The organism is Tenacibaculum profundi, assembly GCF_057162725.1.
Genome location: NZ_CM169894.1, coordinates 2,787,747 through 2,845,417, shown reverse-complemented (window position 1 = coordinate 2,845,417; position 57,671 = coordinate 2,787,747). Strand labels below are relative to the sequence as shown.

Genomic DNA, 57,671 nt, shown 5'->3' with positions numbered 1-57,671 from the left:
AGGATGGTTTACAAAAGAACTATCATTACTATTAGGGGGTTGACAATAACGAATAACCTTATACCCTCTCTCATGATGTTCAGTCAAAATTGGTGCTACCGTTTTGCTATCGTAATATTCCATCTTTCTGGAATAAGTACAACTAATCTTGCTAAGATATTCAATAAAACTGTCCGATTGTTTTTCTAACACTCTCTTTGTATTTACGAAAGTAGTTCCTCCTTTGTTATTAACTCCAGGAGCCTGAACACAATGGAACACCTGTGTAGCAGGAACTTGCTCTCTATACATTCCATCCCAGTGTAAAGGAATATAACTGTTATCAAAAATATGATCTTTAGGTTTTTCATGAACAATAAGCTCTAAAACTTTTCCAAAAGGCCATAAACTAATTTCTCCATGCTTTTCGCAGTACTCAGAGAACTCTTCAGCATTACTAAAACTTTTAAAACCTCTAAAAGCAATCAAATGCTCTTCAGAAAGTTTCTTTTTTATATGATCGATGTCAATATCAAATATACTACCTTCTCCATTTAGAGGTTCAATTATCAAACCAAACGGATACAACTTTTTAATTTTAAAATTCATATTTTAACTTTTTTAGCTATTTAATTGATCTTTCAAAATACTTGCATTTATTCAACAAGCTCAAAATGGCTTGGTCGGCCATTTTCATCACTTACTAACACTGTGTTTAATTTTTTCGCTTCTTTATGCTTCATTAGCATATAACTGTTACCACTTTTAACAGCTACACCATGCCATGGTGTCATCCATGTTTCAGTCCCAAGAAGCTGAATACCAATCTTCTTAGAACCACATATTTGAGGATGTATAGACAACCTAATAGCATCAGGAAATTCCTCCGCTATTAAATCTGTCCAAGCATTACTCCGAATAATTGCTTGATAAGCTTTTATTTTACACTCTTTTTGAATAGATGTTTTGGATTTTACTTGACTTGGATGCATTGAATCTTCTACTAGGAACCTTGTAAGCCCGCAATACATTCGATGTGCCTCTTTATCTGAAGGAACATCTGAGTCATTCCCTCCTCGTTTGACTTTATTTTTAAGTTCATCTAAACTCTGACCATATTTTTCCAATAAAACTTCTCTTGCATAATCAAAACTTACTTCTTTGAAAACATCATCTAAATTAAAAGTAGAAATAGCCGTTAATTCTGATTCCTTAATAATATGCTCTATTTCTGCTTGGTAATTTGTTATATTCTCCTCTGTTATACCCACCACATCACTAAATACCCGGCCATCTGAACAAATGATAACTCTTGCTCCTGGAGGATAAATGCTTTTAATTTCTTCACATAAATTATTTAAAAATTTAAGCGCTTGTTTCTCTGCCATATCAGGAAGTGAACCTAGTACTTTAGAAGGATTAGGAGATTTACCAGGAAAAGCAGGCAATACAAAACTAATAGCTTGTTTACTTTTAACAGCCCTGATAACTTTATTCAAGTGAGGAGCATGACATTTATTACAATCTGTAGGGCACTTATGCCCCCCAGAATCTACCATTCTCCTAAACTTCATTACTTTTATTAGGATAGCTCTTGCTATGTTAGTTATTTGACTTGAGTGATTTAGTGTTTTAAGTTCTTTATTTAAAACTTTCATAAAACGAATATTAAAGGGTTATTTATTTTTGATTTTTGAATGTTGATACCCTACCGTCACTTTTTAAGTAACAGAATAAAGCTTTCATTATGTAAAAAGAAATACCATTAATGTACAAGAAGAGAATGCATCTCGATTCTAAACATTAAACGATCTATTAAAAATTGAATACGTTAATTGGAAGAAGAAAATTTAATAATATTTAAATTGAAACTATTTGAAGCCTAATACTACGTATTTTGTGTTCATTTTTCGGGTTCATCATTTTGGAGTTTTAAGGGTTAATTTATGATGTAATCAAATAGGGAGTTTCTATTTATACAACTTCTAAGCCCAAAACTAAAAGTTCTTTTTAAAAATTATTTATGAAAAAACACTTTATAGTTATTAATTTAAGAACATTCACTAATTTTAATATTTATTTATGAAATAAAAAGAGGAATTAATAAGAATACAGCAAATAAAAATATTTTTTTCTCTTGCAATAAAGCACATATATCTTCATTCTTCATAACAGCCAGGAATAACTGGCTAACCATTGAATAAAATCAAATAGACAATTCATTTTATAGAATAACTCTCCACAAGCATATTAATTAGCGTATTCAACTAGCTCGTTATTTTTATTATTGTAAAGCAACACAACTTTTAATTCGGGATGTAATTTTAAAAAGTTCTTTGTTTTATCCAACCCCATAGCAAGAAATGCTGTAGCATAAGCATCAGCATTAGCGCAATCACCTTTAACTCTTACTGAAACACTTAGCAAATTACTTTCAACAGCAAGCCCTGTTTTTGTATTGATAGTATGAACTATTTTCTCTCCTTTTTCATTAATTTTAAATTTCCTGTAGTTACCTGATGTTGCCATAGACTCATTATTAAGTTCAATTATTCTTTGGAATGATCTAGTGCCATCTATATTTGGCTTTTCAATGCCAACTTTCCACCCCGCACCATACTTTTTTCCTCTTGCCCTAATTTCTCCACCTATTTCAATCAAATAATTAAATATTTTTTTGCTTTCCAAAAACCTTCCAACAACATCAACTCCAAATCCTTTCGCTAAGGCATTCACATTAAACTCCATATCATCATTTTCACGATAGACTCTTCCATCTTTTAACCTTACTTTATCAAACCCTACTCCGTCCATTAATACAGCTAGCTCTTCTTTTGAAAGACTTCTTTTCTCATTACCTGAACCAAACCCATAAGCATCTACGATTTTCCCAATAGTTGGATCAAAATAACCATCAGTTTGTTCATATATTTTCTTCGCCTTATCGAATACTTCAATAAATAATTCATCAACTACAACCGTAGTATCACCTTTGTTTATTTTTGAAATATCAGAATCAGCTTTATATGTAGACAAAGATTTATTAAATCTTTTAAATAGACTATCAATCGATTTTTGGTAACTACTTTCATCAAGATATTTTATGTAGTATGTAGTTCCAAAGACAGCTCCTTTTAGAACTGTAAAATCTTTTTCATCGAGCTCGTCACTTTTTTTCATCTTACAAGATGTAAGAAGTAAAACAATAAAAGTTGTTAGTATTAAAAGAAGCTTTCGCATTGATTCACTTTTTTCATCAAAAATAACATTTTGTTGTTTCTTAAAAGATTGTTAATTGTCTTTTTTGTCTATTCATTTTTATAAATTTGTTTAATCAATTTATATTTTTGAATAAATCACTTAAAATGAAAAGAATAATCATATTGTCAATAGCTACATCTTTATTAGTTTCTTGTGCTTCTACAAAAGAACTAGAAGCTACTAAGGCAGCTCATGAAAAAACAAAAGAAGAGCTATTGGCCACTAAAACAAACTTAACAAAATGCCTTGTAGAAAAAGAAAGGTTTCAGGAGAAGTCTGCTATCCTACAAACGACCGTTGACGATTTAAGAAAAGACAAAAAAGAAACTCTAAAACAAGTAGGAGATTTAACAGTACTTACTCAAGGTGCCAATGATAACATTAAAGAAACATTATCTCAATTAAGTAAAAAAGATAAATACATAAACAAAATAAGAGCGGCTGCATCAAAAAAAGATTCTCTTAATCTAGCTGTTGCTTTTCATCTCAAAAAAGAATTACAAGAAGGAATTGATGATCAGGACATTGAAGTTAATGTAGAAAAAACGGTAGTTTTCATATCAATCTCTGATAAATTACTATTCAAAAGTGGAAGTTACACTATTAACGAAAAAGCCTCTAAAGTACTAGAAAAGGTAGCTACTGTAGTTAATGGTCAACCAGAGATGGATGTGATGATTGAAGGACATACTGATAATACTCCTGTTGGTAAAAAATCGAGCATAAAAGATAACTGGGATTTAAGTGTAAAAAGATCAACGGCTATTGTAAGAGAATTGCAAAATAAGTACAAAGTTGTACCTAGTAGATTAATTGCAGCAGGAAGAAGTAGCTACACACCACTAGTTGAAAATAATAGTCCTACTAATAGAGCAATCAATAGACGTACAAAAATTATTATATTACCAAGATTAAACCAGTTTTTTGATTTATTAGATCAAAAAGTAGAATAGTATTGAAGAATCGCTTACACACTAATAAAGAACTACTTAACCAAGTAGTTCTTTGCTTTTAAAAAATAATTTCCTCAATATTCAAACTTGCAAAGACCTTTACTTTAATAATAACTCTCTTATCCTAATAGCAAGTATTGTACTTTACAATCAATCTCTAAATACAATAACACCATCTCTTTCAAATTTTATTAATGTTCTCAGTATCGGTTTCTTTTTAACGCAGGAGTTATTTACTATACCCTAAGACTCTTACGTTATATATTTACTAATAATACCTTCAAAATACTACGGCAGTAAACTTAATAAAAATACAACCGAACTAATTTATGGGTTTTTGTTATCCATTTTTTATATTTTCTTTTCAGAAAAAAACCTTTTTGGCAAGAATATCATAGAATATATTGCTTTATTGCTGTCGACCATCTATTATACAAGTATAAAATTGCTCAAAATATTCATGAATCATACCCATTACCACTACTGATAGGATGTATTCTAAGAATTCTATTTTTGAGTATAAAATATGCTACAAAAACGAATACGTATACATTGAATTCCAATAGTAAAATCTCGTTAACACAAAAACTCCCTATTGCTTTTTTATTTTTAGTCTTTTTCTCTCATTTCATTTAAATACCAAAAAGACTGATGCAAAATTCTTTCAGAATATTAATGTAAATGAAATTGCAAAATCGGGATTGTACTCGTTTTTTGCTACTTGTAAAAGTAACGAACTAAATTACCACGACTTTTATAAAACTATCTCAAAAAAAGGCTAACTCAATATTGAAAAATAAATATGAAACCAATCAAAATGTATTAATTGATATCCAATGGTATAAAAAGTAAAAAAGAGGGATCGAAAAAAAACTTAATAGCATTTTTATTAGACTTAAAAGTCTAAATGCTCTATTTATGACAACCTTTGGTAATGATCAAAACTGGAAACCTATCCTAAATTCCTTAGCTAAGGAATCGATTTTCTTTTCCAATTTATATGCTACAGGAACAAGAACAATAAGAGGCTTAGAAGCTATAAGCCTTTCAATATCTTCTATTCTATGAAAGAGTAAAGTTATTTTTCTTTTAATTTTCTATAATCAAGTAAGACCTTACAATAAAGCCCTTAAAACTGGTGTAATCTTTATTTTACCGATTGATATTTTTTGTATTCAAGTAACATAATGAATAAAATTTGACACCTATTGTGACACCTACATATAATTAATTTATTTCTATTTTATTGAAATTGATCACTATGAGTTTCATCTTGAAAAGTAATAAAGCTGAAAAACCTACACTAATTTATTTCAAATATTTTGTATCAAAGAAAGAAGAAAGACTGGTTTATTCTAAAAAAAAATACTACCCGAAGATTGGGACAAAGAAACTCAAATACCATTAATCAAAAGAGGACGAATAATATCATCGAGAGAAGTAATTATAAACCCAGAAAGTACTCAAAATGAAGGAAATTACACCTATACTTTCACAAAAGAAAACTTTGAAGAATCCGGCTTAGCAGGAACACACTATCAAAGATTTTACCAGATAATATTAACTGCCGGAAATAAACATTACACAAAAAAATTATAAGAACACGTTAAAAAATTAAAAATAATGAAAAAACTGTTTTCTTTATTACTAAACATAATAAATACATAAAATATGCTTCATCTCATTTTTAAATTATTTATAACGCCTCGCGAGTATGGGGCGTTTTAATGCAGTTTAGGTGTTGTTGTGCATAGTGTTTTTTGTTTTTTGATCAGTTTTATAATCAGAAATGGAATTCCAAGTCCAATAAATATATTGTTGTGTACAATTCAAAAGGTTCAGTTACTATGTATTGCGGCTCTAAAGGATTTTCAGGTTTTCCAATGAATGTTAAAATAAATAGTCCGATTTCAAACATTATGATCACAGAAAATAAAATGGTCGCAATATCCATTATTAATTTGGCTAACTTAAACTCAGTTCTCGTTAAGTTATGTAGCATTCCGAATATGGGAATCGTCGATAAAATAAGATAGTCAAAACGAGTACTTGAGAATACAACAAAAATCTGTTACAGGAAGTAAGTTATTTAAAATTCCAACCATAATTCTAACTCCAAAATCATAATAAAGACCAATAAAGACCAACAGACTAATTCCGAAAATCATATATTTATATTCTTTGATATTTTATTCAATATGTTCCGTTTTTGCAGTTGGTTTACATCAAGCACAACTAGCGGATATAATATTAATTCAAAACACCTAAAACCCCATAAAAATAATAAGCTCATACCGTTTAAAAGACACTTTTTTCCGAATACAAACACTTACAAACGAATAAAAATATTTATTTCTCTTACCATAATTATGTCAAAGAACTTTTTTCGTTTTTAAAGTATCGGAGAACCTACTATTTAATTCGTTTATTAAATCTTGGGCATAAAAAACATTTCTTAAAAGATGCCATGTAGTGAGTGTTTTTTTAAGTAATATCGTGCTTCATTTTTACCTTACAATAACATCTGAACTAAAGCTTTAAACTCATCAATTTCTTTCTATTGCTTTTCTAAAGCACTAAATTACTTTTCTTAAATTAACATCTTTAATAGAGCTAACTAATTTAAAAACAAACAACTAACAAGTAGATATAAACGATCCTATTCAGTGTTAAATTATTTTAGAAATACCTTTGTTTTTCTTGTTAATTGTATTTAGCTTTATTATGTAATAAACTTAAGATCTGTTTATTACAGATATTTTATATAAATAATTAACCAAAAATAGTTAAAAATGTCTATTTATCAAGTTCAAAACAAATGGGGAGATTCTCCATTGCAACAAGGTGGAATCTTTGTTTTAGGTTCAAGAAGTAATCAAGATTTAGTGGATATCAATATCAATTCAACTGATGGTGGTAAAACTCTTACTGGAACTATAACCTACAAAGGTGAAGGTCCTATTGGATTTAAAGGGGTACAAGTCATAGGAAATAATTACAAGGTAGAGTATGAATGGTCTAATACTTGGAACGATGGTGGAAATTGGGTTATTGGAGCCAGAGATGGTCAAAATGTAGTAGCATTAAAAGTAAGTGCTGTAGAAAATACCAAAGATTTAAAAGGAGAAGTTACTTATGAAGGAGAAGGACCTATTGTTTTCCAAGGTAAGGAAACTGCAGGTAGCGCTTATGAGGTACAAAATCAATGGGGAGGACCAAATTCCCCATGGAATCCTGGAGGTGTTTTTGTTTTAGGCTCACGTGATAAGCAACAACCAATTGCGTTAGATATAAAGTCTAATGACGAGGGTCAAACTTTTACTGGTACAATGACTTATGAAGGAGAAGGACCAATTGATTTGGAAGCTACATTCGTTATGGGTAATGTTTACAGTGTGCAAAATAAATGGGGTGGTCCTTGGCATTCAACTGGATACTTCATTATTGGAGCTAGAGAAAATCAAAGAGCGGTAGAGTTAAAAGTTTCTTCTGAAAATGAAGGACAAACTCTTACTGGAAAAATGACTTATAAAGGAGAAGGTCCTATTGAGGTTACTGCATCAACTGTTGATAAGTTAACAACAGTATAATTAATCTAATTGTACGTTAAGGACTGTCTGAAAAGATTTCTTTTCAGACAGTTTATATATTTTTAATAAGGGACAATTTTTATCGGTAATTTTATAAAGTTCGTCAGTGGCTAGTCGTTAGTCAAAAAAAAGTTCATACTATTAATTTTACATATATCCGTTTGATAGAAGCAAATGATGAGAGGTCTCTAATAGTAAACCATAAAAAAATAGGTTTTTAAAGTTATATGAATTACTTCTTTTAGAAACATTAAAAAAACATTCAAATTATTATTGAGACGACAAAAACAACAAGCTTATGATAAAAGAAACTGAATTTGATTTACTTGATAAACTATAACTTACTATCATTCAGCTTTTGACATATTTAAAAACAATGATTTAAAAATCAAGCAACTGTTTGTTAATAACATAATTAATCGTACCTTTGCAGACCTTTTTTAAGGTAAAAAAAATCATTAACAAAAACTAATCGTGTAAATATGGACACATTAAGTTACAAAACAGTATCAGCTAATAAAGCTACCGTTAATAAAGAGTGGGTTTTAGTTGATGCGGACGGGCAAACATTGGGTCGTCTAGCTTCTAAAGTTGCAAAACTTATTAGAGGTAAGTACAAACCAAATTTCACTCCTCATGTTGACTGTGGAGACAACGTTGTTATTATCAACGCTGAAAAAATCAATTTAACAGGTAAAAAGTGGACTGATAAATCTTATATCCGTCATACTGGATATCCAGGAGGACAAAGATCGCTTACTGCCACAGAACTTTTTGAAAAGGATCCTACGAGAATTATCGAAAAAGCAGTAAAAGGAATGTTACCTAAAAATAAACTAGGTAGCGCGTTATTCAGAAATTTATATGTTTATGCAGGTTCAGAGCACAAGCAAGATGCTCAAAACCCAAAAGCAATTAACCTTAACGATCTTAAATAATGGAAACTGTACACAAAATAGGTAGAAGAAAAACAGCGGTAGCTCGTGTTTATGTTTCACAAGGAAGTGGAAATATTACCGTAAACAAAAGAGAGTTTAAAAACTACTTCACTACTCCAACTTTACAATATAAAGTTCAGCAGCCTTTAATGTTGACTGAGAACTTAGAATCTTTCGATGTAAAAGTAAATGTCTATGGCGGTGGTGTTACTGGTCAGGCTGAGGCTATTCGTTTAGCAATAACAAGAGCTCTAGTAGCTATAAACGAAGAAAATAAAGCAGTATTAAAACCAGAAGGACTATTGACTCGTGATCCAAGAATGGTTGAGCGTAAGAAATTTGGTCAGAAAAAAGCACGTAAGAAATTCCAGTTCTCTAAACGTTAATCGTTTATTAGAACTGTTACTTTCAAAATTATATTTTTTTATTAACAGTTTAGTATCTAAATATTTCAGACGTAAAAACTACTGAAATATTGCGAAAACAGAACGTAAACACATTTATTAAAATGGTAAACATTCAAGAATTATTAGAGAGTGGCGTACACTTTGGTCACTTAACTAGAAAGTGGGATCCTAACATGGCTCCTTATATTTATACAGAAAGAAATGGTGTTCACATCATCGATCTGTATAAAACTTCAGCAAAGATTGATGAAGCTTCTAAAGCCTTACAAAAGATAGCTAATTCGGGTCGCAAAATTTTATTTGTTGCAACCAAAAAACAAGCTAAAGATATTGTAGCTGAAAAAGCTAAATCGGTAAATATGCCTTACATTACTGAGCGTTGGCCAGGGGGTATGTTAACTAATTTCGTTACAATTAGGAAAGCTGTAAAAAAAATGGCTTCTATCGACAGGATGAAGCAAGACGGATCTTTTGATGCACTTTCAAAAAGGGAAAAACTACAAATTAACCGTCAACGTGAAAAGTTAGAAAAAAACTTAGGTTCTATTGCCGATATGACTCGTTTACCGGGTGCTCTTTTTGTAATTGATATCAAAAAAGAACATATTGCTGTAGCTGAGGCGCAAAAATTAAATATTCCTATTTTTGCAATGGTAGATACCAACTCTGATCCAAGACCAATTGACTTTGTAATTCCTTCTAATGATGACGCATCTAAGTCTATAGATAAAGTTTTATCTTACGTTACCGATGCAATCGCTGAAGGATTATCTGAAAGAAAAGCGGATAAAGAAAAAGCTAAGGCAGAAAAAGAAGCTAATACGGAAGAAGCAACTACTGAAGAAGCTAAATAAAATAATCATCATTTAAAGGTTTCGAAACATTGAAACCTTTATTTTTTTTAACTTTGATCTTAACAAAATAATTACAACTAAAAAATAACGATAGAAATGTCAAAAATAAGCGCTGCTGACGTAAAGAAATTAAGAGAAACTACCGGAGCTGGTATGATGGATTGTAAAAATGCATTAGTAGAAGCTGAAGGTAATTTTGATAAAGCAATTGAAGTTTTACGTAAAAAAGGACAAAAAATAGCTGCTAAAAGAGCAGATCGTGAGTCTACTGAAGGTGTTGCTATCACCAAAATCAGCGATGACAACACATATGGTGTTGCTATAGTATTAGCTTGTGAAACAGATTTCGTTGCTAAAAATGATTCATTCAAAAAATTAGCTTCTGAATTTGTTGATGTTGCTTTCAACTGCAAAACTAAAGAAGAGTTTTTAGCTGCTGATTTTGGAGGTATCCCTGTAACTGAAAAATTAATTGAGCAAACTGGTGTTATCGGTGAAAAAATCGATATTACTTCTTTCGAAAGAATTGAGGCACCATACGTAGGAGCATATACTCATGTTGGTAAGATTGCTGCTATCGTTGGATTGAGTGCAGCTGTTGATAAAGCTGACGTATTAACTAAGGATTTAGCTATGCAAGCTGCTTCTATGGGAGCTACAACTTTATCATACAAAGATTTTGACCCTGCCTATGTTGCTGCTGAAACAGAAGCCAGAATCGCTGCGATTGTAAAGGACAACGAAGAGTTAGTCCGTTTGGGAAAAACTCTTAAAAATATTCCTCAGTTCGTTTCAAGACTTCAATTAACTGACGAAGCTTTGGCAGCTGCTGAGCAAGAAGCTAAGGAGCAGTTAAAAGCTGAAGGAAAGCCAGAACAAATCTGGGATAAAATTTTACCCGGTAAAATTGAAAGATTTATCTCAGATAATACTACTTTAGATCAAGAACAAGCTTTATTAGATCAAAAGTTTATCAAAGACGAAAAGAAAACTGTTGCTGAATATATCAAAACTTACGGTAATGTAGAAGTTAAAACTTTCGCAAGAGTTACTCTTGGATAATCTTTTATTTCTAAAATATTCTAAACCATCCCTAAACTGGGATGGTTTTTTTTCTAGTATATTAAAATCTAAAATTAAAAAAAATGATTAGTTTTGCACAACTTTCAATAAGATTATGCAATACAAAAGAATTCTTTTAAAACTAAGCGGTGAAGCTTTAATGGGGGAAAGACAATATGGAATTGACCCTAAAAGACTGCAAGAATATGCTGAAGAGATTAAAGAGGTTGTTGAAAAAAATATAGAAGTAGCCATCGTTATTGGTGGTGGAAATATTTTTAGAGGAGTCGCTGGTGCTAGTAACGGTATGGATCGTGTTCAAGGAGATCATATGGGTATGCTAGCGACATGTATAAATGGTTTAGCACTTCAAAGTGCTTTAGAAGATCAAGGAGTTCAAACTAGATTACAAACAGCAATTGAAATTAAAGAAATTGCAGAACCTTACATTAAAAGAAGAGCTAATAGACATCTAGAAAAAGGAAGGGTTGTTATTTTTGGTGGAGGGACTGGTAATCCCTATTTCACAACGGATACAGCAGCTGTATTACGCGCTATTGAAGTAAATGCTGATGCCATTTTAAAAGGAACTCGAGTTGATGGTATATATAATGATGATCCTGAAAAGAATAAAGATGCTATTAAATTTAATAGTATTACCTTTAAAGACGTTATAGAAAAGGGCCTTAAAGTAATGGATATGACAGCGTTTACTTTAAGTGAAGAAAATAAATTACCTATTATTGTTTTTGATATGAACAAAAAAGGCAACTTACTAAAACTTGTTTCAGGAGAACAGATTGGAACAGTAGTTAACAACAGATAAATTATTAATTGCCTCTTTTAAATAGAGGTTTCTAAATACTAATATAATGAATGAAGAAATTGATTTTATTTTAGATACGGCTAAAGAAGCAATGAATAAAGCTATTGATCATTTAATTAAGGAATTAAGAAGTATTAGAGCTGGTAAGGCATCTCCCGCAATGCTTGCTAATGTTCAAGTAGATTACTATGGCGCTTCAACACCACTAGGACAAGTTGCCAATGTTAATACTCCGGATGCACGTACAATATCTATTCAGCCATGGGAAAAAAATATGCTTCAAGAAATCGAGAAAGCTATCATGGTTGCTAATTTAGGTTTCAATCCAATGAATAATGGAGAGAATATTATTATTAACGTTCCTCCTCTAACAGAAGAAAGAAGGAGAGAATTAGCAAAGCAAGCAAAAGCAGAAGCTGAACATGCAAAAGTAGGTGTAAGAAATGCTAGAAAAGAGGCGAACAATGATATAAAAAAGACTGATATCTCTGATGATATGAAAAAAAACGCCGAAGCAGATATTCAAGACTTAACCAATCAATTTATTAAACAAATTGAAGAGAAACTTGTTGTAAAAGAAAGTGAAATAATGACGGTTTAATACTGGTAATTAATTAATATTTAAAAGAGTGTTTTTAGCACTCTTTTTTTATTTATTACACTCATTTATCTACCTTTGCAAAAATTTTTTTTGATGACTTTTTGGACTAAGATCGCGGGATTTATATTACGAAATCGTTATTTTGTATTGATTTTGATTACTGTTATTACAGGATTATTACTCAGTCAAACCAAACATATGCGTTTTTCGTATACAGAGGCGAACTTATTACCAACTGATCATAAGGCAAATGTTGAGTACGATAATTTTTTAAAAATCTTCGGTGAGGAGGGAAATCTTATCATTCTTGGAGTTAAAGACAGTACAGTTTTCTCTCCTCATAAATTCAAGAAATGGAATCTACTTACAAAATCTTTTGAAAAGTCAGCACAAGTAGACTTTACCCTTTCTATTTCGGATGTAAAAAAACTAAAAGCTAATCGAACACAAAGAAAATTTGAAATAGAACCTCTTTTTAATGAGACACCTAATACAACCGAAGGTATTTCTAACATTAAAAAACAATTATTTGAAAAATTGCCTTTTTATGAAAACTTACTTTATAATAAAAAAGGAGTTCTACAAACTGCTATATATCTCAGGAAAGATATCATAAATACGCCTGAAAGAGCCGATTTTATTATCGATGTCTTAATACCGACAATTGAGGAATTTGAAAAACAGAATGATATTGATATTCGTATTTCTGGAATGCCTTATATAAGAACCTTAAATTCTCTAAATATTACTCAAGAAATGGGAATTTTTGTTGTTGGAGCGTTATTGATTACCGCCATTATTTTCTTCTTTTTCTTTAGATCTTTTAGAGCAACGTTTATCACGTTATTAGTTGTTGGAATTGGAGTGGTTTGGGCATTTGGATTCATTGGTTGGTTTAGATATGAAATAACAGTTCTTTCAGCATTAATTCCGCCTTTAATAATTGTAATAGGCGTGCCAAATGCAGTTTTTTTAATTAATAAATACCAACAAGAAGTAAAGAAACATGGAAACCAAGCTAAATCTTTGCAAAGAGTTATTTCAAAAATAGGTAATGCAACATTAATGACTAATATCACTACCGCTTCTGGTTTTGCTACATTTGTTTTTGTTAAAAGTCAACTACTAAGAGAGTTTGGAATTCTTGCCTCTGTCAATATCATTAGTATTTTCATACTGGCCTTATTAATTATTCCAATAATATATAGTTTCATGCCACTTCCTGAAAAAAAGCATTTAAACCATCTTGAAAAAAGATGGATGGAAAATGTAGTAAATTGGATGGAGCGAACAGTAAAAAGAGATCGAATTGGTATTTATATAACAACAGTTATTGTTATCATACTAGGTATAGTTGGTCTCTACAAAATTCGAGTTTCAGGTAGTTTAATTGAAGATATGCCTCGTGGTAAACAGTTTTATAAAGACATTAAGTTTTTTGAGAATGAATTCGGTGGAATTATGCCTTTAGAAATATTAATAGATACCAAAAAAGAAAAAGGGGTTATGAAGCTTTCTACGCTGAAAAAAATTGAAAAATTAAATGAGACTATAGAAACCTTCCCTGAACTATCTAAACCAATATCTATAAACAACTTAGTCAAGTATTCCAAACAAGCTTATTATAATGGGAATCCTAAATACTATCAACTTCCAACTTCTCAAGAAAAAGCATATATCCTATCATATACAAAGAATTCTGCAAAAAACTCAAATATGCTAAATAATTTTGTTGATTCAACAGGTCGTTATGCTCGAATTACAACTTTTATGAAGGATATTGGTACTGATAAGATGGATATTATTCAAGAGCGTTTGAATGCTGTTATAAAAAAGAATTTTTCGAATGATCGGTTTAATGTATCTCTAACAGGTAAAGCTCTTGTTTTTCTTAAAGGAACAAATTACCTAATAAAAAATTTAGTTATTTCATTATCACTAGCAATTCTGCTTATCTCTATTTTTATGGCTTGGATGTTTAGATCGCCACAAATGATTCTAATTTCGTTAATACCTAATATGCTTCCGCTTTTAATAACCGCTGGACTGATGGGATTTTTCGACATACCTATCAAACCTTCTACCATTTTAGTTTTCAGCATTGCTTTTGGTATTTCTGTTGACGATACAATTCATTTCTTAGCAAAATATAGACAAGAATTATTAAGCAATAATTGGAAAATAAAACCAGCAGTTTATGCTGCATTAAAAGAAACTGGGGTAAGTATGTTCTATACATCAATTGTGCTTTTCTTCGGGTTCTTAGTTTTTACAATATCAAGTTTTGGTGGAACAATAGCTCTTGGAGGGCTTGTTTCTGTTACACTATTATTAGCAATGGTATCTAATTTATTATTATTGCCTTCACTCCTTTTATCATTTGAAAAGAAAATAGCTAATAAAAAAGTACTAAAGGAAACTAAGTTTAAAATTTTCCCCCCAAAAGATGACGATAAATAATTATTTAGTGATCAAAGAAAACTGTTTAAAGTAATTGATAAGTCTTACTTCAAATATACTTATCTCCATTTGTTAATTGAGCTCAAAAAAGTATCTTTGCTTACTTTGACACAAGAATATAGAAAATAATGGAAAGAAGTAGCGTACAAGAATTATTAGCTTCAGAAAAATTTTTACAAGAAGTACATGTTAAAGGCTGGGTAAGAGCATTTAGAAGTAATCGTTTTATTCAATTAAATGATGGTTCTACCATAAATAATATTCAATGTGTAGTAGATTTTGAGAATACAGACGAAGCCCTTTTAAAAAGAATAACTGTTGGTGCTGCTATTTCTGTGAATGGAACTTTAGTTGAAAGTCAAGGTAAAGGCCAATCTGTGGAAGTACAAGTAGCAAATGTGGAGATATTAGGAGATGCGGATCCAGATGAAGTTTCAAAAACTATCTTACAACCTAAAAGACATTCTTTAGAGTTTTTGAGACAGCAAGCACACTTAAGAGTTAGAACAAATACGTTCAGTGCAATTATGAGAGTACGTTCTGCTTTATCATTTGCGGTTCATCAATACTTCCAACAAAACGGATTCTACTATGTAAACACTCCGATTATTACAGGATCTGATGCAGAGGGAGCTGGAGAAATGTTTAAAGTAACAAACTTTGAAACTAATAAAGCTCCACTAGATGAAAATGGTAATGTAGATTACAGTAAAGATTTTTTCGGAAAAGAAACGAACTTGACGGTTTCTGGACAATTAGAGGCAGAAACCTATGCAATGGCCCTAGGGAAGGTTTATACCTTTGGACCAACATTTAGAGCTGAAAACTCAAATACAACGAGACACCTTGCTGAGTTCTGGATGATTGAACCTGAAGTTGCGTTTTATGACTTGGATGCGAATATGGATTTATCGGAAGACTTCATTAAATATGTTTTAAAATATGTTTTAGATAATTGCCAAGACGATTTAAACTTTTTAAATGATCGATTGGCAAATGAGGAAAAAACAAAGCCACAAGCAGAAAGAAGTGATATGACATTACTTGAGAAACTTCATTTTGTTGTTGACAATAACTTTAAAAGAGTTTCGTATACAGAAGCTATCGATATCTTAAGAAATTCGAAGCCTAATAAAAAGAAGAAATTTCAATTCCCTATTAACGAATGGGGTGCTGATCTACAATCAGAACACGAGCGTTATTTAGTTGAAAAACACTTCAAATGTCCAGTAATATTATTTGATTATCCTGCGAATATTAAAGCGTTTTACATGCGTTTAAACGAAGACGGAAAAACTGTTAGAGCAATGGATGTCCTTTTCCCAGGTATCGGTGAAATAGTTGGTGGTGCTCAAAGAGAAGAACGCTTAGATGTATTGAAGAAAAAAATGTCAGATTTAGAAATTGATGAGAAAGAACTATGGTGGTACTTGGACACTAGAAAGTTCGGTACAGCGGTACATTCTGGGTTTGGACTAGGATTTGAGCGGTTGGTATTATTTACAACAGGAATGAGTAATATACGTGATGTGATTCCCTTTCCTCGAACACCTCAAAATGCCGAATTTTAAAAAAATACTTAAGAAATATTCATCGTCATTCTCGTTAGAATGGCGATTTTTTTTTGATGAATTCATATATTTGTATTTATGTTAAAACAAAGTTTACATCAAAAATTATTACAAAAATTATCTCCGCAGCAAATTCAGCTGATGAAGCTTATACAATTGCCAACACAAGCTTTTGAAGAGCGTTTAAAACAAGAAATTGAAGAGAATCCTGCATTAGATACTGGAAAAGAAGAGAATGATAATTTTGAGGACTCATATTCAAATGATACTGATTATGACGATACAGGAAATGAAAAAATAGAAGCAGAAGATATTAATATCGATGAATACTTGAGTGATGATGAATTCCCGAGCTATAAAATGCAATCTAATAACTATTCAGCTGATGATGATGAGAAACATGTACCTTATGCAGCGGGTACATCGTTTCATCAGTCTCTAAAAAATCAACTAAATACTTTTAGAATCGATGATAATGAACGTGCTATTGCAGAATTTTTAGTTGGTAGTATTGATGATAGTGGGTATATAAGACGTGAATTATTAGACCTCGTAGATGATTTAGCTTTTACACAAAATATTTTTACGACTGAAGAAGAGGTTAAAGATATTTTAACTAAAGTTGTCCAAAAGTTAGACCCTATAGGCGTAGGTGCTCTTAACTTGAAGGACTGCTTAATCATTCAACTAAATTCAAAACCTGAAACAAAATATAGGTCTTTAGCTATTGAAATACTAAACGAATCTTTTGATCACTTTGTAAAAAAACATTACCAAAAACTACTTGAGAAATTTGATTTGACCGAAGATGAACTGAAAGAGGTTATCTCAGAAATTAGTAGACTCAATCCAAAACCAGGTAGTTCTTACGATGGAAATAATAAAATTGCAGAACAAATCGTTCCAGACTTTACGATAAAAATTACAGAAGGAAGTCTAGAGTTGACCTTAAACTCTCGTAATGCACCTGAATTAAAAGTTTCAAGAGAATATAATAACATGCTAAAAGGTTATCAAGATTCAAAAGATAAAACCAAAGCACAAAAAGATGCTGTCATGTTTATCAAGCAAAAGTTAGATGCTGCTAAATGGTTCATTGATGCTATAAAGCAACGTCAGCAAACGCTTTTGATAACAATGAATGCAATTATGCAATATCAAAAAGAATATTTTTTGACAGGTGATGAACGAAAATTAAAACCAATGATTCTTAAAGACATTGCAGACGATATTAGCATGGATGTATCAACCATTTCTAGAGTTGCAAATAGTAAGTATGTATCTACTCCTTATGGTACTAAATTAATAAAAGAATTTTTCTCTGAATCAATGAAAAATGATCAAGGAGAAGATGTTTCTACAAGAGAAATTAAAAAAATTCTAGAAACCGTAATTACTGAAGAAAATAAAAAAAAGCCCTTAACTGATGAAAAATTATCAAAATTACTGAAAGAAAAAGGATATCCTATCGCAAGAAGAACGGTGGCTAAATATAGAGAACAATTAGACATACCCGTGGCTCGCTTAAGGAAAGAAATTTAATGAAACGACATAAGTTTATATCAGCTATTTTACATCCTATTGTAATGCCTACAATAGGTATATTTTTGTACTTTCTGTTGACTCCATTTAGAATCCAAAATCAACAGAAATTAACTATAATAACTATAATATTTATAACTACATACGTAGTTCCTTTACTTCTTTTAGTTCTATTAAAATCTATCGGTTATCTGAAATCTTATAATGTTTTTAGTATCAGAGAAAGAAAAATCCCCGTTTTCTTTATGATTATATTACTATTTTCTTTAGCTGAATTATTCAAGAAATTATCCTTTATGAAGGATTTAAGCTATTTATTCTATGGTACGGTACTTAGTCTTATTTTAACTTATATCTTACTATATTTTAAATTTAAATCAAGTATACATTTACTTTCAGTTGGTGCTACTGTAGGCTTTTTTATCATATTTCAACAGATGAGTAATGTAAATACCATACCACTTGTTATTTCTTTTATTTTTTTATCCGGTCTTTTAGGCACTTCTAGATTATTTTTAAATGCCCATACACCCAAAGAGGTTTATACTGGTTTTTTTATCGGCTTTTGTTGTCAATTTTTAGCGTTTTACTTTTTATAAAACAAAAAAACTAATCCCTAATTTAATTATTCTTGTATTAATTCTTTCATTATTAACAAAAGCTTCAGAATTCAAAAACGGGATTAAACCATAATAAACGTGAAAATTAAAGGTAGCGTATCCTGCAGATAATGTAGCCCCTATTTGAAACCTCCGATATGAATTTATATTATTGACTTTTACAAGTGTTTCAGACACCTTGTGAGAGAAGCTATTTGATAAATTATAACTCATCTTTATCCCTGAGTATATTCGCCAGAAAGAGTATTTTTTAGCATCTGATGACCTAAATCTTAACTGAAGCGGAACCTCAAGATTATGAGTATTAATTTTGTTATCAACAAACTCCGATATTTCAAAAAAGTCATTAGAACTTTCTCCTTTGGTTACTTTTAAACCATGAACAAACCTGTCATATCCATAGCCTAAACCAATGCCGATGGCAACTTTTCCATTTTTTATAATTGGAAAATCACGAATATATCCTGCTGAAAAGCCGTATGAAAAATCACTTTCCTTGACGTTTTTAGGCTGATTATAAAGTACATTGTATGTAATATCAATATAAAATTGATCTTCTAAATATTTATCATCTAATTCTAAGGAATCCTTTTGAGCACAGATATTTAAACTTACTGATATCAAAATAAATAAAAGTATTCTGGTATTCATAACTAAAATGGATATTCGATTAAATACTATTTTTATACTAATATAACTCTATAAAATAGAAAAAGTGCCATCAAAATATGATTGCACTTTTTAAACTATTAAGATTTCTACTACTTATTTTTTAATTGCATCACCTTTATGCGTTGATAAACTCAACTTAAGGGCATTTACATCTCGTAATTTTTCTCTTATATCGGCTAAAGTTCCAACGCTTGACTCCTTATCTGCTTTCAGCGAAGTAGTCATAAATGGGTGTTCAGCTTCTGCTATTTCTTCTCTTGCTTTAAGTATAAAAGCTGGAACATCATCCGCAGTAGCTATTTTATCATTTAATTGAATACTTTCATAACCTCCACCATACTTTGCATCCTTTGCCTTTCCAACATAAATAGTACTTACTAAACTTTTGTTCTCAAGTTTTTTTACTTCAGTGGCACTTGGTAACCTTGGAGTATCGACTAGTAAACTAGTTTCTCTCATCTTGGTTGTAACCATAAAGAAAAATAACAACATAAAAACAATATCCGGTAAGGACGCAGTAGATAAGGCTGGTAGTCCTTTTTTCTTCTTTCTAAACTTAGACATATTCGTTGTTTTAATTGTTATTGAACACTTGTAGGATCAACGTCAGTAATTATTTGAGGGTAACTCTTTTTAATTACTTCCATTTTCTCTCTTAAATCATTGTCTTTTCTTTGACTATCTTTAAACGCTTCTTCAAGTTCAGTAAAGCTCATACCATACTTTTCTTGGCATAATCTATTACGAAGAACTCTGTAAGCGGCTAATAGTTCATTCTGAACAGTAACATAAGTTCCATATTCTGTAGCTCTATCACTTTCAACCGCTATAATAGCCTTGTTCGGATGATCAGATGACTCAGCATCCCTTTCTCCTTTACAATAATCACATTCCTTACCTTCTTTAGCATCTCCTATAGGATTTCCAACTCCCCCTCCATTATCGATAAATTTTACAGCTGCATCTTTTAAGTCTTTAAGTTCCATTATCTCCCCTTCAACAAAAAGTTGATTGTTTCGATTGATACTTACCTCAAAGATATTTCTTTGCTTTATTTTCGGTAACTCTACGTCTGGTGGTGTTTTTTCAGCAAGCTTTTTTGAAACTCCTGAATCGACATCCATCGTTGTTGTTACAAGGAAAAAGATAAGAAGCAAGAAGGCAATATCTGCCATAGAACCTGCATTAATTTCTGGGTTTTCTCTTCTTGCCATATTTATTTATGATTTAATTAGACCCTTTGCTAAATCGTATACAAAGAATACGCCTCCTAATAATAGAAGAATTAAGCTGATCCATATACCTGTACTAGTGTACTTTGAGATATCAGAACCTTCTTTTGCTATTACACTATTATTAGCGTCTAGTACGGCAGAGTCTGATGCCATTATGTAAGATATAAGTAAAGCAACCCCAAGAGCTACAACACCTAATAAAGTTTTCTTTAAAGCTGCAGGATTTTTAAATATCCCCAATAATGAAGCAACTACCGCAGCAACGATTGCCAAAACTAATAGCGCAACTGAATACGTTACCAAAGGCGATACTGCTTCTGAAATAGCGCTAACATTTTCTGAATCAATGCTTGCTACTCTTCCAAACAAGCCAATACCTACAACAGATAATACAGCTACTATAATTTTTAATATTTTACTATTCATAACTAATAATTACTTTTTATACTTAGCTAATAGATCGATTAAAGAAATAGAAGCGTCTTCCATTGTATTTACGATACTATCTACCTTTGAAACAATGTAGTTGTAAAAGATTTGTAGGATAATTGCAACCACTAAACCAAATACAGTAGTTAAAAGTGCTACTTTAATACCGCCTGCAACAACTGCTGGAGAAATATCATTCGCTATTGCAATCGAATCAAATGCTCCAATCATACCAATAACTGTTCCCATAAAACCAAGCATAGGTGCCAAAGCTATAAATAGAGATAACCAAGAAATATTTTTTTCTAATAATCCCATTTGAACACCTCCGTATCCAACTACAGCTTTTTCAGCAGCATCTAATCCTTCGTCAGCTCTTTCTAAACCTTGATAAAAAATTGAAGCTACAGGACCTTTTGTATTTCTACATACCTCCTTTGCTGCTTCTACACCTCCTGAGCTTAAAGCCTCATCTACACTAGTAACTAACTTTTTTGTATTGGTTGTAGCCATATTAAGATATATGATTCTTTCTATAGCGATAGCTAAACCTAAGATTAAAGCTACCAATACAATTCCCATAAACCCAGGACCCCCTTCAATAAAACGTTGTTTTAACTCTTGGTGAAAAGTTTTTTCCACTGCTTCTTGAGCGTAAGTCGACTGAATAGCTCCTAAGAACATAAATCCTGAGATAGTTAGGATATTTACTACTTTTTTCATTTTGTTATAATTAATTTTAAATAGTTAACGGGTTAAAAATACAAATTTTACCATGATTCTAATAAATATTAAAGAATAAGTGTGTTTTTTACGCTACTAATTGTATTTTTTATTTTCAGAGTGGCAAGTAACAAAAAAATGTTGATTTTTTAAAAAAAAAATTATTTTTTATCTTAAATAAGTTTTTTTTAAATCCTGATTGTTAATAATAAAGTCTAAAAAAGCCAGAGAACACAAGCATATTTTTAAGTACTAATCTCTCCTCGTAAAGGCATCTCGAAATATTCTACAAACTCTTTTTTTGTTAATTTTTCACCTAATAAATACATCAATTTGGCTACTGCTGCTTCAGTTGTAATATCTTTTCCGTCTATTACTCCAAGATCTTTTAAAACAGAACTTGTTTCATAGTGTCCCAAAAGAACACTTCCCCCTTTACATTGAGTCACATTCACAACATAAATATTATTTTCATCAAGCTCTTTTAATACCTCTAAAAACCATGGGTGCGTAGGTGCATTTCCTGCCCCAAATGTTTCCATAATAATACCTCTTAAACCTTCTATCTTTAAATAGCTTCTAACGATTTTTTCTGTTATCCCCGGAAACAACTTTAAAACAGCAATATTATTATTTAATCCTTTTCTAAAAATAAGCTTTTCATCTTCATTATCTAGCTTCAGTAATAAAGATTTATTAAAGTTTAAATGCACACCGCTTTCAGCCAAAGGAGGATAATTCATTGATGTAAAAGCTTCAAATTGCTCTGCACTAATTTTTGTAGTCCTATTAGCTCTATATAATTTATATTCAAAATACAAGCCAACTTCTCTAACTATTGCTTTTCCGTTAATAGATGAACCTGCAATCTGAATAGATGTAATTAAATTCTCTTTTGCATCAGTCCTTAGATCTCCAATAGGTAATTGAGAACCTGTAAATATTACCGGCTTTTGTAAGTTTTCAAACATAAAACTTAAAGCCGAAGACACATAAGACATTGTATCAGATCCGGTTAAAACAACAAATCCATCGAAAAAATCATAATTATCAGCTATTATTTTTGCTATCTCAACATAATATTTTATATTCATATTTGAAGAATCAATAGGCTCTTCAAATGAAATGGTATTTATAGTGCAATTTAATTGTTGTAATTCTGGTATTTTTTTTGATATTTGAGTAAAGTCAAACGCTTTTAGAGCTCCTGTTTTATAGTCTTTTACCATTCCAATGGTTCCTCCTGTATAGACAATTAGAATATTCGGTTGTTTTGTCATTTTGACATGTTCTTTTTAGTTGGTATATTATGGAATAATTTATGTGGTAAATTTATTAACTTAAAAGGAAATATAATAAAAAAATAAAAATATGGGTTTAGAATATTATTTCATTATCGGAATTATAACACTTGCCAGTTGGGTAGTTAGTAATACGTTAAAAAGAAAGTTTAAAAAGTACTCTGAAATTAGACTTAGAAATGGAATGAGTGGTGCTGAAATAGCAGAAAAAATGTTGCATGACCATGGTATATATGACGTAAAAGTAATTTCTGTACCCGGAATGCTAACAGACCACTATAACCCTAGAAACAAAACAGTTAACTTAAGTGAAGGAGTATACAACCAGAGAAATGCTGCTGCTGCTGCGGTTGCTGCGCATGAAGTAGGCCATGCTGTACAACATGCAAAAGCATATAAATGGCTTAAGATGAGATCAAATCTTGTTCCAATGGTTAATATTTCTTCTAAATTTTCAGGGTACCTAATCATGGGAGGAATAATTCTTGGTGCCGCACAAGGGATAGGTGCTGGCTATTGGTTGTTAGCTGCAGGAGTTATATTAATGGCAGTTGGTACATTATTTAGTTTTGTAACTTTACCTGTTGAATATGACGCAAGTAACAGAGCTTTAGATTGGCTAAAGAACAAACATATAGTTACCCGAGAGGAATTTGCTGGTTCAAAAGACGCCTTAAAATGGGCTGCAAGAACTTACTTGGTCTCTGCACTAGGATCACTTGCCATGCTGGCCTATTGGGTTATGAGGCTAATGGCAGCAAATAGAGATTAACTGATTTTTATATTGAAAAGAACAGTATAAATCAATGATCAATAACTACGGATTTTTTTTAAGAAATCTTTTGGAGAGTCTAGCGAATTGAAAACAATTAGATTTTTCTAATCAATATTAGTAAACCTAGATTAAACTTAACAATTTTTTAAGCTTTGTAACATTTTCTTTAATTTATTTTCAAATAGAATGATTATATCTTAAATTAGGTTAGTAACTACTATTATTAATTTTGAAAGCAAATAATCTAATTTTGAAATGAATCTACCTAAAGCATTCTTATTGAGTTTTTTAAATTCTTTTCTACTTGTGTCTTGTGAAAATGACAATAATAACAGCAACGAAAACCCTAGAAATAAACCAATAATTATTTCACACCGAGGAGCTCAATCTATTTTACCGGAGCATACCATTGAAGGTTTCTCAAAAGCGATTGAACTAGGAACGGATTTCATAGAACCTGATTTGGTATTAACAAAAGATGGTCATTTAATTGTTAGGCACGAGCCAATGCTATCTGGGACAACAAATGTAAGTGAAATTGAAGCGTTTGCAGGCTTAAAAACGACAAAAAATATAGACGGTAAAATGGTAACCGATTGGTTTGCCATCGATTTTACCTTAGCTCAAATAAAGCAACTAAAAGCTAAGCAATCTTATAAAGGAAGATCAACGGAATTTGACAACCAATTTGACATCCCTACTTTTGAAGAGGTGATTCATGTAGCTAGAACACATAATATTGATAAAGTGATTGGAATTTACCCAGAAATTAAACACCCTCATTTTCATAACAATATTTTTGGGAAACATTATATAGAAAATAGATTAATTAAAACATTAGAAAAAAACAAATTAAACACGTTTGATTCTCCTATTTTTATTCAATGCTTCGAAGTTGAACCATTACAGTATATCAACACAAAATCAACTGTAAAATTAGTTCAATTGATCTCAGCATACAACATAAATAAAGATGGATCATTGGACTTTAATGTTCCTGATGGAGAGTTTATTTCTTATGGCGCTCCGTATGATTTTTATGTTAATGGCGATAAAAGAACCTATGAATTTTTTAAGACAAAAGAAGGCATGAAATTTACAGCTAACTATGCCGATGGTATAGGGCCATGGAAGCCTTTTATTATTTCTTATAAGAGTGATTCTAACAATAATACTTTACTAGAACCAACAAACTTTGTAAAACTAGCACATACTCATGGTTTACAAGTGCATCCTTATACGTTCAGAAATGAAAATATCCAATGGAGTGGAGGAAATCCTGAAAATGAATATCATTTATTTTTTAACGCTGGTGTGGATGGATTATTTAGCGACTACACAGAAGAAGCAACAAAAGCTTTAAATTCTTGGTTAGAAAAAAACAAGGTAGAAAAACAGTGATCATAACAGACATTGATTTAAGACAAAAAACAATCATAGACTGAAATCATGTAGAAAATAATTTCCAGTAGGTTGATTTCTTTTATCCTGTACCTCTCTATTCTCTAGAACCATAACATTTATTCTAACCCAAGGCACTTTTATATATACCTATGTTAGTATAAGAATTATGTTTTCTTCACAATAAAGAAATAAACAAGAACACACATTACAATTTACAAATTCACATAAATATCATGCACAATTGAATAGCATTGTTAGTATCAAAAAATACATAAAATAGAGTTCCTCAAATAATTATAATCTTTTCTAGACTGAGAAAAAACAAATTAATCATTCAACTTTAAAACAGCCATAAAAGCTTGTTGAGGAATTTCAACATTCCCAACTTGACGCATACGCTTTTTACCCTTTTTTTGCTTTTCTAAAAGTTTTCGTTTTCTCGAAATATCACCACCATAACACTTTGCTGTTACGTCTTTTCGTAAAGCTTTTACCGTTTCTCTTGCTATAATTTTTGCACCGATAGCCGCCTGAATAGGTATATCAAACTGTTGACGAGGAATTAACTCCTTTAACTTCTCACATATTCTTTTTCCAATAGAATAAGCGTTATCTGCATGTAGTAGTGCCGACAGAGCGTCAACGGACTGTCCGTTTAATAACATATCTACACGCACCAACTTTGATTTTTTCATTCCTATTGGATGATAATCAAAAGACGCATATCCTTTAGAAACTGTTTTTAAGCGGTCGTAAAAATCAAATACAATTTCTGCCAATGGCATTTCGAAAATCAATTCTACACGTTCAGGTGTCAAATATGTCTGATTAATTATTTGCCCACGCTTCTCTATACATAAACTCATTACCTGACCTACAAAATCAGACTTTGTAATGATCGATGCTTTGATAAATGGTTCTTCTACTCTATCTAGTTTAGAAGGATCAGGTAAGTCAGAAGGATTGTTTACCACAATAATCTCATCCATTTGTTTCTTAGTAAACGCATGGTAAGATACGTTAGGAACTGTAGTAATTACTGTCATATTAAACTCACGTTCAAGACGCTCTTGAATAATTTCCATATGCAACATTCCAAGGAACCCACATCGGAATCCGAATCCTAAAGCGGCAGAACTTTCTGGCTGAAAAACTAAAGAAGCATCATTCAATTGTAATTTTTCCATAGAATTACGAAGCTCTTCATAATCCTCTGTGTCTACAGGATAAATCCCTGCAAAAACCATTGGTTTTACATCTTCAAAACCTTCAATAATATCTTGAGTAGGTTGCGCAAAATCCGTAATCGTATCTCCTACCTTCACTTCCTTTGCTGCTTTAATTCCTGTAATTAAATACCCTACATCACCTGTTTTTATTTCTTTTTTAACAACCTGCTCCAGTTTTAATGTCCCAACCTCATCTGCACCATACTGCTTGCCGGTAGCCATGAACTTTATCTGTTGATTTTTCTTAATAGAACCATCAATAACTCTAAAATAGGTTTCAATTCCTCTATACGAATTATAAACACTATCAAAGATCAATGCCTTTAACGGAGCATCCGGATTTCCTGATGGCGCAGGAATTCTACTAATAATTGCCTCTAAAATTTTATCTACCCCGAAACCTGTTTTTCCGCTTGCTGGAATTACATCTTCCGAGTCGCAACCAAGGAGGTCGACAATATCATCTGTAACTTCTTCTGGGTTTGCACTTGGTAAATCTACCTTATTCAGTACTGGAATAATTTCCAAGTCATTTTCCAAGGCCAAATACAAATTGGATATAGTTTGCGCTTGAATACTCTGCGCTGCATCTACGATCAACAAAGCTCCTTCACAAGCAGCAATAGATCTAGAAACCTCATAAGAAAAATCTACATGCCCTGGGGTATCAATCAAATTTAGAATAAAAGGTTCACCATTGTAGACATAATCCATCTGAATAGCATGCGATTTTATTGTAATGCCTCGCTCTCTCTCTAGATCCATATTATCCAATAGCTGATCCTGCTTTTCACGTTCTGTAACCGCCCCTGTATAATCCAACAACCTATCCGCCAATGTACTTTTACCATGATCTATGTGCGCAATGATGCAGAAATTTCTAATATTTTTCATGTACTTAAAATATATCCAATGATGACCAACAAAGATACGCTATTTAAAGCCTTTTACAAATAAAAAATAATAGCATGATCTATATTTCAAAATATTATAAACTTTTGAATTCCAAATTTAATTTGGATACTGTCATTTAATTGTTATTCATTTTTTTAATTTTCTTAAAGCTTATATTTCCGCTTCATGGTTATTACTTTCCTTTTCATTAAATTTATACTGCTGAAAAACAAATAATTAAATTTAATTTATGAAATCATATTTCATATAAACAAATAAGAATTCAAATACTTAAACCCAATGGAAAAAATAATTCAATATGCTTTTTTTGTTTTAATTAGTGTTTTTTTAATCAACTGTTCTTCTTCAGAAATAACAGAACCTATACCCACTCCAGTAGACCCTCCTTCTAGTAAAACAACTTATGAACAAAATGTTAAAACATTAATCAATAATAGTTGTGCTACCTCTGCTTGCCATGATGCTGTTATTCCCGCTTCTGGGCTTCCATTAACCAATTACACTCAAGTAAAAAATGCTGCAGAAAACGGGAATCTAATCAGCAGAATTAACAATAGTTCAAACCCAATGCCACCATCAGGACAAAACAGTACAATTATTTCAATAATCAATCAATGGAAAAATGATGGTTATCTTGAAAAGTAGAGCACTTTTAGCTGTATTCTTGTTAACTTATTCGGTATGTCTATCTCAAAAATTTATATCAAGAACAGGAATTACAAAATTTTCAGCTTCAACAGAATCCTTTGAGCCTGTTGAAGCCATTAGTAAAAGTACTTCTGTACTTTTAAATAGTGATGGTAAAATAGCCACCCAATTGTACATTAGTACTTTTTCATTTAGACTAGCTCTAATGCAAGAACACTTCAATGAAAACTATATGGAGTCTGATGAGTTTCCAAAAGCCAGTTTCGTAGGCACAATAGAACAATTTGATGCAAGTCATTTGAAAAAAATTTCTCATATTTTAAGAGGAAAACTTACTATTAAAGGAATTTCGAAAATGATACAGACCAAAATTGAACTAAAGAAGTCTTTAAATAATAAAATCATTTTGAAAGGAATGTTCACGGTAGCCCCACAAGAATTTAACATTAAAATTCCTAGCATTGTAAGAAAAAAAATAGCAGATCAAATAATAGTTACTATCGATTATGAACTTTCTGAAAAAAAATAAATTAATATTGTTTATTTCTTTTACGTTGATCATTGTTCTTTGGTTTGGCTTTGAATATGTTTACAGGACTCCAATATCCATTGAAAATATGGAAGTTAGTTACTCAGGGAAAGCTTCAAACTTTTTAAACCTTATAAAAAAAACACCACTAGGCTGGGAAAACAGACCTGTAGAGATTTCAGGAATAATTACTGAACTTGATGGCAATAACTTTATTATTGATAATTTTATTTTTTGTCAGCTTAAAAGTCCTAATACATTAAAATCTTTACCCAAAACAAACAGTCAAGTAACTATCAAAGGTATTATTATTGGTTACGACGAATTACTCAATGAATTAAAAATTAATCAATGTATCATAAAAAACTAATTCTTCTTTGTTTTATTTTTATAACAACTACTCTTAATGCACAAGACGATCTTTTAAAGGAACTTGAAAAAACTGACAAGTATATAGATGAATATATATCACCTACATTTAAAACGCTTAAAATCGGTAACCTTCAATCAACCAAAATAGCGGAAAAAGGCGATTTTTATTTGATCGTGTCTCATCGTTTTGGTCCAATTAGTGAAGGACTTGATACTTTTCTTGGATTAGATAATGCTAATACAAAAATGGAATTACTCTACAGCTTTTGGGATGGAATTCAGTTGAGTATATCAAGAGAATCATTTGACAGAACTTTTGCTTTAAACTCTAAATTTAGAATTGCTAAACAAACTCATAAATTCCCAATAAATATAACAGGTTATACTGGTATTTATAGAAATACATTAATTAATAAAATTACATACCCTGAGTTGAAAGATGCTGATCGTTACAGCTACTCGTTACAAGCATTACTCTCCCGAAGTTTTTCAAAAAAACTTTCACTGGAAATAGCCCCTACATTTATCAGAGAGAACTTACAAGATTTAAGAAATACCGTAGAGGCAAATCACAACCAATTTGCCTTAGGTTTTGGAAGTCGTTATAAAATTAGTAAGCGAATAAGTCTAAACACTGAATATATTCATAATTTTAATAGGCACAATAACTCAAGGTATACCAATGCTTATGCTTTTGGTATGGACATTGAAACTGGAGGCCATGTTTTTCAGTTGCTATTTACCAATGCGCAGTCCACTAATGAAACGGGCTTCATTAGTAAAGCCGAGGGAGAAATTGCCTTTGGATTTAATATCGTACGAGTATTCTAAGCCCCTATAGACATATAACAAGTAAATTAAGATACTTTTGTACCTAAAAAATAAAAGTTAAATTTGCCAAAATTTTTTGGTTTGGTTAAAATAGACACTATAGAATTACCTGATTTCCCTTTATTACTAGCTCCAATGGAAGATGTTAGTGATCCTCCTTTTAGAGCCTTATGTAAAGAAAATGGAGCTGATGTAGTTTATACAGAATTTATTTCTTCAGAGGGTTTGATTCGCGATGCTGCAAAAAGTGTAATGAAACTGGACATCTATGAGAAAGAGCGCCCCGTTGGTATTCAAATTTTTGGCGCCAACCTAGATTCCATGTTACGATCTGTAGAAATTGTAGAAAAGACAAACCCTGATATAATAGACATCAATTTTGGTTGCCCAGTAAAAAAAGTAGTTTCGAAAGGTGCTGGTGCTGGAATTTTAAAGGATATTGATTTAATGGTTAAACTTACTGAGGCTATGGTAAAACACACCAAGCTTCCTGTTACCGTTAAAACTCGTTTAGGCTGGGATCATGATTCTATCAAAATAGTAGAAGTTGCAGAACGCTTACAAGATGTAGGTTGCAAAGCAATTTCTATTCATGGTAGAACAAGAGCACAGATGTATAAAGGTAGTGCCGATTGGAAACCTATAGCTAAAGTAAAAAATAATCCTAGAATGTACATCCCTGTTTTTGGGAATGGCGACGTTGATTCTCCTGAAAGAGCCTTGGAAATGCGTGATAAATATGGTCTAGATGGCTGTATGATTGGCAGAGCCTCTATTGGCTATCCGTGGTTCTTTAATGAAATAAAACATTTTTTCAAAACAGGAGAGCATTTACCAAAACCTTCGATTATAGAACGTGCAGAAATGGCTAGAAGACACTTGGAAATGTCCATCGATTGGAAAGGAGAACATCTAGGTGTTGTAGAAACAAGAAGACATTATACAAACTACTTTAAAGGAATTCCACACTTTAAAGAATACCGATTAAAAATGGTTACCAGTGATGACCCTCGTGATGTTTTCGATACTTTTGAATTGGTTAAAGAAAAATTTGGATAATTTTTTTAAAAGCAATTTTACTACCCCTCAATGAATCCCTTACTAATTCTTGAACTAGCAATTTTTGAAGCCATAATTCCAAGGCAACTGATGGTCGTAACAACAATGAAAAAATTTGTCCATTTTAGCTCTACCGGATAAGGCAAACTATTTGTGATCATAAAAAGCCCATATTTTATTTGTATGAATACCAAAAAAGCACCTACAAAAACTCCTATTGACATTCCTATAAAAACTAATAAAAAACCTTGGTAAATAAATATTTTCTTAACCTGGTTTATGTTAACCCCCAAGCTTAACAATGTCTTTAGATTATTTTTTTTATCAATAATCATCATTATTATAGACCCTACTACATTAAAGAGAGCGATAATTGTAATTAGCGTAAATATCAAATAAGAGATGAAATTCTCTGTATTTACTACTTTATAATATAAGGCGTTTAATTCTTTTTTTGTTTTTATGTCAAATCGATTACCTAACAGAGTTTTTAACTCTTTTTTTACTGTTCGCACATCAAACCTATTTTTAATTTTCAGTTCGATAGCAGTTACTTCTTTCGGTTCATAATTCAGTAAACTTTGTGCTTCCTGAATATGGGTAAAAACAAACTTATCTTGAAATTCCTCTGAGCCACCATATACCCCAAAAATATTAACATCAATAGCATTAAATGCCCTATTTGGATTTGTAATAAATTTAGTTCCTGGCTTTGGGACAAGAACTTGTAATGGTGTTTCAAAATTAAACGCAGCTAATGAAAGCTTATACGAAATACCTGCTCCAATGACCGCTATGTTTTTATATTTTTGATCCAGCCACGTACCTACATTTAAAGATGAATCGATAGGTACAACATTGGTATAATTTTCATCAACTCCTTTTATAAAAGCAATATGGTTTTTGTTTTTATAACGTAATGAAACTCGCTCTTCTACTATCATAGAAAAGGCTTCCACCTCATTTTTACCTGATAATATATCAATTACCGAATCTGACACGTTAAAAACCTTTCCTTCTTTAGGTAAAATTTTTATATCTGGATCAGATGCTTCGAGTAAAGTATCACTAAAAGTTCTTAAACCTGAAAAGACAGATAACAACACAAAAAGAGCTATAGCACTTACAATAACACTGAAAGTTGCTATATACGTTATTATGTTTATAGCATTTGTGCTATTCTTTGAAAATAAATATCTTTTAGCTATGTAGAGAGGAAAATTCAATGGCCTTTTTTTAAAAAAAGATTATACGTCAAATGTAGGGTCTTTTTTTTAATTTTCCTCTTATTCAGTTAACGCTTTTGACGTTTAGGTAAGATCTCCGGATTCTTTATAGGATCTATATCTTCTCCTCCTAATGATTTATCTATCTCTTCAATATAATCTAAACTATCATCACTATAAAACAACAATTCAGGCATCCTTCTAAGCTGATTTCTAGTTCTTTGAGCAAGCTCATACCTAATAGATACTGTATTTGACTTTACTCCTTCAATAATTTCATCTCTTTTCTCTGAAGGAAAAACGCTTAAATACACCTTTGCCACCCCCAAATCTGCTGTAACAGAAACTTTTGAAACTGATATAATTACTCCTCGCATTCCATCTTGAGCAGCACGTTGTAAAACATTCACTAAGTCTTGTTGCAGTACTCCTGCAATTTTACGCTGTCTATTTGTTTCTTCCATACTGCAAATTTACGGAATATTTTACTCGTTTCTCTTTCAGCTACCATTTAATCTTATTTAACACGTCAGAAAACAAACTTATGAGTGCTTGTGAAAGTTAAAATTCAAAAGATCTTTCAATAGCAAACACCTATATTTCCTATTTTTACAAAAAAATCACAAGCTATTATATTTTTAGTGGATGAATTACAAAAGAATCATTATGAATAAAATTGAGCACATTGGGATAGCCGTGAAGGATCTTGAAAAGTCAAACCAACTTTTTGCTTCACTTTTTGGAAAACCTCATTACAAAATTGAAGAAGTAGAAAGCGAAGGTGTTAAAACCTCTTTTTTTAAATCTGGCCCAAATAAAATAGAATTGCTAGAAGCTACTAAAAAGGACAGTCCGATAGCTAAATTTATTAATAAAAAAGGAGAAGGTATTCATCATATTGCTTTTGCTGTTGATAATATTGAAGCTGAAATTAAACGTTTGATAGCAGAGGGGTTTTCTGTCTTAAATGAAACACCTAAAAAAGGAGCTGACAACAAACTAGTTGCTTTTTTACATCCAAAAACTACGAATGGTGTCCTAATAGAATTATGCCAAGAAATTCCAAATAACTATAAATAAAACAAGAACTCGCAGATAAAAAAAACAAAACAAATTACAGCTTAATTTTTAACAAATTAAGTTGCAATTTATCTTTACAATTCATGATAATTGCCAATTGATTTTATATCTTGCGGAGTTATAAAAAATATCAGAAAAATGAGCAAATCTTTTGATTCTTTTCAGAAGCGTCGATTACAATCTTCATACATATCTGTTGTCATTAGTATTGCATTAGTCCTTTTTATGATCGGTATTCTTGGTTTAATTTTACTTAAGTCTACACATGTTGCTAATCATTTCAAAGAAAAAGTTGTTATGACGCTTTTCCTGAAAGACAGTATTTCAAAAAAACAATTAGATAACTTAAAAACAGCAATTAAGGAAGAAGAATTTACCAAACGTATAGTTTATGTTACTAAAGATAGAGCTGCAGAAACATACAAGAAAGATTTAGGTGAAGACTTTTTAGAATTTCTTGGAGACAATCCCCTTAAAAATGGAATTGATATTTACCTAAATGCTAGTTATGTTACACCAAATAAAATGAAGTCTATTGAAAAGAAATACTTGAATAATAATTATATTGCTGAAGTGAACTATGACAAACCCTTGGTAGACATACTAACTAAAAATATTCAACGAGTGAGTTTTTGGCTCTTAGTCTTAAGTGGCTTCTTTAGTCTTGTTGCCATAATACTAATTAATAGTTCAATAAGACTTGCCATCTATTCAAAACGATTTAACATAAAAACCATGCAAATGGTTGGAGCCACGAAAGCTTTTATTCGAAGGCCTTTTATTTGGCAAAGCATCAAATTAGGAATACTAGGTGCCTTTGTTGCTTTAGTAGGGCTGTTTATTATTATTTATTATGTTGATAAATATGTTCCAACACTAGCTTTATTAAACGACTATGAATCTTTATCATATATAGCGATAGGTGTTTTAACAAGTTCTTTTGTTATTACTTGGATCAGTACTTTTTTTGCTACACAACGCTTTTTAAATTTACAAACAAACGATTTATACTATTAACAATGAAAGATAACAAGACAACTAAAGACGGCTTTCTTTTCGGTAAAAGAAACTACACAATAATGCTTATCGGGTTAGCCGTAATAGCTCTTGGTTTTATATTAATGGCAGGGGGAGGAAGTGACGATCCTGATGTATTCAACCCTGAACTTTACAGTTGGAGAAGAATTCGTTTAGCACCAACCCTAGTTTTGATTGGTTTTGGTATTGAAATTTATGCTATTTTAGCCAGCCCAAAAAGATAAAATGGATTTACTGGAAGCAATTATTCTTGGCATTATTCAAGGATTAACAGAATTTTTACCTGTTTCGTCAAGTGGACACTTAGAAATAGCCAAAGCTATTTTTGGAGACAACTCCGTACCACAAGAAAGTCTTACATTTACTGTTGTATTACATGCCGCTACTGCACTTAGTACACTTGTTATATTTAGAGAAGAAGTCCTCGAAATTTTTTCAGGATTATTTCAGTTTAAGTGGAATGAACAAACTCAATTTTCTGTTAAAATAATTTTATCAATGATTCCTGCCGTAATTATTGGCTTGTCATTTGAAAAAGAGCTTGAGAGTTTTTTTGGTGGAAAAATCCTTTTAGTAGGTTGTATGCTTCTCGTTACTGCTTTGTTATTGCTACTAGCTGACAAAGCAAAAAATACTAGTAAAAAAGTATCATTTACGAATGCTATTATAATCGGTATTTCACAAGCTATTGCAATGCTACCGGGTATTTCTAGATCTGGGGCGACCATCTCAACATCTGTCTTGTTAGGCATTGATAGAACTAAAGCTGCTCGTTTTTCATTTCTTATGGTAGTTCCCTTAATTCTTGGTAAAGTAGCCAAAGATATTGTTGGGGGCGATATCAACTTTCAAAACTCAGAGATTCTTCCTTTGTCCGCTGGATTTATTTCGGCCTTTGTTGCAGGATTACTAGCTTGTAACTGGATGATTGCACTAGTTAAAAAAAGTAAATTAACTTATTTTTCCCTGTATTGCCTTTTGGTTGGTTTAATTGCTATTATTTATTCCTTATTCTTTAAATGACAACAGTAGAAGATTTTAAAAATGGACAGGTTCTGTTAATCGACAAACCTTTAGAGTGGACTTCATTTCAAGTAGTTAACAAACTACGCTGGCATATAAAAAAGCACTTTAATCTCAAAAAAATAAAAGTAGGTCATGCGGGCACACTCGATCCCTTAGCAACAGGGCTCCTAATTATTTGTACGGGAAAACAAACGAAAAGCATTGAACTGTATCAAGGTCAAGTGAAAGAATATACTGGTACTTTTACAATTGGATCGACTACTCCTAGTTATGATTTAGAGACAGAAATTAATCAGACTTTTCCTATTGACCACATTACACACCAACTAATTCAAGAGACCACTACAAAGTTTATTGGGAAAATTCAACAAAAACCACCAATTTTTTCGGCAATCAAGAAAGACGGTAAACGACTGTATGAATTGGCTAGAGCTGGAAAGACAACAGAAATTAAATCCAGAGAAATAGAAATAAAAGAATTTGAAATAACTGAAATAAAGCTTCCTAAAATAGCGTTTAGAATTGTTTGCAGCAAGGGAACCTATATTAGATCTATCGCTAATGACTTTGGCTTAGCACTAAACTCTGGAGCACATTTATCAGACTTAAGGAGAACAAAAATTGGCAATTTTTCTATTAAGAATGCTCAATCTATTGATAAGTTCATTGACACTCTGTAAACTTGTTTTTTTGTCTTCATGTATTATTATCATCCTTTCTATTTATAATCGTCTGCGATAACTTTTTAGTCAAAAAGCAAAATTCACACTAAGCATATTATATTAGTTTTTATAAGCAATTTACAATGCTATATATTGAATAAAACAATGTAAACAAGTCATTTTTTAAATGTAATCTTTTTTATTCTTTAATATTCAATCGAATAAACTAACTAATTATTAGTTTGATAATTTGAAAAAACGCACCTCTATGGTGAAAACATATAGTATTTAAATAACAAATAAAATTTTTAAAATACCTACAGATAAAAGAGGCACCAAAGTTCATATTTTTCAAACTTAGTTATCTAAAACATGGATACGGTTAAGACATTAATTGATTTTCATATCTTTTTCATATCTATAAAAATCGATTATACCAACTGTCAGTTATTGGAACTTCCCAATAATTTTCAAAATCATATTTTGACTGTACTAAATTATCAAAAACAATAGTTTTAGGAGAAACGGCTTTTTCTTTTAATAGCTTTTTAAACGCTTTTATTTCTTTATACTGAACAAACTCTCCTTGTTTAAAACAAACATTCATTTTATCCAACAAATCAAGCTTATATTCATTTTGCAATGTTAAAATAAAGGAAACTTGTTCGTCTATGTCGTTATTCGTTAACTGAATATTATTTTCAGCAAAAAAAATAATAAAACGATTGTATTTTAACTCAAAAGAAGCCTGGAAATCCATTGAAGATTTTTTCCATGAGGAAACAAAAGAATGTAGTTTATTAATTATTTCGTCTACCTCTTGAGCATAAAACTTTCTACTGGCTGGGTAAACCCAGACTCTCGCCTCATCAGACAATGCACTACTTTCTATAAACATTCTAATTTTTATTCATTTAAAAAACCACTTAAGCATCCTATTCTTAAGCGGTTTTAATAACTTTTAATTTTAACTAGTTAAATAATGATAACAAATCATTTTCGGTATTCCTACCTTTATTTTTGTTGTACCAAATTTGCAAATCTTTTTTGAATTCTGGGTCTAATTTTCCATATTTTTCTTTATAATCTGCCACCATAGAAGTTGCCTCACTAGGCCTTGGCCCCCAAGTACCTAACACATTTGATTCATCATCAATTGCTATAAGCTTTGGAATTGCCTTTCCCCCATTTGTTAAAAACTGATCCATCAATTCTGGATTTTCATCTCTCAAAACAAACTTCAAATTAATTTTAGAATTCTGCTCTGCTATTTTATTTATTACTGGAATGTTTTGAGCTGCATCGCCACACCACCCCTCTGTTAAAACGAGCCATGTTTGTTCTTTCTTAACATTTTTAACTTTATTCTTTGTGTTTTCCGAAATCTCGATCGTTTTATCTAAACGATTCATTCTTTTATCATTTAAAATACTATAGTTTAGCAAATCGTCAGATTGAATTTCTCCAGTAGATTTTCCTTGTTCTATTAAGTCACTAACCAACGTTCTATATTGATCGTAAGATATGGCTTTTTCCAAGCTCTCTTCAATTAATTTCTTCATCTTTTAATCATTTTAAATAAGAGTCTTCATGTAAAAACTCTTCACAGTTATACTATTGTTACTTAGATAATTTAAGACGTAGTAATTCCGTATTCCTTACATCAATAATTCCTCATGTTTTCTTAAGTTCAAAATAATATCTTCTGTCATTTCGCTTAAGTCATAATTATGCTCCCAGCCCCAGTCTTTCCTCGCCGCTGAATCATCAATTATCCTAGGCCAAGAATCAGCAATATCTTGTCTAAAATCGGGCTTATATTGGATTTCAAAATCTGGAATATACTTTCTTATTTCTTCAGCAATTTCATTCGGTGTAAAACTTATAGCAGCTAAATTATATGATGTGCGGATTTTAATTTTTTCTTTTGTTGCTCTCATAATACCCACAGTTGCATTTATTGCATCTTCCATATACATCATTGGCAACCTTGTATCCTTTGATAAGAAACACTCAAAACTTCCATTTTTTAATGCTTCAAAATAAATATCTACCGCATAATCTGTAGTCCCTCCACCAGGTAACGATTTCCAACTAATAATACCAGGATAGCGTATACTTCTTACATCAACGTCATATTTTTGATAATAATAATTACACCAGTGCTCTCCTGCAACTTTACTGATCCCATAAACAGTAGTTGGTTCAGTTACGGTTTGTTGTGGCGTGTTAATTTTTGGTGAAGTGCTTCCAAAAACGGCCATTGAACTTGGCCAAAAAACTTTATTAATATGTTTTTCCTTAGCTAAATCGAGAACTACCAACAGCGATTTCATATTTAAGTCCCATGCTTTTTGAGGATACTTTTCTGCGGTCGCTGAAAGCATTGCTGCCATTAAATAAATCTCTTCAATGCCATACTCTTTAACTACATCAAGGATACGGTTTTTATCCGTAGCATCAATAATTTCGAATGGTCCTGACTCCATTATGTGCTTAGCTCCTTCTCTGATGTCAGAAGCGATAACATTTTCATTACCAAATTCTTTTCTTAAATTTTCTGTCAATGCCGTCCCTATTTGCCCACAGGCTCCTATGATTAATATTTTCTTCATTATTAATTATTCAAAAACACAACCATACAAAAGTATTAAATTTAAGATTTCATAAAAGAAAAATATGCTTTTTTAAACATTAATAAAAATATAAAGTTATTAGTTCTATTTGGTATGCACATCAAATTCAGTATTTTTACCAACATGATTAAAAATATAATATCCTTTAATATCTTTAGTTTTATACTGTTTGTTTTTTTCTTTTCTTGTAATTCTAAAAAGCAAAAAAATACCACAGACGACTTAGTTAAAATCTCTAAAATGCAACGAAAAAAAAAGCATAAAGCTAAAGATTTAGACAGTATCGCCTCAAATAACATAAAGCCTTGGAAAGAATATTTTGACTTAAAAGACTTTTTAAAAATTTATGAAAGTATTTCTTCAATAGAAGCTTTGAACAACTCTTTAGAACTTAAGCAACTTACGAAATTAGCTAAAGATAGTATTAACATTGAAGTACTAAAAACACCTTCATTTAACGCTAGAATAAACGTTTTTCAGAACGAAGTTTCTAGGTTATCCGACATGAGTAACATCCCTTCTATAACCGCTAAGGAAGTAGTTTTACAAGTAGAAAATATTTTTTTAACGTTTAACAGTCTAAACTCTAAAATTGAACATACTTTTAAGAAAAAAATGTTCAATGATTCTATTAAACTTGACAGTGTTTTTGATAAGCTAGAATAACATAAAAGATTAATAATATTTTCTTAAAACTTCAATGATTAAGTCTGTTTCGTACCCGCGATACTTTAAATAGTCAAAAATTTTTTTCTTTCGTTTGTATACTTCTTCGCCTTTCATTGCGCCATTCTTTTTTTCTGCTAAATTATTTAACACCTCCATATACTCATCTTCGTCTATTTCTTTTAGCGCAATTTTTATGTTCGTAGCACTTATATTTTTATAATTCAACTCTCTTATTATTCGATCTTTGCCCCATTTTTTAATTCTAAATTTCCCCCTTACAAAGCTTTTTGCAAACCGTTCCTCATTCAAATAATTGTTTTCTAGTAAATGAAGTAATATTTGTTCTTTCGCTTCTGGAATTAAATAATATTCAAATAATTTTTTCTCAACCTCCTTATGACAACGATCTTGATATACACAGTATCGTTCTATTTTTTTTTTAATTTCTTCTAATGTAAACCCTCTTTTCATTTTTAAATACAACTCCTTTTTTACAAACTATTAATTCTTATCATCAAGTCTCTTCTATAATTTTTTATAGCATTAAAATTACCCCTAAAGGAGAAAACAAAATTAAATTTAACAAAGCAAAGCGACATTAAATTTTTAGAAATTTTATTGCCCTACTTTATATTTAATACCTCTTATGGTTTATCACAAAAGAATACTAAACTATAAATAACAAAAAAAGCTAAAGCAATTAATTGCTTTAGCTTTTAAAAACGTTCATATTTTGTTATACACTACGAAGCCACATTTTAAACTTGGTGATTAAATAAAATAAAATTGGAACTACAATTAACGTTAAGAAAGTTGCTATAAAAAGACCATATATTACCGTCCAAGCCAAAGGTCCCCAAAAAATAACATTATCTCCTCCAATATAAATGTGGGGATTAAACTCAGAAACCAATGTATAAAAATTGATATTTAAACCTGTTGCTAAGGGTATCAACCCTAAAATTGTTGTTATAGCAGTTAATAAAACTGGGCGTAAACGAGCTTTTCCTCCATTAACAATTGCCTCACTTAAAACATTTAAATCTAGGTAGTCTTCACTATTAATATTATGTACTATTTTTTTACGATCAATCAATAGTTGCGTATAATCAAGTAAAACCACTCCATTGTTTACTACAATTCCTGCTAATGAAATAATTCCCATCATAGTCATCATTATCACAAATGGTTTCGCTGTAATTATTAATCCTCCAAAAACTCCAATTAAACTTAAGAAAATAGCCAACATAATAATTGCTGGTTTCGACACAGAATTAAACTGGAAAATTAAAATAAAGAATATCAATCCTAATCCTGCGAAAAAAGCCCCCATTAAAAACGACATTTGTTTTTCCTGTTCCTCTATTTGCCCTGTATAATCAATTTTAATATCGGCAGGTTTATCTTCAAAAGACTTCATTTCATTCTGAACCTTAGCCACAATTGCAGTAGCATCTGTAAAACCAGGAGCTAAAGCTGAGTAAACAGTTACAATACGTTTTGCACGTTTATGTTTAATTGCACTATACCCCGATGTATTCTTTTGGGTTGCCACAGCAGATATTGGAATTGTTTTAATTTGCCCATTAGATGGATCTCTAAAAGTAATTTTCTGATTAAAGATAGCACTTGTATTATATCGGTTATCTTTATTAAAACGAACGTAAATATCATAATCCTCTCCATCTTCTTTATAAACCCCTGCTTTGGAACCAAAAATAGAATTTCTTAATTGCTGTCCTACTTGAACAGAACTCACACCTAGTTCCCCTGCTTTTTTTCTATCTACATTAACCAACATTGCTGGCTTAGATTTATTTACATCAATCTTTAATTCATCAATACCAGGAATATTTTTAGTATTCAGATAATCTCTCATTTTTTCTGCTGTAACCACGAGTTGATCATAATCCTTACCCTCCAATTCAATATTAATCGGATATCCTGCTGGTGGACCAACAGGATCTTTCTCTACAGAAATTGAAAGACCTGGATAAATTCCTTTTAAAGCTTCTGTTATCTTTTTTTGTAACTCCTTACTATCTTCTCCTCTTCTAAACTTATATTCTCTCATAGAAGCTGTAATTTTTCCTCTATGCGGCATTTCTGCTGTGGAACCACCATCTGTCTGTGGATTTCCTGAACCTGCCCCTACCTGAGAAACAGCACTCTCTACTAAAAAATTATACCCATTATCAACATACTCTGGCGAATTTATAACAGCGTAAACACGCTCTTCTAAATCCTTCATAATCATATTGGTCTTTTCAATATCAGTCCCTTGAGGATACTCGATATAGACAACTATTTGATTTGGAGTGTTATCTGGAAAAAATTCAACTTTGGTTCGTTGGCTTTTTATAGATCCTCCAAACCCAATGAAAGCTACAAAAAGCAATACTATGGTTACTACAACAATTGCAGTTGGCCTATATCCTTTCAAAGCAATTCTCAAAACACGCTCGTAAAAAAGCTCCCATCTTGGTAAAACTTTATTTTGAAAAGAATTTGCTAAAGGTCTTAATGCCAACCTATATACCCAAAGCATAATTGCTGTAAATAGCATTATCGTTCCTAATGCTCTATAGGCGCCACCAAAAATAATAATTAGTAATCCTAAGCCACCAGTAATAGAAGATATTGTTATAATGCGCTTCATAGGCATATTTTTATCTTCCACTGTCATGAGCTGTGAAACCATTACAGAATTAAAGAAAATTGCCACAAATAGTGAAGACCCTAATACAGCTGACAAGGTAATTGGAAAATACTTCATGAACTGTCCCATAACACCTGGCCATAATGCAAGAGGTACAAAGGCTGCAACCGTTGTTAATGTTGATATAATAATTGGAAATGCAATTTCTCCGATTCCTTTTTTTGCTGCTTCAATCCTAGACATTCCTTCGTCCATTAAGCGGTACACATTTTCAACAACAACAATACCGTTATCCACTAGCATTCCTAGCCCCATAATTAATCCGAACAGAATCATGGTATTCATTGTATAGCCGAACCAGTCCAATATCATCAATGACATGAACATGGACATAGGAATCGCAAAACCAACAAATAAAGCATTTTTGAATCCTAAAAAAAACATTAATACCAACACCACCAAAATCACCCCGAAAATAATATTATTGACAAGATCATCAACCTGTCCTATTGTTTTGGAAGACTGATCATTTGCAATGGTGACTCTAAGGTTGGTTGGAAATACATTTCTTTTTGTTTCTTCTACAATTTTTTGAATTTTATCTGCTGCCTCCACCATATTCATTCCAGAACGCTTTTTAACATCGAGCATTACAACCGGAGCACCAAATTCACGAGCATAAGTTGTTTTATCTTTATCCTTAAAAGTTATCACTGCAATATCTTTTAGATATATAGAATTTCCTCTTTCAGATTTTACCACGAAATCTTGCAATTCTTGTGGTTGCTCAATTTCACCTAAAATACGTATTGTACGTCTTTGACCACTTGCTATTAAATTTCCGGCCGACATGGTTAGGTTACCACTATTAACTGCATTTAAAATATCTTGAAAGCTCACTTTTGCCGCCATCATTTTATAGATATCTACAGCAATCTCTACTTCTTTTTCCTCCGCTCCTCTTATATCTACCTTTTTTATTTCAATTAAATTCTCTATTTCATCTTCCAAATACTCTCCATATTCTTTTAATTTATCAACAGGGTAATCTCCAGAAATATTAATATTCAAAATGGGCATTTCTTCAGATATACTCAATTCAAAAACGTTGGGTTCTACCTTTGCTCCATTAAATGTTGGCCAATCTTCTCCTGAGACCTTTTGATCAATTTCATCTTTAACTTTTTGCTTCGCCTGATCTACAGTAATTTTTTCATCAAACTCAACAATAATCATTGAATAATCTTCTTGTGAAGTTGAAGTTAGCTTTACAACATTACTAACTGTTTTCAGCTTATCTTCTAATGGATCCGTTATTAATTTTTCAACATCTTCTGCTGTATTCCCAGGATATATTGAACTTATATAAATTTTAGTTTCTCGAATTTCAGGAAAGTTTTCTCTTGGCATATTCACAAAAGCTGAGATACCAAGAATAAGAATTAGCGTTATTAAAACATAAATAGTCGTTTTATTACTAATTGCCCAAGAAGACATGCCAAACTCTTTATTGACTTGTTGTTTTTGCTTTTCAGTCATTAGTTTTATTTTTATATTTTTTCAGAAATAGCTAATATTTTAACCTCTTGATTATCTTTAACGCTTCGTGCTCCTTCTTTTACAATTTGAAAACCTACTTCCAACCCTGACAACACTTCTATAATATCTCCTTGTGTTTTTCCTGTACTGATAATTACTTTCTTTGCTTTTCCAATCGAATTCTTTATATCCTTTATTACATACACATATTGTTCTCCATTTGCATTTTCAGAAATGATACTTTGTGGAATTAAAATTGATTTTGGATTCGTATAATCATTGATGCGCAACTTTGCAGTTAAGTTAGGCTTTATACTTCTATCTTTATTAGCAACTCCTATTTCTACTTTAAAGGTTCTATTGGCTGGGTTTATAAAATTTCCAGCTTGACGAACTTTTGAATCTACTGTTTTTCCTAACACTGGAAATTCAACTCTTACCTCTTTTCCTTTTTTGACAGAACTAATATAACTTTCTGGAACATCAGTTTCTATATACATATCGTTTAGATTCACAACTCTAAAAATTTCAGAACCAGGCCCTGGTGCTACAATAATTCCTTGTTCTTTAATTACATCATCCACAATCCCTGAAAAAGGAGCCTTTACAACACTTTTATCTAATTGCTTTTTAATCTGATTAGCCGATTTGGTTAAGGCTTCGTAATTTGTTTTTGTTTGTAAATATTGAATCTCTGAACCTATTTTCTGATCCCATAGTCTTTTTTGACGATCAAAAGTAGTTTTCGCTAAATTCATTTGTGTTTCAATTTGAGCTAATTGCTGGCTAAGCCCTCCATCATCAATTTTTGCCAAAGCTTGCCCTTTTGCTACATATTGTCCTTCTTTAACATAAATTTTCACCAATTGACCTGGCATTTCAGGATACACAAGAACATTTTTCTTAGTCTGAACATTTCCTTGTAAATCCAAGTAATGCGTAAAAACACTTTCTTCAACTTTAAAAGTGGTGATTAAAGGAACTTTTTTACTCGTATCTAGCTTTGCTATTTCAGCATCGAGTAATTTAATTTGCGAGGCTAACAATTCTTGCTTTTCATTCAGCAAATCTTTTTTAGCTCTTATTTTTTGAATATCCTTTGTGCTTATAACCGAGTCTACTGTTTTCTCCTTACTTCCACATGAAGCTAGAAGAGAAACAATAAAAGTGTGTAGTAAAATCCTTCTCATTCGTTTATTATTTTATAGATATGTTTAGTGCGTTTTCTAATTTTACTTTTTTTGCAATAACGTTCAACATAGATTGAACGTATTGATTTTGCTGAGTATACAACTGATTTTGAGACTGAAGCAAATCAAAACTACTTGACAACCCTTCAAAAAACTTAATTTGCTGTTTCTTTTCAATACGTTCAGCTAATCCTAAATTCTTTTTAGCGGTTTCGTAATTACCAATGCTTAATTGGTATTCACTTTTAGCTACCTCCGCTTGTAAGTTAAGTTTTTGACGTGCCTCCTCCATTCTGATGTCCGCATTTTCAAGTTCAATTTTTGCTCTTGCTGTTTTTGCTTGTCTACCAAAACTACTAAAGATAGGTAAATTCAAGCTAACCCCTAATAAAGAATAATCAAACCATCGTTGCTTTGCATCAAAAAAACTAAATGTATTTGAATTTGAGTTAGCTCCATAGTTTACAAATGCTGATAAACTTGGAAGGGCTTTACTTTGCTCAAGCCTCATTAACAATCGCTTGCTTTCTCTTTCATTTTCAACCATACGAAAATCAATGTGCTTTTCAACATCAAATTCATACGCAAGAAGATCTAAGTTAGTACTTGAAACCACCAAATTATCTAGTGTATCTGATAGCTCTAATCTCTTCTCTATCGAGTTACCCAATGCTATATTTAGCATTTTATAGGCTATCAAACTCATTCTTTTTGCATTTCTAAGGTTATTCTCTACATTTCCTAACGTAATTTGTAACTGCTCTACTTTTTCTTGCTCCATCAATCCATTTTCATATGTTTTTTGAGCTTCGAATAAATTCTTTTTAAGTACGCGAAGATTATTTTCTAGGATTTGAATAGTTTTTTCAGTTATGAGCACATTACCATAGGCATTGATAACCGCCTCTCTGGTTGCCATTTCTGTTTTCTCTTTTGCCTGTTCTGATATTTTCAAGTAAGTTTTAGCGGACTGTAACCCTACAAGGTAAGAGCCATCAAATATCAATTGTGTTAACGTTACAGAAGCATTCATTGTTTGATCGGGTGCAAACTTTATAGCCTGAAAAGTACCTGGCGCTCCACCTGTAAACTCTGCTGGTAGGAAAGCCACCTGTTGTTTTAACCAGTTCTGATAGTCTAATTTACCATTTATTTGAGGTAAACCGATAGTTGTTGTTTCCCACTTTCTTTCCTTAGCACCTTCAATGTTTTTTGATGCTATTTTATTTTCGTAGTTATTCTTAATTGCATAATCAATTGCCTCTTGCATTGATAAACGTAATACCGTTTCTTGTGCTAGTAGTATGCTAGTAAAAAATAACATGAATATACTGAATATGTATTTTCTCATTGTTTTCACTATTTTTTGTTTATGATTTCTAATTGTTTTTCTAGCTCTTTAATTCCTTTTTCTGTAGCAATAGCTCGTATATGATATTCTAAAACCTCGTATTCTGCTTTGATAATTTCCTGCATATTCAAAAAACTATCTGACTCGAACACTTGATGTATAATGGTAAAAAAGAAGCCGCTTACCACCTCTTTTTTTATATCACTTCTGTATAATTTTTGATCAATTCCCTTGGTAAGATTATCAATATTACACTCGCGAAACATGCGTAATTCCCTTTCCATCAACAACCCATATGTTTCTGGATAATATTTCTTTAGCTGAAACATGGGAGAATCTTTTGCATTTTTAAACATTTCATCAAAAATCGCCTTTACTGCAAACTCCTCTTCTATTGCATTGTAATTTTGAGATTTTACAAATGAAATTGCTTTTTCTATGGAGTTTTGAAAGGAAGCAGTAGTAGCATTTATCAACGTTATTTTATTTGAAAAATACTTGTAAAGTGTTTTTTTTGAGATTCCCATTTTTGATGCGATATCATCCATGGTTACACTTTTAAAACCTAAGGTTAAAAATAACTCTCCTGCTATTTCTAAAATTTTATCCTCCATTATAAATCTTACTTTGCGATTGCAAATGTACACAAGGAAACTTTAGAAACAAAAAAAGTTTCCTTGGTTTTTTGTTTTTTTCAACTGCTTTTTTTCAAATACCTTTATTTGTCCTATTTTTATCAAAAATTTAAAAATTGGATTTATTAAATTATCATTCAGAATTTATAGCTCACCTACATCAACAAGACTATACAAGAACTCCTAAAAATCTTTACGAACCGATTGACTACATTTTACAATTAGGAGGTAAAAGAATAAGACCTATTTTAACTTTAATAGGCGCTGATATTTTTTCAGAAAATTTTAAAAAAGCACTTCCTGCTGCTTTAGCAGTTGAAATTTTTCACAACTTTACGCTGATTCATGATGATATTATGGACGAAGCTCCTTTGAGGAGAGGAAAGGAAACAGTTCATGAAAAATGGAATCTTAACACGGGGATTCTCTCGGGAGATGCAATGTTAATTTTAGCCTATCAATACTTTGAAAATTACGAACCCGTAATTTTTCAAAAACTGGCTCAATTGTTTAGCAAAACCGCGCTAGAAGTTTGCGATGGGCAACAGCTTGATATTGATTTTGAAACGAAAAACGATGTAACCATTGATCAATACCTCCAGATGATTACGTTAAAAACATCTGTTTTATTAGGTGCTGCTCTAAAAATGGGGGCGATTGTAGCAAAAGCCGATGAAGCACAAGCGCAATATTTATATGATTATGGTTTGAACTTAGGTATTGCTTTTCAGTTACAAGACGATTACTTAGATACTTTTGGAGATTCTAAAACTTTTGGTAAACAAATTGGCGGAGATATTATCGAAAACAAAAAAACCTACTTGTATTTAAAAACTTTGGAGGTGGCCAATGATGCCGATATTAAAGATTTAATTTCTTTTTATAACGGTAATGAAAAAAATAACAAAGAAAAAATAATTGCTGTTACCGCTATTTTTCAGCGTAACGAAATACCTACACTTACAAAGCAACTTATTGAAAAATACACAAATAAAGCTTTTAGTTGTATTGAAAAACTTTTAATTAACGATGAAGCGAAAATGGGACTACGCCAATTAGGGCTTAATTTAATGAGCAGAAATGTTTAAAAATTGTTGGATATTCTAAAAAAGTTTATATATTTGCACACCGAAAATAACCGGTCCTATAGCTCAGTTGGTTAGAGCACCTGACTCATAATCAGGGGGTCCATGGTTCGAGCCCATGTGGGACCACCTTTCGCAAAGCATCAATTAAAAATTGATGCTTTTTTTGTGGTTTTTATCAAATCTCCTAGCATTAATCCTCTTTTAATAAGAGACCAAAAAAGCTGTAGGTAAATTGATGTTTTATATTGATTTATTAGAAATAAACATAATTTTTAGTGCTCTACATGGATTTACTCAGTGCCTCACTTCGATATTATAAAACATATAAAAATTAAAGACAGAAGATCTTCTTTATAGTAATACAATAAAGATCATTTATACATTACATTAAGAAAGATTCTAAAAAAACATAGCAAAAACCATACTCCAAACCTCAACATTTTTTACAAAAAAACCCGCTCAAAAATTGAGCGGGAAAATTGCTATGAAAAAGAACTCAAGACGTCTCTTGAGCGGTTACAAAGTTACTATATTTTTTAATAATAAAACGTAAATAAATGCCTAAAAAAACTTTTTTCACTAGCTTTTATAGTAAGTAATTCTATATAAACTCATTGGAATAAAAAAAATATTTTCAACCTCAAAAACACCGTAAACACTGGCTTTATTATATTTTTTTATATAGTTTCGTCGTTGAAAAAAAATAAAAAAATAGCGTTATGAGAAAGAAAGCACAGCTTCTTTTTCGAGATTGCATTTTGCATTTTTTCTCTATACAATATTTAACCAAATACCATACTTAAAAACAAAATTATATGGGAATCAAAAAGAAAAAAAAGGGATACAGATCTACCCTAATATTACTTGTTCTTGGAAGTTTATTATTAGGCAACTGTGATAACGATTTGAAACTTGCAAAAGCAATACCAAATAATGAATTTCCAGTCTTACAAAACGATGCACTAGGATTAAAGGCTGCTAAAAATTTTCTGGATGCTACTTTAGCAGATACACTTCTACTTCACTGTACAAAAAACGTATCTCCTAATCAACATGCAAATTTTAAAGCCCATATTGATTGGGGCACCGCAGAAAAAACAAAAGCAGTTAGAATGCAAAACATGGTTATTGCTGCTGATTGCGCCCCAAATTGGAATATTAAGCACAAAAGTAAAGTGCTCTTGCAAAAAATAAATGGAAAAACAAAAGCATACATTATCACAGTTGTTCCAATTGAAAAAGATGTGGAAGGAAAAATTAAAAAGCAAAAAGTTTTTGTTCACTCAATACATGGTGAATTTAAAAAGGGGTATTATCTGTACAATTACCATCAGTACAAAACATTTAAACTTACAAAGCCCAGCCATAAGATAAAAAAGCACCCCAATGATCTTGCGTTTTGGATTAACGCCCCAATAATGTTTATCAATAACACACTGCAATCAACAATATACCCTAATTGGACACTCGAGCAATGGCAAAAAAATGCATCTACAGAAGTAACGGAAAACAATAACGGCACCTACACTTCAAACCAAATACCGATGCCTTTTTCGTGTGACATTCAATACGAAAGTGTGATTTCTGGAATTAGCATATTGCTAGCAAAAGAAGAAGTAATTTATGAAACAAATATCACTAAAGCAATAATTGATCAAGCCGTCCCTTTAAAAGAATTTTGGACACGTCAATACCTAGACTCTTTTGCAAATGTACCTTTAAATACCAAATTAGAAGTGCTCGGAATTGATAGTGCGCAACAGCGCCATTTTACCCCGCAACATAAAGCCATTGCTGATATTCTTTATAAAGCTAACGCAGAAAAATACCATTACACTAAGCAAAGTAACTTTAAAAACAAGGTTCCCTATTACGCACAGCAACTCAACAAGCACCTACTTAGATTGGCTAAAGAAAATAAGCTTCATGTTCTTGATACGCCGTTTAAAGTTTTCTTAAAACAGTTTACAAAGCATAGTAATATTCAAATAGCTGAAAGATTGGGCGTAAAATACATTATACAATCACAACTAAACCAACAAGATACAGGGCTTCAAAATCTTTGGAGAGCAGCGATCAGCTATATCAATGAAGGACAACAGATAGCCAACCCATTTCCTGCTTTTGGAAGCTTTTGTGATATTGTTGACGGTAATTTATACATGGTAGAAGGTGACTTTTTAAACATAAACCAAAGCTTTACTGGTATAGTACCTGTATTTGGACAAAGTAATGCTGCTACCAAAGTAACCAAATTAGTAGATAAGACCACAAAGCGCTATAACCTAACCAATGTATCTTTAAAACTAGCTGAAAAAATATTAAAACACTATGGCGAAACCTATACTAAAACCGTAAGAAAAAGTAACCGTATTCACAACAAAATACATGAAACTACTATATTTAAAATTGCCAATGCAAAGAAGGTAGTACATTTTGGAAATAGAGAAAATACGAACTACCGACTAGACGATTTAATTATGGAAGGAGAAGAGGCATACCATATTATTGTAGCTGGCTTATCAAATCATGAGCTAATACAAAAAGCAGCCTTGGGTAAACAATACTTTAACCTACACCATCCTGATTTTAAGATACCTTTACCCAATAATTTTAAAAGAGAAAAACAGAAACAGTACAATGCGATTTTAACCATGGCAGCCGATAAGCTACTTCGAAAATACGGACATGACAATGACCTTTGTTATAAGGCTGCTAAAGCTCTTACGCAAAGCGCCCAACAACTGTTTAAAAAACATAAAAACGCAGATATAAAAGAAATAGCTGCCACACTTTTACCCATTGTTGACCTTCTTAAAATATAACAAACGCCCCCAAATTTGGGGGTTTTTATTGCAGAATACATAAAAACTTTTACTTTGTTACTTTCATAATAAATAGTATTGGATGTAGCTATTTTAGAATCATATGATTCTTTTTATCAATGCCTATTTTAAAACCAAGAATCTTTTATTGTAAGCGAGGCTACTTTGTAATCTTCGCCATCAGGTGGTAAATACCCTTCTCCCTTTTCATTGGTTAGCATGTATACCGTTTTATTATTAAACGTGAATTCATGCCAAGTATTCTTTTTTACACGACCTCCATGATCATAGGTAACTTTCTTCCAATTTTTATGAGTTCTCGTATTGAAAATTTCTGAATCTTTTGTTCTTTTAATCGGTGGGGCAAAATATTCTTGATCTTTCCAATATTGTTCTCTTTCTAACTGTTGCGCTGGCGTAGCTTCTGGGGTTAGAATACCTGTACTATAGTATAACGGAGGAGGAAATCCTTCGGCTTTTCTGCGTTCAAAATCTTTTTGTCTATATGAGTCAAAAGTACTACCTGGCGGCAAAGGACGATTTTTATCCATATACCAAACCATAAAGGACCAAAATGGTGTATCTAATATAGAAAAAGTATATGAGGTAATATTATTTAGGTGTTTTATTTTTAAAGCTGAAGCTCCATAACGTCCAATACTACCAATAAAAATTGGTATGTCATTAAATTTAATATTTATAAGATTTCCTAATAAAAAATTAGGATAACTAATTATTTGATTTTTTCTGTCTAGAATAAATAATTTTTTTTTCTTTTTTAGCAATAAATAAATTATTTGAGCTGTACCAAAAAAAATTGGTATGCTATAAAAATATAATGCTCTATCTTTTATTTGCAATAAAAAAATAGATAGCAAGCCAATAACTTCACAACAAAAAACTGTATCTTCTTCACCTCAAGAATCTGTTGCTGATGCTATTGAAAAAATAAAAGAGTACGGTGGATTTGCTTTTGTAGAAAATATTATAGACGGCTACTCCAACCTAAACCCTAAAAGAAAAGCTAGGAAAAACCTTTTTCTGAATGATGATCAATGGAAAGGTGAGAGAAAGAATTTAAAAAATAAACTTTCTGTTTGGTTAGAAATTTTAAAAAGTAGTGACCAAACTGATGAAATGATAGATAAAGCTAAGGAAAAGTCATTAAAAACCGAAGAACTTTTAAACTTCAACCTAAAGAGTGTATTAGATAAGACTAAAAACTTAGAGACTGCATACAGATCAACAGCGTTATTTTATAAAAATACCGATAGAGATAAGGTGAAAAATATCACGATACTAAATGCAGACCTTGATCAAGTAAAAGACTTAGAAAACCCTCTTTTTATCGATTATGTTTCAAATGAAATTAAGCAAAATTTTGATAGATTAGATTTAAGATCAAATTACTCTATCCTAGTTATTCCAGGCTATTTAGGTTCAAATGCAGTACTTAATAAATGGTCAAAAATTGCCTATGAAAATAAAGCCGTATTGTTAACTGATTTTCAAGACCTAGAAACTCCTGATGATGTGATTGATATGTATGCTAATGTAGATCATTCTGGGCAGGAAAATTATAAATCGAATACGCTAATGACTTGTAACTGGCTTCTTGGCAGAAGAAAAGAAGATGCTGTAGGAGAAGAAGATGATCTGTGTGTGCCTCCTTCATCAGCTTTAGCTGGTAAAATATATGACACCTTAATGTCTCAAGTAGTTGCCGGTAAGAAATTTGGTGATATTAATGAAGTAGAAAGTGTGCGTTTTGACCTTAAAAAAAGTGAAATTTCAGAGATTGAAAAATTAGGACTTGTTCCAATGGTAAACGAATATAGTAAAGTGATGGCTTTCTCTGCCAAAACACTTTTTAATGGAGATAATTTAGGCTTACAAACCTATTCTGTAGTTAGAGTATTCGATCATATTACAAAAGTTTTATTCGACTTTTTAAACCGTCGTGCTTTTGAAAACTGGAATTCAAGAACCGAAGCCGATCTTCGTCGTCAAATTGTTAAATTCTTAGATGATATACAAGGTCCTACAAAACTAATTGAACGTTTTAGAGTTATGAAAATAGAACAAGATCAAACGCAAAAAGATCGTGTTTTATTAGATATACATATCACACCTTATTTTCCTTCTAAAAGCTTTGTTATCCAACTAGACGGCCATAAAGGAGATGGACCTGAAGATGCTGTGTGGCATAGTGAATATAAACAAGAATAAGAACATGCTTGTTGAAATAAGTTACTTAGACTTAGGCTAAAAAAGTATTGTTGTAACTTATTTAACAATACTAATAAAGTTAAAAAACAAAGGTAATGATTCTTATCATTGCCTTTGTTTTCCTCTAATTCCGCTAAAATAATTTGTTTTTCAGTTCTATTTTATTATTTACCGTACACAATAACAAATGTTACTTATTATTTGAAATCATCGCGAAACTTTATTCTTTCTATTTTTCACCTCAACCTACTCTTAACTTAAAGAACAGACTCTATAAAGCTATAATCTTTCCAAAAGACATTCCTTTTAAGGTTTCAAATAGTTTAGTTTATTTGACTCCTTAAACGCTTTCTCTTTTTCTGTTAACGTTTTATTTTTAGGAGCAATATCCCAATTAATTTCAGGCTCTTTTTTTACCGTATTTTTTTTAAGCTCCTTTTTATCCATTTTCAATTTCTTTTTTCGAGCTCTTTGTTTTTCTTTTTCTTTTTTCCGTAAGGTTATTTGTGATTTGGTTGCCATGTTTTTGAATTTAATTAATAAAAGTATAGGCCTTCCCTAATTTTCCTGACCTACCTGTTCTTCCTATCCTATGAATATAACTATCCATTGTCATCGGTAGCTGATAGTTAATCACATGAGAAACATTATCTACATGAATCCCTCTCGCCGCAATGTCAGTTGCTACCAGTATTTTTATTTCACCTGATTTAAATAATCTTATGGCTCTATTGCGGTAACTCTGTGACTTACCTCCATGAATTGTCCCTGATATTAAGCCCGAATTTTGAAGTTTTTTATGAATCCTGTCGGCTCCTCTTTTAGTTTCTAAAAAAAGTATAACTTTTTTAAAGGTATCTTTATTTAGCAATTTTAACAAAATATCAAATTTATTTTCTGAGGCTAAAACTTCTACCATATTTTGTTCCACATTCTCACTAGAATTTAATCCTGATGATACATTCAAATAAACTGGTGAATCAACAAGTTCATTGATCAAATTCTCTTGAGACGGTTCTTTAGTTGCTGAAAAAAGAATGGTTTGCTCTCTTTTTGACATTATTGATGAAATTTTACGAACATCTCTAATAAACCCCATATCTAACATTCTATCAAACTCATCCAAAACCAATATTGAAACCTCCTCTAATTCGATCGCTTTACGGTCAATTAAGTCTCCCAATCTTCCTGGTGTAGCGACCATAAAACGATGTTTATTTCTGGCTATTGCAATATCTTTATTTATGTTTGTACCTCCCACAAAACAAGATGCCGACAAGCCCATTTTTTTTGTTAAGGACATAAACTCTTCCTTAACCTGTTGCGCTAACTCCCTAACAGGCACAATAACAAGTGCCGTTTTCTCTTTACTTAATAGCATTTGGTGAATAATTGGAATTAAAAAAGCAGCCGTTTTGCCTGTGCCCGTAGCTGCAATACCAACTAAATCGTTTTTATTCAGTAATGGCTCTATCGATTTTTCCTGAACCTCAGTAGGATTTGCATAACCTTTTGACGCAATGGTTGCTTTGAGTTTTTGATGAAGTTTACTTTCGCTAAAGGTATGTTTTGAAACATAAACTAGTTCTTGTTTGGTTTCTATTGCAGTTGATAATTCCGCTGTTCTTCTTATTTTTTGAAGTACTTTATTCTTCTTAATTATATTTTTTTTATCACTATTTTGTTTGTGTTTTACACTTTTCATTTTTTTTGAAGTTTTTACATCATTATCTTTAAACTCTTAGAAAATTATTTCCTAAGCTGCTAAAACACCCTCAAAAGAAAATTAAAAAATGTTACGAACAAGGTATTGAAAAAGTGATTAGTAAAGTAATAATCACTATTAAAACTATTATGATAAATTCTATTTCATTAGGTCAATAAAATTTATCTATTGGCGAAAATAAATACCACCATTATAAAGCTAAATAGTTTTTCAATAAAAGAAATGATTATTCTCTAAATCTATATTTTAGAGAAATAAGCTAAAGATTGATATTACTGATCCCCTTTATGGAAATCATTTATAAATTACGGTCTATTTTTTGTAAATATTAAGGCAAAATGACAAAGTTTTTTTTATCAAACCTTTGTCATTATAAATACCTTAAAATAAACTATTCGATTAATTCAACATCAACAGCGTTCAGACCTTTTCTTCCGCGTTCTGTTGAATATTGTACCTTATCATTTTCTCTAATATCATCATTCAAACCTGAATTATGTACAAAAATTTCTTCTCCTGTTTCTGAACATTTAATAAATCCGAATCCTTTTGCATTGTTGAAAAATTTTACTGTGCCTTCTTGCATCTTTACTTAATTTTAAATTATTAATACTATCTTGTTAAAGAAAGAACAACCATATACTTAATTATAAAACTTATAACTTTGACCATCTGATACAAAGTAAAAGAATTTAAAAAAACACTTAAAAAAATAAAGTAAGATGTAATAAGGGAAGTAAGAGGAGTAAACTCAAAAAACTAAATACTAAATACTACCTTAAGATTGAAAAGGTGTTCCACTTGAACAGGTCAAAGGTATGGTTTATTTTTGATAAAAAAACATTTTTATCAAAAACATTTAAAAAAACAAGCGCTTTTTTGTTTTTTTTTCATCAAAAACATAGGAAAGAGTAACTTAGAAACAGGTAACTTTCCTAACTAATACTAAACTATTATTTCAAAATCATTCAACGTCATAAAAATCAAATTACTTAAGAAGTGCCTAATTACACTTTTAACTATTCCTCTAACCTATTTGTTTATTTCAATAATACTGTCCTTAATTACAGTTAAACGGTTAAGTAAAAATAAGAAGTTAGAAAAAACTATTTACCTGAGCTCAAATGGAGTTCACTTAGACATCTTAATTCCAAAAGAAAATATTCAAAATAAATTATTAAACAGCTTATATTATAAAAATAACGACACCTATTTTGCTTTTGGTTGGGGTGAAGAAAACTTTTATCTGAACACACCTAGCTGGAAAGATATTAGCATCCTAAACAGCATTAAAGCTTTGTTTTTAAAAAATAAAACTTTAATCCATGTAACACGTTATCAGCAAAAACGATCAACTTGGATTGAAATAAAAATAAGTACTATAGCGCTTAAAAAATTAAATAACTACCTCTATAATTCATTTCAAAAAAACAAATACGGTTCTACAATTATTCTAAAAAACAAAGGTTATTCAAATAAAGATAATTTTTACCATGCCAAAGGACGTTATTCCTGTTTCAAAACATGTAATAGCTGGGTGAATTCAGCATTTAAAGAGAGTGGATTAAAATCATGCTTTTGGACACCTTTTGATATTGGCTTAACAAGTAAATACAATTAATTAGTTTAATTTTGAATTATTTAACTTTTATTTAAGTATGTATTTTTATTCGATTATTGGTTGGTTTGGCGCTATAATTTACTTAATAGCCTATGCCCTTTTGAGCTTAAATCGACTGAAATCTGATAAACCAACATATCATGTTTTAAACATATTAGGAGCATGTGCTTTGATTGTCAACGGAATACCCAGAAATGACTTTCCTGCAATCTTTTTAAATGCTGCATGGGGCCTAATAGCAGTTATTGCAACATTGAAAACAAAACAAAAAAAAGACTAATAATATACCAATAAGCCTTTTGCATGAGACGAAAATAACTCAACCCTTTTTAAATACTCTTCATCTTCTTTCACAAAAGCTCCTAATGTATAGTATGCACCGTCAACCAATGAAAATATCAGTCGCGTTAATTCTTCAATTTTAGTATTCTTCAAAACACCGTTTAGTACTGCCTCACTAAGCTTAATTCTCAATACCTTAACTAACTCTTCATGATGCAGTCTAAAATTCTCTTTAACAGTATCATTTTGATAAATTAATGCATAAAAACTATAAAAAACCCCATCATCAATATACCCTCCCCAATCTCTACTAAATAGTAAATCTATATATGATTCAATATCTTCTTTGGAAGTCATTGTATATTTAGAGCTATCATTTAAAAAAACAACATATCTATCTAAAATAAAAGTATTTAACGAAAGAACCAAAGCTTCTTTACTTTCGAAATAATGTAGCACAAGCCCTTTACTTATTTTCATGGCTTCTGCTACTTTTCCTATAGAAGCGTTCTCTAGTCCGTCTTTTTTTGCTACTTCATAAAATGCATTTATAATTTCTTTTTGTCTTATATCTGTTAGCGATTTTCTGCCCATCATTTTTGTATTTCACCATTGATAGGTTATTTTATTTCATATCGTTAGTAAACGAAAAATAAAACACTAACTATCAAAATATTAAAAAGACAGGCAATCTAGTAAAATTTAAAGTGACTAACAAAATTGTTGATAAGAAACTATTAATTAACCTAAACTACAGTAAAAGCAACCAATTTCAAAAACTTTATAAGATAGAGTATTAGTTTTTTACCACTAAGACAATAAAAGAATTAAGCCACAATATCTAAAGCTCACCAATACATTGTTTAATTTATACCATTATTGCTAGTTTATTTCGAAAGAAAATTTACAATAAAGTAGCTTGAAGCATATAAATACCTGCTAGATGTATAAAATTATCTAGGAGGTACTTTCTCTTCTCACATAAAAAAGTTGTTTAGAAATCTTGTTACCATAAACTAAAACATCACTATCCCTCACTTTCACTGAAATAACTTAGCATCTGTTCTTTTACTTCTTTATGTAGCTTATAGGTCTTGTTTTTTCAGGACTGAAGTTTTCTATAGTAATTTCTTCTCCGTCCTAAAACTTGAGATGAATATCTCCTATGGTATTTATAATTTTACTATTAGTAATGTGCCCACCATCTTTATAATAAAAACAATCGCATATATCATAAAATTGTTGCTGCGTTCAAATATCACCTGCTTCAAACCAAGCTTTGATTTGCTCTAATGAGTTTTTCGTTTTAATTTATTTGACAGTTAATCATTAATGTAAAAGTATTGTTACATCAGGAAAAACTCTATTTTTAAGCTTCTAAAGTCTGTAGTTTCAATAAATCT

Annotated in this window: 56 protein-coding genes and 1 tRNA gene (1 of these 57 only partly in view); 32 read left to right on the top strand and 25 right to left on the bottom strand. The window is 31.1% G+C overall.

From position 1 onward, the window contains the following. The 3 genes from AC2GW8_RS11605 to AC2GW8_RS11595 all read right to left on the bottom strand — a co-directional run. Window positions 1-588 carry the 5' portion of a TauD/TfdA dioxygenase family protein gene (locus AC2GW8_RS11605; RefSeq protein WP_440880034.1) on the bottom strand. Its footprint begins 249 nt before the window's first position, so 588 of the gene's 837 nt are visible here — the first part of the coding sequence; its start codon is at window positions 586-588; its stop codon lies beyond the left edge, outside the window. A gap of 47 nt (window positions 589-635) precedes the next feature. Next, window positions 636-1,637 (bottom strand): L-tyrosine/L-tryptophan isonitrile synthase family protein, encoded by a 1,002-nt coding sequence (locus AC2GW8_RS11600; protein ID WP_440880033.1) that lies wholly within the window; start codon window positions 1,635-1,637, stop codon window positions 636-638. A 592-nt stretch (window positions 1,638-2,229) separates the two neighbouring features. Continuing rightward, window positions 2,230-3,159 carry an FAD:protein FMN transferase gene (locus AC2GW8_RS11595; protein WP_440880032.1) on the bottom strand — a complete coding sequence of 310 codons (930 nt, stop codon included), beginning with the start codon at window positions 3,157-3,159 and terminating at the stop codon, window positions 2,230-2,232. 185 nt (window positions 3,160-3,344) lie between these two features. On the opposite strand from AC2GW8_RS11595, the gene AC2GW8_RS11590 reads away from it, so the two are divergent. From AC2GW8_RS11590 to AC2GW8_RS11530, 13 genes are all read left to right on the top strand, one after another. Next, the gene (locus tag AC2GW8_RS11590) at window positions 3,345-4,193 is read left to right on the top strand and encodes an OmpA/MotB family protein (RefSeq protein ID WP_440880031.1); all 849 of its coding nucleotides are present in this window, start codon (window positions 3,345-3,347) and stop codon (window positions 4,191-4,193) included. Window positions 4,194-5,111: 918 nt separating this feature from the next. Next, window positions 5,112-5,261 (top strand): hypothetical protein, encoded by a 150-nt coding sequence (locus AC2GW8_RS11585; protein WP_440880030.1) that lies wholly within the window; start codon window positions 5,112-5,114, stop codon window positions 5,259-5,261. Window positions 5,262-6,985: 1,724 nt separating this feature from the next. Continuing rightward, window positions 6,986-7,783 (top strand): lectin OAA family protein, encoded by a 798-nt coding sequence (locus tag AC2GW8_RS11580; RefSeq protein ID WP_440880029.1) that lies wholly within the window; start codon window positions 6,986-6,988, stop codon window positions 7,781-7,783. A 482-nt stretch (window positions 7,784-8,265) separates the two neighbouring features. After that, window positions 8,266-8,721 (top strand): 50S ribosomal protein L13, encoded by a 456-nt coding sequence (gene rplM / locus AC2GW8_RS11575; RefSeq protein WP_440880028.1) that lies wholly within the window; start codon window positions 8,266-8,268, stop codon window positions 8,719-8,721. Continuing rightward, window positions 8,721-9,107 (top strand): 30S ribosomal protein S9, encoded by a 387-nt coding sequence (gene rpsI, locus AC2GW8_RS11570; RefSeq protein ID WP_440880027.1) that lies wholly within the window; start codon window positions 8,721-8,723, stop codon window positions 9,105-9,107. The genes rplM and rpsI overlap by 1 nt, the downstream gene beginning before the upstream one ends. 122 nt (window positions 9,108-9,229) lie before the next feature. After that, complete coding sequence (gene rpsB, locus AC2GW8_RS11565) at window positions 9,230-9,982, top strand: 30S ribosomal protein S2 (protein ID WP_440882215.1); 753 nt, start codon at window positions 9,230-9,232, stop codon at window positions 9,980-9,982. A 96-nt stretch (window positions 9,983-10,078) separates the two neighbouring features. Beyond that, window positions 10,079-11,044, top strand: a complete 966-nt coding sequence (tsf, locus tag AC2GW8_RS11560; protein WP_440880026.1) for a translation elongation factor Ts — start codon at window positions 10,079-10,081, stop codon at window positions 11,042-11,044. Between the two features lie 115 nt (window positions 11,045-11,159). Continuing rightward, complete coding sequence (pyrH, locus tag AC2GW8_RS11555; protein WP_440880025.1) at window positions 11,160-11,870, top strand: UMP kinase; 711 nt, start codon at window positions 11,160-11,162, stop codon at window positions 11,868-11,870. 46 nt (window positions 11,871-11,916) lie between these two features. Beyond that, on the top strand, window positions 11,917-12,471 hold the full coding sequence (gene frr / locus AC2GW8_RS11550; protein ID WP_440880024.1) for a ribosome recycling factor: 555 nt from the start codon (window positions 11,917-11,919) through the stop codon (window positions 12,469-12,471). Between the two features lie 93 nt (window positions 12,472-12,564). Then, window positions 12,565-14,931 (top strand): efflux RND transporter permease subunit, encoded by a 2,367-nt coding sequence (locus AC2GW8_RS11545; RefSeq protein ID WP_440880023.1) that lies wholly within the window; start codon window positions 12,565-12,567, stop codon window positions 14,929-14,931. A gap of 128 nt (window positions 14,932-15,059) precedes the next feature. Then, window positions 15,060-16,502 carry an asparagine--tRNA ligase gene (gene asnS, locus AC2GW8_RS11540; protein WP_440880022.1) on the top strand — a complete coding sequence of 481 codons (1,443 nt, stop codon included), beginning with the start codon at window positions 15,060-15,062 and terminating at the stop codon, window positions 16,500-16,502. 78 nt (window positions 16,503-16,580) lie between these two features. Further along, window positions 16,581-18,044, top strand: coding sequence for an RNA polymerase factor sigma-54 (rpoN, locus tag AC2GW8_RS11535; protein ID WP_440880021.1), 1,464 nt, complete (start codon window positions 16,581-16,583; stop codon window positions 18,042-18,044). Continuing rightward, entirely contained in the window at window positions 18,044-18,643 is a 600-nt protein-coding gene (locus AC2GW8_RS11530; RefSeq protein WP_483855385.1) for a phosphatase PAP2 family protein, read from the top strand. The genes rpoN and AC2GW8_RS11530 overlap by 1 nt, the downstream gene beginning before the upstream one ends. Here AC2GW8_RS11530 and AC2GW8_RS11525 read toward each other — a convergent pair. From AC2GW8_RS11525 to AC2GW8_RS11500, 6 genes are all read right to left on the bottom strand, one after another. Next, window positions 18,638-19,315 (bottom strand): porin family protein, encoded by a 678-nt coding sequence (locus AC2GW8_RS11525; RefSeq protein ID WP_440880020.1) that lies wholly within the window; start codon window positions 19,313-19,315, stop codon window positions 18,638-18,640. The two genes, AC2GW8_RS11530 and AC2GW8_RS11525, sit on opposite strands and share 6 nt — an antisense overlap. A gap of 114 nt (window positions 19,316-19,429) precedes the next feature. Next, window positions 19,430-19,900: an ExbD/TolR family protein gene (locus tag AC2GW8_RS11520; protein ID WP_440880019.1), complete on the bottom strand. Its 471-nt coding sequence runs from the start codon at window positions 19,898-19,900 to the stop codon at window positions 19,430-19,432. 17 nt (window positions 19,901-19,917) lie between these two features. After that, on the bottom strand, window positions 19,918-20,550 hold the full coding sequence (locus tag AC2GW8_RS11515) for an ExbD/TolR family protein (RefSeq protein ID WP_440880018.1): 633 nt from the start codon (window positions 20,548-20,550) through the stop codon (window positions 19,918-19,920). 6 nt (window positions 20,551-20,556) lie between these two features. Continuing rightward, window positions 20,557-20,997, bottom strand: coding sequence for a hypothetical protein (locus tag AC2GW8_RS11510; protein WP_440880017.1), 441 nt, complete (start codon window positions 20,995-20,997; stop codon window positions 20,557-20,559). Between the two features lie 9 nt (window positions 20,998-21,006). Next, entirely contained in the window at window positions 21,007-21,723 is a 717-nt protein-coding gene (locus tag AC2GW8_RS11505; RefSeq protein WP_440880016.1) for a MotA/TolQ/ExbB proton channel family protein, read from the bottom strand. A gap of 245 nt (window positions 21,724-21,968) precedes the next feature. Continuing rightward, window positions 21,969-23,003: an asparaginase gene (locus AC2GW8_RS11500; RefSeq protein WP_440880015.1), complete on the bottom strand. Its 1,035-nt coding sequence runs from the start codon at window positions 23,001-23,003 to the stop codon at window positions 21,969-21,971. A 91-nt stretch (window positions 23,004-23,094) separates the two neighbouring features. Here AC2GW8_RS11500 and AC2GW8_RS11495 point away from each other — a divergent pair, with 91 nt between their 5' ends. Together AC2GW8_RS11495 and AC2GW8_RS11490 are read left to right on the top strand one after the other, a co-directional pair. Then, window positions 23,095-23,796, top strand: a complete 702-nt coding sequence (locus AC2GW8_RS11495; protein ID WP_440880014.1) for a zinc metallopeptidase — start codon at window positions 23,095-23,097, stop codon at window positions 23,794-23,796. A gap of 258 nt (window positions 23,797-24,054) precedes the next feature. Next, a complete protein-coding gene (locus AC2GW8_RS11490; RefSeq protein WP_440880013.1) occupies window positions 24,055-25,200 on the top strand; it encodes a glycerophosphodiester phosphodiesterase in 1,146 nt (381 codons plus the stop codon). Between the two features lie 329 nt (window positions 25,201-25,529). Here the strand turns inward: AC2GW8_RS11490 and lepA are convergent, their stop codons facing one another. Then, the gene (lepA, locus tag AC2GW8_RS11485) at window positions 25,530-27,326 is read right to left on the bottom strand and encodes a translation elongation factor 4 (RefSeq protein WP_440880012.1); all 1,797 of its coding nucleotides are present in this window, start codon (window positions 27,324-27,326) and stop codon (window positions 25,530-25,532) included. Window positions 27,327-27,626: 300 nt separating this feature from the next. Here lepA and AC2GW8_RS11480 point away from each other — a divergent pair, with 300 nt between their 5' ends. The 5 genes from AC2GW8_RS11480 (at window position 27,627) to dusB (ending at window position 30,786) form a co-directional block, all read left to right on the top strand. Continuing rightward, on the top strand, window positions 27,627-27,992 hold the full coding sequence (locus tag AC2GW8_RS11480) for a hypothetical protein (protein ID WP_440880011.1): 366 nt from the start codon (window positions 27,627-27,629) through the stop codon (window positions 27,990-27,992). Beyond that, window positions 27,982-28,524, top strand: coding sequence for a YceI family protein (locus AC2GW8_RS11475; protein WP_440880010.1), 543 nt, complete (start codon window positions 27,982-27,984; stop codon window positions 28,522-28,524). The genes AC2GW8_RS11480 and AC2GW8_RS11475 overlap by 11 nt, the downstream gene beginning before the upstream one ends. Continuing rightward, entirely contained in the window at window positions 28,502-28,894 is a 393-nt protein-coding gene (locus AC2GW8_RS11470) for an OB-fold protein (protein ID WP_440880009.1), read from the top strand. The genes AC2GW8_RS11475 and AC2GW8_RS11470 overlap by 23 nt, the downstream gene beginning before the upstream one ends. Next, window positions 28,876-29,727, top strand: a complete 852-nt coding sequence (locus AC2GW8_RS11465; protein ID WP_440880008.1) for a DUF5777 family beta-barrel protein — start codon at window positions 28,876-28,878, stop codon at window positions 29,725-29,727. The genes AC2GW8_RS11470 and AC2GW8_RS11465 overlap by 19 nt, the downstream gene beginning before the upstream one ends. A gap of 81 nt (window positions 29,728-29,808) precedes the next feature. Further along, window positions 29,809-30,786, top strand: a complete 978-nt coding sequence (gene dusB / locus AC2GW8_RS11460; protein WP_440880007.1) for a tRNA dihydrouridine synthase DusB — start codon at window positions 29,809-29,811, stop codon at window positions 30,784-30,786. Between the two features lie 20 nt (window positions 30,787-30,806). Here dusB and AC2GW8_RS11455 read toward each other — a convergent pair whose 3' ends face one another. Both AC2GW8_RS11455 and rbfA read right to left on the bottom strand, forming a co-directional pair. Continuing rightward, window positions 30,807-32,012 (bottom strand): ABC transporter permease, encoded by a 1,206-nt coding sequence (locus AC2GW8_RS11455; RefSeq protein ID WP_440880006.1) that lies wholly within the window; start codon window positions 32,010-32,012, stop codon window positions 30,807-30,809. 68 nt (window positions 32,013-32,080) lie between these two features. Continuing rightward, window positions 32,081-32,476, bottom strand: a complete 396-nt coding sequence (rbfA, locus tag AC2GW8_RS11450) for a 30S ribosome-binding factor RbfA (protein ID WP_440880005.1) — start codon at window positions 32,474-32,476, stop codon at window positions 32,081-32,083. Window positions 32,477-32,678: 202 nt separating this feature from the next. Between rbfA and mce the strand changes: the two genes are divergently transcribed. The 5 genes from mce (at window position 32,679) to truB (ending at window position 35,836) form a co-directional block, all read left to right on the top strand. Further along, window positions 32,679-33,092 (top strand): methylmalonyl-CoA epimerase, encoded by a 414-nt coding sequence (mce, locus tag AC2GW8_RS11445; protein ID WP_440880004.1) that lies wholly within the window; start codon window positions 32,679-32,681, stop codon window positions 33,090-33,092. Window positions 33,093-33,230: 138 nt separating this feature from the next. Next, window positions 33,231-34,109, top strand: coding sequence for a cell division protein FtsX (locus AC2GW8_RS11440; RefSeq protein WP_440880003.1), 879 nt, complete (start codon window positions 33,231-33,233; stop codon window positions 34,107-34,109). Between the two features lie 2 nt (window positions 34,110-34,111). Then, the gene (locus tag AC2GW8_RS11435; RefSeq protein ID WP_440880002.1) at window positions 34,112-34,354 is read left to right on the top strand and encodes a DUF3098 domain-containing protein; all 243 of its coding nucleotides are present in this window, start codon (window positions 34,112-34,114) and stop codon (window positions 34,352-34,354) included. A gap of 1 nt (window position 34,355) precedes the next feature. Further along, entirely contained in the window at window positions 34,356-35,153 is a 798-nt protein-coding gene (locus AC2GW8_RS11430; protein WP_440880001.1) for an undecaprenyl-diphosphate phosphatase, read from the top strand. Beyond that, a complete protein-coding gene (gene truB, locus AC2GW8_RS11425) occupies window positions 35,150-35,836 on the top strand; it encodes a tRNA pseudouridine(55) synthase TruB (RefSeq protein ID WP_440880000.1) in 687 nt (228 codons plus the stop codon). Before AC2GW8_RS11430 ends, truB begins: the two co-directional genes overlap by 4 nt. A 400-nt stretch (window positions 35,837-36,236) precedes the next feature. On the opposite strand, the gene AC2GW8_RS11420 is transcribed toward truB, so the two are convergent. The 3 genes from AC2GW8_RS11420 to AC2GW8_RS11410 all read right to left on the bottom strand — a co-directional run bounded on the left by AC2GW8_RS11420 (window position 36,237) and on the right by AC2GW8_RS11410 (window position 38,433). Beyond that, window positions 36,237-36,716 (bottom strand): ABC transporter ATPase, encoded by a 480-nt coding sequence (locus AC2GW8_RS11420; protein WP_440879999.1) that lies wholly within the window; start codon window positions 36,714-36,716, stop codon window positions 36,237-36,239. A gap of 73 nt (window positions 36,717-36,789) precedes the next feature. Then, the gene (locus AC2GW8_RS11415; RefSeq protein WP_440879998.1) at window positions 36,790-37,380 is read right to left on the bottom strand and encodes a thioredoxin family protein; all 591 of its coding nucleotides are present in this window, start codon (window positions 37,378-37,380) and stop codon (window positions 36,790-36,792) included. Between the two features lie 96 nt (window positions 37,381-37,476). Then, window positions 37,477-38,433, bottom strand: coding sequence for an L-threonine 3-dehydrogenase, SDR-type (locus tag AC2GW8_RS11410; RefSeq protein ID WP_440879997.1), 957 nt, complete (start codon window positions 38,431-38,433; stop codon window positions 37,477-37,479). 261 nt (window positions 38,434-38,694) lie between these two features. Here AC2GW8_RS11410 and AC2GW8_RS11405 point away from each other — a divergent pair, with 261 nt between their 5' ends. Then, window positions 38,695-39,120: a hypothetical protein gene (locus AC2GW8_RS11405; RefSeq protein ID WP_440879996.1), complete on the top strand. Its 426-nt coding sequence runs from the start codon at window positions 38,695-38,697 to the stop codon at window positions 39,118-39,120. A gap of 9 nt (window positions 39,121-39,129) precedes the next feature. On the opposite strand, the gene AC2GW8_RS11400 is transcribed toward AC2GW8_RS11405, so the two are convergent. The 5 genes from AC2GW8_RS11400 to AC2GW8_RS11380 form a co-directional block, all read right to left on the bottom strand. After that, window positions 39,130-39,594 carry a regulatory protein RecX gene (locus AC2GW8_RS11400; protein ID WP_440879995.1) on the bottom strand — a complete coding sequence of 155 codons (465 nt, stop codon included), beginning with the start codon at window positions 39,592-39,594 and terminating at the stop codon, window positions 39,130-39,132. 265 nt (window positions 39,595-39,859) lie between these two features. Beyond that, window positions 39,860-43,321 carry an efflux RND transporter permease subunit gene (locus AC2GW8_RS11395; protein ID WP_440879994.1) on the bottom strand — a complete coding sequence of 1,154 codons (3,462 nt, stop codon included), beginning with the start codon at window positions 43,319-43,321 and terminating at the stop codon, window positions 39,860-39,862. A gap of 11 nt (window positions 43,322-43,332) precedes the next feature. After that, entirely contained in the window at window positions 43,333-44,511 is a 1,179-nt protein-coding gene (locus tag AC2GW8_RS11390) for an efflux RND transporter periplasmic adaptor subunit (RefSeq protein ID WP_440879993.1), read from the bottom strand. A gap of 7 nt (window positions 44,512-44,518) precedes the next feature. After that, window positions 44,519-45,862, bottom strand: coding sequence for a TolC family protein (locus tag AC2GW8_RS11385; RefSeq protein WP_440879992.1), 1,344 nt, complete (start codon window positions 45,860-45,862; stop codon window positions 44,519-44,521). Window positions 45,863-45,870: 8 nt separating this feature from the next. Continuing rightward, a complete protein-coding gene (locus AC2GW8_RS11380) occupies window positions 45,871-46,476 on the bottom strand; it encodes a TetR/AcrR family transcriptional regulator (RefSeq protein ID WP_440879991.1) in 606 nt (201 codons plus the stop codon). A 137-nt stretch (window positions 46,477-46,613) separates the two neighbouring features. Here AC2GW8_RS11380 and AC2GW8_RS11375 point away from each other — a divergent pair, with 137 nt between their 5' ends. The 3 genes from AC2GW8_RS11375 to AC2GW8_RS11365 all read left to right on the top strand — a co-directional run bounded on the left by AC2GW8_RS11375 (window position 46,614) and on the right by AC2GW8_RS11365 (window position 50,410). Beyond that, window positions 46,614-47,585 (top strand): polyprenyl synthetase family protein, encoded by a 972-nt coding sequence (locus AC2GW8_RS11375; protein WP_440879990.1) that lies wholly within the window; start codon window positions 46,614-46,616, stop codon window positions 47,583-47,585. Between the two features lie 52 nt (window positions 47,586-47,637). Next, window positions 47,638-47,711 (top strand) — tRNA-Ile (locus AC2GW8_RS11370). A gap of 689 nt (window positions 47,712-48,400) precedes the next feature. Next, entirely contained in the window at window positions 48,401-50,410 is a 2,010-nt protein-coding gene (locus AC2GW8_RS11365; protein WP_440879989.1) for a hypothetical protein, read from the top strand. Between the two features lie 128 nt (window positions 50,411-50,538). Here the strand turns inward: AC2GW8_RS11365 and AC2GW8_RS11360 are convergent, their stop codons facing one another. Further along, window positions 50,539-51,195, bottom strand: coding sequence for a hypothetical protein (locus tag AC2GW8_RS11360; RefSeq protein WP_440879988.1), 657 nt, complete (start codon window positions 51,193-51,195; stop codon window positions 50,539-50,541). 82 nt (window positions 51,196-51,277) lie between these two features. Here AC2GW8_RS11360 and AC2GW8_RS11355 point away from each other — a divergent pair, with 82 nt between their 5' ends. Continuing rightward, the gene (locus AC2GW8_RS11355) at window positions 51,278-52,639 is read left to right on the top strand and encodes a DUF5458 family protein (RefSeq protein ID WP_440882214.1); all 1,362 of its coding nucleotides are present in this window, start codon (window positions 51,278-51,280) and stop codon (window positions 52,637-52,639) included. A 306-nt stretch (window positions 52,640-52,945) separates the two neighbouring features. Here the strand turns inward: AC2GW8_RS11355 and AC2GW8_RS11350 are convergent, their stop codons facing one another. The 3 genes from AC2GW8_RS11350 to AC2GW8_RS11340 all read right to left on the bottom strand — a co-directional run bounded on the left by AC2GW8_RS11350 (window position 52,946) and on the right by AC2GW8_RS11340 (window position 54,951). Further along, the gene (locus AC2GW8_RS11350; protein ID WP_440879987.1) at window positions 52,946-53,161 is read right to left on the bottom strand and encodes a hypothetical protein; all 216 of its coding nucleotides are present in this window, start codon (window positions 53,159-53,161) and stop codon (window positions 52,946-52,948) included. Window positions 53,162-53,171: 10 nt separating this feature from the next. After that, complete coding sequence (locus AC2GW8_RS11345) at window positions 53,172-54,344, bottom strand: DEAD/DEAH box helicase (protein WP_440879986.1); 1,173 nt, start codon at window positions 54,342-54,344, stop codon at window positions 53,172-53,174. A 412-nt stretch (window positions 54,345-54,756) separates the two neighbouring features. After that, on the bottom strand, window positions 54,757-54,951 hold the full coding sequence (locus AC2GW8_RS11340; protein ID WP_440879985.1) for a cold-shock protein: 195 nt from the start codon (window positions 54,949-54,951) through the stop codon (window positions 54,757-54,759). A gap of 450 nt (window positions 54,952-55,401) precedes the next feature. Between AC2GW8_RS11340 and AC2GW8_RS11335 the strand changes: the two genes are divergently transcribed. Both AC2GW8_RS11335 and AC2GW8_RS11330 read left to right on the top strand, forming a co-directional pair. Next, window positions 55,402-55,986 carry a DUF2459 domain-containing protein gene (locus AC2GW8_RS11335; protein ID WP_440879984.1) on the top strand — a complete coding sequence of 195 codons (585 nt, stop codon included), beginning with the start codon at window positions 55,402-55,404 and terminating at the stop codon, window positions 55,984-55,986. Between the two features lie 37 nt (window positions 55,987-56,023). Next, window positions 56,024-56,266 carry a CBU_0592 family membrane protein gene (locus tag AC2GW8_RS11330; RefSeq protein WP_440879983.1) on the top strand — a complete coding sequence of 81 codons (243 nt, stop codon included), beginning with the start codon at window positions 56,024-56,026 and terminating at the stop codon, window positions 56,264-56,266. On the opposite strand, the gene AC2GW8_RS11325 is transcribed toward AC2GW8_RS11330, so the two are convergent. Further along, window positions 56,263-56,865 (bottom strand): TetR family transcriptional regulator, encoded by a 603-nt coding sequence (locus AC2GW8_RS11325; protein WP_440879982.1) that lies wholly within the window; start codon window positions 56,863-56,865, stop codon window positions 56,263-56,265. The two genes, AC2GW8_RS11330 and AC2GW8_RS11325, sit on opposite strands and share 4 nt — an antisense overlap. Window positions 56,866-57,671: the final 806 nt, after the last annotated feature.

Coding starts and splice junctions, on each gene's coding strand:
- AC2GW8_RS11465 (WP_440880008.1), top strand. CDS start 28,876: ATGTATCATAAAAAACTAATTCTTCTTTGTTTTATTTTTATAACAACT.
- AC2GW8_RS11330 (WP_440879983.1), top strand. CDS start 56,024: ATGTATTTTTATTCGATTATTGGTTGGTTTGGCGCTATAATTTACTTA.
- AC2GW8_RS11340 (WP_440879985.1), bottom strand. CDS start 54,951: ATGCAAGAAGGCACAGTAAAATTTTTCAACAATGCAAAAGGATTCGGA.
- AC2GW8_RS11390 (WP_440879993.1), bottom strand. CDS start 44,511: ATGAGAAGGATTTTACTACACACTTTTATTGTTTCTCTTCTAGCTTCA.
- AC2GW8_RS11430 (WP_440880001.1), top strand. CDS start 34,356: ATGGATTTACTGGAAGCAATTATTCTTGGCATTATTCAAGGATTAACA.
- AC2GW8_RS11345 (WP_440879986.1), bottom strand. CDS start 54,344: ATGAAAAGTGTAAAACACAAACAAAATAGTGATAAAAAAAATATAATT.
- AC2GW8_RS11470 (WP_440880009.1), top strand. CDS start 28,502: ATGAACTTTCTGAAAAAAAATAAATTAATATTGTTTATTTCTTTTACG.
- AC2GW8_RS11380 (WP_440879991.1), bottom strand. CDS start 46,476: ATGGAGGATAAAATTTTAGAAATAGCAGGAGAGTTATTTTTAACCTTA.
- rplM (WP_440880028.1), top strand. CDS start 8,266: ATGGACACATTAAGTTACAAAACAGTATCAGCTAATAAAGCTACCGTT.
- AC2GW8_RS11365 (WP_440879989.1), top strand. CDS start 48,401: ATGGGAATCAAAAAGAAAAAAAAGGGATACAGATCTACCCTAATATTA.
- pyrH (WP_440880025.1), top strand. CDS start 11,160: ATGCAATACAAAAGAATTCTTTTAAAACTAAGCGGTGAAGCTTTAATG.
- AC2GW8_RS11495 (WP_440880014.1), top strand. CDS start 23,095: ATGGGTTTAGAATATTATTTCATTATCGGAATTATAACACTTGCCAGT.
- AC2GW8_RS11545 (WP_440880023.1), top strand. CDS start 12,565: ATGACTTTTTGGACTAAGATCGCGGGATTTATATTACGAAATCGTTAT.
- AC2GW8_RS11405 (WP_440879996.1), top strand. CDS start 38,695: ATGCAACGAAAAAAAAAGCATAAAGCTAAAGATTTAGACAGTATCGCC.
- tsf (WP_440880026.1), top strand. CDS start 10,079: ATGTCAAAAATAAGCGCTGCTGACGTAAAGAAATTAAGAGAAACTACC.
- AC2GW8_RS11385 (WP_440879992.1), bottom strand. CDS start 45,862: ATGAGAAAATACATATTCAGTATATTCATGTTATTTTTTACTAGCATA.
- rbfA (WP_440880005.1), bottom strand. CDS start 32,476: ATGGAAGAAACAAATAGACAGCGTAAAATTGCAGGAGTACTGCAACAA.
- AC2GW8_RS11520 (WP_440880019.1), bottom strand. CDS start 19,900: ATGTCTAAGTTTAGAAAGAAGAAAAAAGGACTACCAGCCTTATCTACT.
- AC2GW8_RS11600 (WP_440880033.1), bottom strand. CDS start 1,637: ATGAAAGTTTTAAATAAAGAACTTAAAACACTAAATCACTCAAGTCAA.
- AC2GW8_RS11415 (WP_440879998.1), bottom strand. CDS start 37,380: ATGAAGAAATTAATTGAAGAGAGCTTGGAAAAAGCCATATCTTACGAT.
- AC2GW8_RS11350 (WP_440879987.1), bottom strand. CDS start 53,161: ATGGCAACCAAATCACAAATAACCTTACGGAAAAAAGAAAAAGAAAAA.
- frr (WP_440880024.1), top strand. CDS start 11,917: ATGAATGAAGAAATTGATTTTATTTTAGATACGGCTAAAGAAGCAATG.
- AC2GW8_RS11590 (WP_440880031.1), top strand. CDS start 3,345: ATGAAAAGAATAATCATATTGTCAATAGCTACATCTTTATTAGTTTCT.
- AC2GW8_RS11515 (WP_440880018.1), bottom strand. CDS start 20,550: ATGGCAAGAAGAGAAAACCCAGAAATTAATGCAGGTTCTATGGCAGAT.
- lepA (WP_440880012.1), bottom strand. CDS start 27,326: ATGAAAAATATTAGAAATTTCTGCATCATTGCGCACATAGATCATGGT.
- AC2GW8_RS11585 (WP_440880030.1), top strand. CDS start 5,112: ATGACAACCTTTGGTAATGATCAAAACTGGAAACCTATCCTAAATTCC.
- rpsB (WP_440882215.1), top strand. CDS start 9,230: ATGGTAAACATTCAAGAATTATTAGAGAGTGGCGTACACTTTGGTCAC.
- AC2GW8_RS11500 (WP_440880015.1), bottom strand. CDS start 23,003: ATGACAAAACAACCGAATATTCTAATTGTCTATACAGGAGGAACCATT.
- AC2GW8_RS11435 (WP_440880002.1), top strand. CDS start 34,112: ATGAAAGATAACAAGACAACTAAAGACGGCTTTCTTTTCGGTAAAAGA.
- AC2GW8_RS11530 (WP_483855385.1), top strand. CDS start 18,044: ATGAAACGACATAAGTTTATATCAGCTATTTTACATCCTATTGTAATG.
- rpoN (WP_440880021.1), top strand. CDS start 16,581: ATGTTAAAACAAAGTTTACATCAAAAATTATTACAAAAATTATCTCCG.
- AC2GW8_RS11595 (WP_440880032.1), bottom strand. CDS start 3,159: ATGAAAAAAAGTGACGAGCTCGATGAAAAAGATTTTACAGTTCTAAAA.
- AC2GW8_RS11525 (WP_440880020.1), bottom strand. CDS start 19,315: ATGAATACCAGAATACTTTTATTTATTTTGATATCAGTAAGTTTAAAT.
- AC2GW8_RS11505 (WP_440880016.1), bottom strand. CDS start 21,723: ATGAAAAAAGTAGTAAATATCCTAACTATCTCAGGATTTATGTTCTTA.
- truB (WP_440880000.1), top strand. CDS start 35,150: ATGACAACAGTAGAAGATTTTAAAAATGGACAGGTTCTGTTAATCGAC.
- AC2GW8_RS11420 (WP_440879999.1), bottom strand. CDS start 36,716: ATGTTTATAGAAAGTAGTGCATTGTCTGATGAGGCGAGAGTCTGGGTT.
- AC2GW8_RS11440 (WP_440880003.1), top strand. CDS start 33,231: ATGAGCAAATCTTTTGATTCTTTTCAGAAGCGTCGATTACAATCTTCA.
- AC2GW8_RS11410 (WP_440879997.1), bottom strand. CDS start 38,433: ATGAAGAAAATATTAATCATAGGAGCCTGTGGGCAAATAGGGACGGCA.
- AC2GW8_RS11480 (WP_440880011.1), top strand. CDS start 27,627: ATGGAAAAAATAATTCAATATGCTTTTTTTGTTTTAATTAGTGTTTTT.
- AC2GW8_RS11400 (WP_440879995.1), bottom strand. CDS start 39,594: ATGAAAAGAGGGTTTACATTAGAAGAAATTAAAAAAAAAATAGAACGA.
- AC2GW8_RS11395 (WP_440879994.1), bottom strand. CDS start 43,321: ATGACTGAAAAGCAAAAACAACAAGTCAATAAAGAGTTTGGCATGTCT.
- AC2GW8_RS11580 (WP_440880029.1), top strand. CDS start 6,986: ATGTCTATTTATCAAGTTCAAAACAAATGGGGAGATTCTCCATTGCAA.
- AC2GW8_RS11510 (WP_440880017.1), bottom strand. CDS start 20,997: ATGAATAGTAAAATATTAAAAATTATAGTAGCTGTATTATCTGTTGTA.
- AC2GW8_RS11325 (WP_440879982.1), bottom strand. CDS start 56,865: ATGATGGGCAGAAAATCGCTAACAGATATAAGACAAAAAGAAATTATA.
- asnS (WP_440880022.1), top strand. CDS start 15,060: ATGGAAAGAAGTAGCGTACAAGAATTATTAGCTTCAGAAAAATTTTTA.
- rpsI (WP_440880027.1), top strand. CDS start 8,721: ATGGAAACTGTACACAAAATAGGTAGAAGAAAAACAGCGGTAGCTCGT.
- mce (WP_440880004.1), top strand. CDS start 32,679: ATGAATAAAATTGAGCACATTGGGATAGCCGTGAAGGATCTTGAAAAG.
- AC2GW8_RS11490 (WP_440880013.1), top strand. CDS start 24,055: ATGAATCTACCTAAAGCATTCTTATTGAGTTTTTTAAATTCTTTTCTA.